The following is a 57,671-nucleotide window of genomic DNA, read 5'->3' as shown; positions in this document are numbered from 1 at the left end:
ATCATTTGAACAGCACCAAAAGTCGCAACAGTAACTAATGCTAGAATAGAAACAATTTTTAGGGAAGTATTTTGAATGGTTTTCACAAAATAAAGGAAGCACGCTATGAGAAGTAAAAGCGCAGCAATGTAACCACTAAAAACTTGGCTTATTAAAGTGTAATACAAAAACCAAATGATCAACAAAACAAAAACCCAACGGGGTTTATTTTGTTGAAAAAGCAAATAAATAGAAAGTAAAACACCCGTTACGACCAATAAAGCGTACCGAATATGCGAACCAAAATGAGAAATTTCTCGATAATCATTGATTTCACTCTTCAGCATAAAAATGTAATTCAGAACAGAAGTGATCAATACGGCAGCTAAAAAGCCATAAAAAACATATTTAAGCGCCCATTTTTTGAGAGGGTAGCCAATCATCACAATCGGAATGGCAAACAAGGGTAGCTTGGTCTTTAAATCCCTGAAAGCGTAAGCATAATCAGTAGTGTATAGCAAACCCAATAAGTGAAAAACCAGAACAAGTATGACAAACCAAAAAACAAGATTCTTTTTAGACTTTTCCCAATAAGATTTAAAGTCTGCATTCAACAAGAAATTTACCGCAAGAATAAGAGTCCCTAAAGACATCACAACTTTACTCACTGGGATACCAATAGCAAGGACAAAAACGGCAAACACATTAATGTTGTCGTGGATTTTAGGACCGAAAAAACGGTTAAGCATGTACTTCGTTTAAGGATTTAAGATAGACTCATACTGTGTCTTATCATTCAAAACTTCAATAGCTTTCTTCAAAGGTTTGTCGTTTCTAAAGGCATTCAAAACACGACCTTCTTGGTAATAGTATCGTGAAACAATTTCATTGGACAATAATTGTTTAATTTGACTTTCAAACAACTCTAAATCATCCGCCTTAGAAGCACTTACTACTTTTTGAAGCGCCTTAAACTCACCATCAATCTTTTTGTCATAGCCTTCTTGTTTAGCCGCTTCTAAAACTTGTTCTAGATATTCCTGCGTTGCTGTTTTGTAATCAAATTCTTTTTCCATTACAAACGCTCTAAATTCCTTGTAAGTCTTATCTGTAATAACAAAATCTTTTGCGGGTGCTATTTCAGGATTGTTTTGCGCAAATTCTGTTGCAAAATCAAATACAATGTTTTCAGCCATTAATACGGCTGTAAACCTGGCTAGATTTTCTTCCTCAATTGAAATATCGGGCTCAATTCCTCTACCATCAATGACTTCTCTCCCGTTTTTTGTGTGAAAAATCTTAATCAATGAATCAGGAACCTCATCTACTTTCCCATCGTGTTTATGGTAATAATCTAATTTCTGAACACATCTTCCAGATGGCGTGTAATACTTGGCGATGGTTAATTTCATTTTCGCACCGTACTTTAAATCGATGGTTCTTTGCACCAATCCTTTTCCAAAGGTTGTACTCCCGATAACCACACCCCTATCCAAATCTTGAAGCGAACCTGAAACAATTTCTGATGCAGATGCAGAAAATCCGTCCACCAAAACAACAATAGGTATTTCGAGATCTATTGGGTTATTCCTGGTTTTATAGCTTCGGTTTTCGTCTGATATTCTTCCTTTGGTCTTCACAATCTCAACCTCTTTTGGAACGAAAAAATTAACTAAATCAATTGATTCTATAAGTAAACCACCGCCATTTCCGCGTAAGTCTAAAATTATTTTTTCCATTCCTTCCTTGCTCAATTCATCGTAAGCGTTTTTCACACTTCTAGATGCTGTCTGAGTAAAAGAGCTTAAATTAATATACCCTATTTTACCTTTTTCATCTATCATTCCAGCATAGGGAACATCAGGAACTTTAATTTCGTCGCGCTCTACCTTGATGGTGCTTATACCTTTGTTTGGGCGCTCATACTCTAACATAAAAGAGGAACCTTTTGCTCCTTTCAAAGCATCTGAAACCACATCTGAAGGCACATCTTTCATACTTCTTCCATCTATAGATAAAATTTTATCCCCCGCTTTTAACCCTGCTTTTTGGGCAGGCATATTTTCATAGGGTTCGGCAATAAAAACATACTCACCCGATTTTCTAATTAAAGCACCAATTCCACCATATTGTCCTGTTGTCATTAGTCGATAATCTTCAATATTAGATTCATGATAATAAACCGTGTATGGATCCAACTCCTGAAGCATAGCATCAATTGCCGCTTTAGAAATTTCTCCAGTTTTTGGTTCATCTACATAATACTTCTCTAAATTCATATAAATCAAATCAATAAGCTCTAGATTTTTGATCACCTGAAAGCCGTTTGACTGTGAAAAACTGTTGTGATTTATTCCAAAAAGAAATAAAAAGACGATTCCATAAATATATCGCATATAAATTCTGATTTTAATCTTCTAATGTAATGAAAAAGGGCAAAATTAAGCTCTATTCTCTACTAAACGCAGAAAAAGTGCTTCTATTTTATCAATGATCTTTTGGTAGCTTTCTTCTTGACTTGAGGTGTAAATTAAAAAAAGTGCCAATTGTGACTCTTCTTCTGTTATTGCCTCTTCAATAATGTACTTCTTTTTACGCACTGCCTCCCTAATTAATCGTTTGATTCTGTTGCGGTCAACGGCTTTTTTAAACTTCCTTTTGGGTACGGAAATTACAATTTGAAAACGGGTATTTGTTCTAAGGTCTACGGCAAGATAACGCAATAAAAAAGGATAAACTTTTTCTGTTTTCCCCTCTTCAAAAACGGTCGCCATCACCTTTTTACTGCACAATTTGTATTCCTTACCGAAACTTTCATTCATGGGGCGAAGTTAACTTATAATTGGTAATTGATTGCGTTGAATTTTCGTAAAATAATCGACACGCCCTGTACACTCATGTTTTGGCAAAGCGCCTTACAAAAGCTTGTTAATTTCTCTTTTTAAATCTGCACGAGAATGAACTCCTGCAGAGCGCCAGTTGATTTCACCGTTTTTGAACAATAAAAATGTTGGAACTCCCCTCACTTTATATTTCTGAGCTGCTGCTTGATTTTTATCTACATTGATTTTTAAAACACGCAGATTTTCGCCATAATGTGATTTAATTTCGTCAATAATCGGATTCATTGTTTGACAGGGTCCACACCAATCTGCATGAAAATCGACTAAAACAGGTTTATCTCCCTTTATAATTTCTTTAAAACTACTCATTCTTCTGTGTGTTTTTGTTTGTGCTTTTCTATGGCTTCAGAATCATAACCAGTAAACAAATTGATCCATACGAGCCTTCCTAATCTAAAACTTAATGGTGCCAATACGATAAGTACGACCAAAATATTTATGATATAAACCCAATAAGGAGTATCTTGATAAATCAAGTAAGTTAAGACAAATGTGGCAACTGAAAACGCCACTGTAACCGCATAGGAAGCATACATTGCACCATAGAAAAACCCTGTTTCTCTTTCATACTTGTGTCCACATTTATTGCATCGTTCATACATTTTGTCGAACTTCTTCAAATTAAATATGGTGTTGTACTTAAAAATCTTCCCTTCATGACATCTAGGGCAAGTATTTGTAAGCACACTTTTAACTCTACTCTCTTTCCAAGCCATGCTGCAAAGATAGAAAGAATACTGATGAATTTAAAGTTACTTTTATTACAAATTACCGATCTCTTGTACTACAAACCCACTAGGCTTTTTCGAGTTAATCAGGATTATATCAAAGCGAGCTTGTCTATTCTAAAAATATCATCGAACTTTGCACCTCAATTTATGGAAAACAAGAAAAACATCCGGGCTTTAACAAAAGCAGACTTAAAAACGGCTTTCACTGCGTTAGGTGAAAAATCCTTTCGTGCAACACAGGTTTATGAATGGCTATGGCAAAAAAACGCTGCTTCATTCGATGAAATGACAAACTTGAGTGTAAAACTTCGTGAACAACTCAAAGAAAGCTTTTTAATTGACCACATCACTTTAGACGAACAGCAAGTCTCATCTGACCGTACCATAAAGTGTGCATTTAATGTTGGTGTTGGAAAAGTTGTAGAAGGAGTTTTGATTCCCAGCAAAACACGAATGACGGCTTGTATTTCCTCTCAAGTAGGATGCAGCTTAGCTTGTGAATTTTGCGCTACCGGAAAATTGAAACTGCTTAAAAACCTCTCTGCAGGAGAAATCGTGGATCAAGTGGTACACCTCAAGAATCTTGCTGAAAACAAATACCAGCAAAATTTAAGCAACATTGTTTACATGGGAATGGGCGAACCGCTTCTGAACTATAAAAACATGATGGACAGCATAGATAAAATCACTTCGGAAGATGGTCTAGGAATGTCTCCAAAACGAATTACGGTTTCAACCGCTGGAATCGCAAAAATGATTAAAAAGCTGGGTGACGATAATGTAAAGTTCAACCTTGCAGTTTCTTTACACGCAGCAAATGATAAAAAGCGGGATAAAATAATGGCCATTAATGAGACCAATAACCTAGAGGCCTTAGCAGAAGCAATCGCTTATTTCTACGGTAAAACAGGAACCCGCGTAACTTATGAATACATCATTTTCAAAGATTTCAACGACGAATTAGAAGACGCTCAGGAGCTAGCCGAATTCTGCAAGAACGTTCCTTGTAAAGTAAATATCATTGAATACAACACTATAGACGATGGTATCTTCCAACAAGCTGATGCACGAAAAGTAGACCGATTTGCTGCCTACTTAGAAGAAAAGAATATCATAGTAAATGTTCGGAGAAGTCGAGGAAAGGATATAGATGCCGCTTGTGGACAATTGGCGAATAAAAACGAGGTGGTAACGGAAAGAATGCTTAAATAGCGTTTTACCCTTCTAAGGTTTAATAACTAAGGTTTATCGGGGATTGCGCTGGTCGGGTTGATCATATTTGACTTGGCTTACTCGTCGCTTTTTCAGAAGAAAAAACGCAATATATCTAGACTTTACACAATAAAACCACGCTTCTGTTAAACATTAATAATTAAACCTTAATCATTAGACATTAACCATTATTTCTTATCTTCGCAACTCGAAAAATTACGATAATCGAGCGTTTGCTCATAAAACAAATAAGGTATGGCACCGATTAAATCAAACATCATTTACACGCTTACGGATGAAGCTCCAATGTTAGCTACACACTCTTTATTGCCGGTAATTCGCGCATTTGGAAGTCAGGCTGGAATTGAATTTGAAACAAGAGATATTTCCTTAGCAGGAAGAATTATTTCCAAATTCCCAGAATTATTAACGAAAGAACAGCAAGTTGCTGATGATTTGGCGGAGCTTGGTGAATTGGTGAAAAAGGCAGAGGCAAACATTATCAAGTTACCCAACATATCAGCCTCTGTTACGCAAATTAAGAAAGCAATTAGCGAATTGCAATCTCATGGATATCCTTTACCAGACTATCCTGAAGAGCCTAAAAACGAAGAGGAGAAAGCAATAAAAGCAAAATATGATACAGCGAAGGGTAGTGCAGTGAACCCTGTTTTACGTGAAGGTAATTCAGACAGACGTGCACCAAGAGCAGTTAAAGAGTTTGCGAAGCAAAACCCACACAGAATGGGAGCTTGGAGTTCTGACTCTAAAACACATGTTGCTACAATGTCTGAAGGAGACTTTAGAGCAAATGAAAAATCTGTAACTTTAGCAGAGGCTACAAATGTGCGTATCGAACTTGAAGCTAACGGAGCTAAAACAAACCTAAAAGAAAACTTGGGATTACTTCAAGGAGAGGTAATTGATGCTACTGTAATGAGTAAAAAAGCATTGATTAAGTTCTTAGACGAACAAGTTAAAGACGCAAAATCAAAAGGAGTTTTGTTTTCTTTACACATGAAAGCAACAATGATGAAGGTTTCTGACCCTATCATTTTTGGACATGCTGTAAGAACATTCTTCAAGCCTGTATTCGATAAACATGCCGCAACTTTTGACAAAATAGGTGTAGATGTTACGAACGGTTTAGGGGACTTACTGAGCCGTATTGACACGTTGCCAGAATATGAAAAAGCAGATATTCAAAAAGATTTGGATGCTGCAATGGAAAATGGTCCAGACATCGCAATGGTAAATTCTGATAAAGGAATTACAAATTTACACGTCCCAAGTGATGTAATCATTGATGCTTCAATGCCAGCAATGATTCGTACTTCTGGACAAATGTGGAATAAAGCTGGAGAGCAACAAGATACAAAAGCCGTTATTCCAGACAGTTCTTATGCAGATGTTTTCCAAGCAACAATAGATTTTTGTAAAAAACATGGAGCTTTCGACCCAACAAAAATGGGAAGTGTTTCAAACATTGGTTTGATGGCACAAAAAGCAGAAGAATATGGTTCTCATGATAAAACATTCGAAATTCCTGCACATGGAACAGTTCGTGTGATTGATGCCAACGATAATATTTTAATCGAGCACACAGTTGAAGAAGGAGATATCTGGAGAATGTGTCAAGCCAAAGATGCTCCAATTAAGGATTGGGTAAAATTGGCAATTAATCGTGCAAAAGCAAGTGGACTTCCAGCAGTATTTTGGTTGGATGAAAACCGAGCGCATGACCGTGAATTAATCAAAAAAGTAAACACTTACCTAAAAGATTACGACACCTCTACTTTAGCCATTCAAATCATGTCGCCTGCAAAAGCAACAGAGTTTTCTTTGAAACGTGTGAAAGAAGGAAAAGATACTATTTCTGTAACAGGAAACGTATTACGTGATTACTTAACAGATTTATTCCCAATTTTAGAGCTAGGTACAAGTGCGAAAATGCTTTCTATTGTTCCTTTGATGAACGGAGGTGGATTGTTCGAAACAGGTGCTGGAGGTTCTGCACCTAAACACGTTGAACAATTGGTGGAAGAGAATCACTTGCGATGGGATTCATTAGGTGAATTCTTAGCGTTGGCCGTTTCTTTAGAACACTATTCTGAAGTTACTGACAATCCTAAAGCAAAAGTTTTAGCTGAAGCGCTAGACAATGCTACAGTTAAATTACTAATGTCAGGAAAATCACCTTCGCGTAAAGTGAATGAACTCGACAACAGAGGAAGTCATTTCTATTTAGGAATGTATTGGGCTCAAGAATTAGCAAATCAAACAGCAGATGCCGATTTGAAAGCGAAGTTTGAACCAATTGCAGCCAAACTAACTGAAAACGAAGATAAAATCGTTAATGAATTGAACGCTGTTCAAGGAAGTCCAGCACCAATTGGTGGTTATTACAATGCACCTGAAGCTAACATCAATAAAGTTATGCGCCCAAGTGCTACTTTAAATGAAATTTTAAAGTTTTAATATAGGGCTTACCATGTTATTTACAGTAGGCTTGTCCTGATGGGCAAGCCTACTAATAACAAATTCAATGACCTGAGATTATTACAGACTTTATAAAGAAAATTCAATCAAACCACTTTTAGAGGGAAAGCGTCATTCATAAAACTCACTAAAAATAAAACGTCCTAGGAATAAAAGAGATAGACCTTATACTTTTGCCAAAGATCTATTCTGGAATGGCTTTTAAAAGCTAAAACTAAATCAATAAAAGACTTACAATCAACAATAAGCACAACTACTAAAAAGACCAATAAAACCATCAAAAATCAATTCCTATGGCAATCAGAAAGTCGATTTAAAACAAGGAAACACTTATCCCCATAGAAATCGGAGTTAAATCTGCACTTCCACTATCTGTAAATAAAGGGGAGAAATAATATGCACCATAGATAGCCCAGTTTCTTATTCCAATTCTTACTGTTGCACCATAACGCAGTGGATTTGAATCGGCAAAGTTGTATTCTTTTGTGGAATACCTCTTTCCATCAATTCGGAATGTTTCTTTCGAAAAAGCATTTAATTGATAACCGATTTTTCCACCTATCATAAATTTGAAGTGCTTGTACCCCTTTGTTCTAAATCTTAGTTCTAATGGAATTTCAATGTAGTTTGCACCAAATTTTGTGCTTTTCGGCTCAAAACCGGGTAAATAATCCGAAATTAAAGTAGTGTTATTGACCAAATCTCTAGAGAATTTTACCTGACTTCTATTACTGAAATGACTGTAAGCAATTCCCCAACCGAAACTCATGGTATTTGCCTTTGTCAGAATCACATCAAACATTAAAGCAGCATTGAAACCTATTGACGATGGCGGGCTATCAAAGTAATCCTTATCACCATACCAATCATTGTATACAAGATCAAAAATTAGTCTATCATACTTGCGCAGTTTTCCTTCTTCAAAAGGCTTGAGTCCACTGTAGAACCACATTACACCAGGTCTTGACCTAGAATACAAGCCTTCCTCTTCCGCCTCGTATTGTGAAAAAAGAGAGCTCGAGTAAATAAAAAGCACTAACAATAAACTAAAATTTCTCATTCACTTTTTCTTTTTTCTCGAATGTATTTCTCAAAAGCCCAAGCAGTTGAGATCGCGTCTTCAATCGTTTTTTGAGACTCCCAATTCAGTTCTGAATTCACTTTATCAGTATTGGCAAAAATTTCTTTGATATCTCCATCTCTTCGTGGACCAATCTTATACGGCAAATCTATTCCTGTTACTTTTTCAAAGGTTTTAATCATCTCAAGAACACTCGAACCTTTTCCAGTTCCTACATTATAAATCATAGGGTTGATATTAGCCTCATCTGTTTTTTCTAAGGCTGCCACATGTGCTTCCGCTAAATCTACCACATGGATATAGTCGCGTATACATGTTCCATCCGGAGTATCATAATCATCTCCAAAAACAGTAAGTTCTTTCCTTACTCCAGCCGCCGTTTGTGTAATGAATGGCAACAAATTATTAGGCTTACCATCTGGTTCTTCACCTATAATTCCGCTTTCGTGCGCTCCTACTGGATTAAAATAACGCAATAAAGTAGATTTCACCTCTGGACAGCTCTGAACAAACTGTTGAATCATTTCTTCACAAACTTTCTTTGTAAATCCGTATGGAGAACTATAAGAAACGGGACTTTGCTCATTTACAGGAATTACCTCTGGTTCTCCATAAACGGTGCAGCTAGAAGAGAATACAAATCTTCCTACTTTAAACTCCTTGGCCACTTCAAGCATACTTGTTAAGCTTCCAAAATTATTATCAAAGTACTTCAACGGGTTTTCCATGGATTCTCCTACCGCCTTATCAGCAGCAAAGTGAATTATTCCATACACCTCAAATTGACTAAAAATTCCTCGAAGCCTTTCTAAGTTTTGACAAGCAGCGTCAAAATAAATGATTTCTTCATTGGTAATTTTCTCCAAACGTGGAATCACATCCCTGTTTGAATTTCTAAAATCATCGACAATTATTGGAGTGAATCCTTTTTCGATTAATGCTACAACAGTATGAGAACCAATATAACCAGCACCACCGGTTACCAAAATATACTTTTTACCCGAATCCATATTAGATTTAATGTTAGATTTATATCGGCTAAATTAACAAATTGTATAACTAATCAAGCTTATTTTTACAGAACATCTTCCATTTCCACAATATGAATTTGATTGTCGAAGGATGTTTTGTATCCCACTTCATACACCATTGTGTAACGATCACCTGAAGGCGCATTAAACAAGTGTGTGTGAAAGCGTGAATTAAAACCGTGCGCTTCAAGAATTGTTAGTGGAATTGCAGAACTTCTATACACTTTGAATAAATCTTTTAGAATCACCCGATTTTTGAGTAGAGTTTTATTCAGATTAATGACAGTGTGGTTAGCGTTACGGTATTCTTCATTATGAAACTGATTTTTGCAGGAAACCGAACAAAATTTCTTGTTTCTTCTTCCTTCGAATTCTTCTTCACAATTAGGACATGTTTTTAGATTCATAATTATAGCTTTGTAGTATTTGATTAAGAATAACGTTATTTTTACAATAAGGTTTCTTAATACGCGTAAATATCATGAAAAATCCACAATTCAACTTCAAAAAGCATCAAAACCTTTCAAAAAGTTGGAAAATGATGCTTCGTTTCATCATTTACTCTGTAGTCATTGCCCTACTTTTATACCTTATTTACAATCCAGAACAAGCTGTTAAAAAGCACACAAATGAGGAAAAAGTTGAACAAATTGAACTGGAAAATGAAGCGCTAATTATCGAATAAGAACATATTCTTGATGATTGAAGAACTCAAAAGACAGCATACACTTTCACAGTTCATTTTTAAACTATAATTTTGATACCTCAAAAGAGGCTTTTTATAAAAAAATGAATGCTGTGCTATTTATTTTGAAATGCTTCCGTTCAGACATGCTTATAAATAAAAGTTAAAACACAACTGATGATTACACCCTATGATGACAAGTATTTTATGCGTAAAGCACTAGACGAAGCAAAACGAGCTTATGCATTAGATGAAGTTCCGGTTGGAGCAGTAATAGTTGCAGATAATCAAATCATTGCCAGAGGTCATAACCTAACAGAACAACTTAACGATGTAACTGCTCATGCTGAAATGCAAAGCATTACTTCTGCCGCAGAGTTTTTAGGTGGCAAATACCTCAAAAAATGTACACTTTACGTCACTCTAGAACCCTGTGTAATGTGTGCTGGAGCACTTAATTGGTCTCAAATAAGCAAGATAGTTTATGGAGCCAGAGACGAAAGACGAGGTGCACTGCGGTATGAAAACATATTGCATCCCACCACAGAGCTTGTTGGGGGAGTTATGGCCGAAGAATGCAGTACGTTAATGAAAGACTTTTTTAAAGGCAAGAGATAAGTTTATATGAATACTTATTTATTTTTCTGCTCTTCCATATGACGTTTGTCAATCACATTTATCTCCACAGGTGGACACCTTTCAGGGTCGCGCTTAAAAAGCCAAACAAATTTCAATTTAAGCATTGCAGGATGGTATTTACTGGAAAACCAATTTATTGCGGCCGAGCCGCCATTCCACTCATGGATACCCAAAAATGGAATTTCAACACTTGGCACAAAGAAGAATCCTTTATCTGCTCTTGGTTTTATTCCTAGCCCTAATGAATAATGCAATTGAGCCAGAAAATCTCCTTGAAATTTCTGCTCCACTGGCGCTCTAAATCCATCATAAGCCATATTTCCATTCATAATAGCGTAATCAAAATTGACACCTAGTGCATTATCCAGAAAGAAATTTGGATTGATTTGAAATACATTGTGCGCACTAAATCTTCCATACAAGTATCCGTTATAAAACTTTCCTTCACCATCTATCCCCCCAATCAAGGTATCTCTATTATCGTAAAACTTAGATGCACTAGCTTCTCTACCTCCGTATAACTTAAATCCGATTCCCCAGTCGTAATAATGAATGATTTTTCGGGGTTTTCTGGTGATGTGAACCATTCCTAACTCTGCAAAAACTCCAATTCTACTTTTCGCTTCTTGCGAATATCTAATAATCGAATCTGCTCCAAGATTTTCTGATTCTATTCTAAACTCTCCCTCTCTGGCTTTATTACTAGTAAAAGTATAGGTAGGTCCAAATGAAAATTGAATTCCGTGTTTTGCATAATCGCCAGTTACCCACCTATAAAGTGGTTTTTGCAACCTCTGATTTCCATAAAATTGCTTTTTGCTCTTTTTAGGTTTGTATTGCGCATGTATTCCAGTGCTAAAGAATAAGCCGATTAAAAACAAAAACACTAAATTCCTCATTCCACTAAAGATAAAATTTTGTCTATTACTTTCTGATCATCCCATTGATCATGAATACTATCCATTTCCATCACCTCATCCATAATTTTTCTTTGTCTATTTCCTGCGGCCAAGGCTTCGGAGTAACGAATATGACTAAAAGTAACTTGAGAATATAAAGGCATCCATTTATCTGGGTAAAGATCACTGAATTTTCTTTCAATTTTCTTTCTTAATAAAAAATCTTTATCTCCCGCTAAATCGCGCATTTCGATGTAATTATACAAGGCCAAATCAGCTATTGCATTTCCATCTGGAACACGCTGTTCGCTAAAAGCTTCAAACAAAGCATGAACATTGCCTTTATGTTTTTCATACATTTCAAAGAAAACAGTACAGTCTTCCAAACCTGAATTCAATCCTTGACCGTAAAAAGGAACAACCGCGTGAGAAGCGTCTCCAAGCAACATAACCTTATCTTCGTAATTCCAAGGACTACATCTAACCGTCACAAGAGTAGATGTGGGGTTGGAAAAGAAGTCCTCCACTAAAGTAGGCATGTAAGGAACGGCATCTGGAAAAGTTTTATTGAAAAAATCTAAAACCTTTTCTTCTGTATCCAAGCTTTCAAAAGAAATCTCTCCTTTCATTGGAAAAAACAGTGTTACAGTAAAGCTTCCATCCAAATTAGGCAGTGCAATCATCATAAATTCGCCTCTTGGCCAAATATGCAGGCAGTTTTTATCGAAGCAATGTGTTCCATCTGCATTTGCGGGAAACGATAACTCTTTGTACCCGTGAGGCAAATATTCCTGTGAATAATTGAACATAGGTGTTTTTTGCAAGACTCCTCTCACAGCTGAAAAAGCTCCATCTGCTCCAAAAATCTGGTCGTAAGAAAAATACTCTTTCCCATGGGTGCTGGAATTATTGAAAGTAATTTCGTTCTTCGATAAATCTATATCTTCGCAGGCCCTATCAAACCTGTATTTTACATTTTCATAGTCATCCGCTAAATTCATCAACTTTTGATTCAACTGTCCACGAGAGACAGAGTATATGGCTTCCTTTTCTTTACCATAAGCCTGATAAGTTAAATTTCCTTCCACATCGTGCATTTGACGCCCGTACATAGGTATGGAAACATCTCTAATCTCCTTATCAAATCCTGCTAAAGAAAGCGCTTTAAACCCACGATTAGAGAGTGCTAAATTAATAGACCTACCACCAATTGCTTTGGCTTTTCTCAAATCTGGACGGCGTTCAAAGACATCTACTTGCATCCCTTTTTTAGCCAGTAGAACAGCCATTAAACTTCCTACTAATCCTGCTCCTACAACTGCAACTTTCTTATTTCCCATCTTTTACTTTCTCTTAAATGCTCTTGCTGGTTCTTTTTACACCTGGATGTGAATGTAACAACAACAAGTTATTTTGGTTTAATACACCTCCTATATTATTTCCTCCAACTCTTCGTGAATGTGGTATCAAAATAAGTACTCGGTTTACGCTTGGCCTTTTTCTTCTTATGGAAAGCAGCCATTAACCTCCAAAGCAACAACCCAAGAATAAGAACCGCAAAAACCTGCACTAAAAGCTCAATGTACTCCGCTTCATTGTTGAGCTCCCCCGAAAATCTTCTTTGAATCAACGCTTGTATGTTCATGCTTCAAAAATACAAATTATTGAAGAATTAAAAGAGCTTTAATCATTTGCTTGCTTCAATGCTTTGACAAAGCGCAGTATTTGACTGAAAACTGAGGGTGCACATAAAAACAACGAACGCTGGCAAACAAAAGATAATGTTATACAAACGTGTTTCCCCTGCATTACTTTAACAGCCAAATACACGGAGTGGTCTTACATCAGCTGAATATTGCTAGATCACCCGATTAAAACATACTTCATATCAGTCCTATAATGTATTGGCCAGTACACTATTTAAACTTTGGCTACAGGTTTCTCTTAAAATTGAGTACTTTTATATCAACAGTTGGTAAGCTATGAAGAAACATATCGATAAATCTTTATCATTTCGAGAAAAAGAATTCAAATTAAGACCTTGGCAATTAAAAATTCAAGAGGTTATTTACGGAACGTATACAAGGCCCGGAAAGATTTTCGATATTCTTTTATTGATTATCATCTTACTTTCAATAGTTGTGGTAATGCTAGAGAGTGTTACTTATTTAAATGTAAAATACCACTTATCTTTCATCACCATAGAATGGATTGTTACCGGACTATTTACGATAGAATATATTTTGCGCATTGTTAGTTTACGTAAACCTTTCTCCTATATCTTTTCATTTATGGGACTGGTGGATTTATTTTCATTACTCCCTTCTTATTTAAGTTTATTCATAGATGGTGCAACATCATTAATGCTCCTTAGATCTATTCGTTTCTTAAGGGTTTTTAGAATTTTAAGATTGAGCCGCTATATGATAGGCGCTGATGTTTTGGGAGATGCCCTAAAAAACAGTCGGCACAAAATAGCTGTATTCCTCATCTCTATGCTAACCATTGTTATTATTTTAGGAGGATTAATGTACGTAATTGAACCTAAAGAAGCTGGTTTCACTAGCATACCGAGAAGTATATATTGGGCAATTATCACAATAACTACTGTGGGATATGGTGACATAGCGCCAGTCACTCCCCTTGGACAAGCTTTAGCATCCTTTATTATGCTTTTTGGTTATGCCATCATCGCAGTACCCACAGGAATAGTTTCATCTGAGTTTACCTCCTTAAAATCTCATGGAATCAAATCATTTGAATGTCCAAATTGTGGGGAAGAAGGTCATGAAAAATCAGCGCAATTTTGTAAAAGTTGTGGCTATGATTTCAATAATTAATAATGGCTGACTCATGATTTTTGTCACTGATAAAAGTAGGTAATACTTTAACTAAAGCTACAGAAGTAAAGTAACTTTTTCGAATTACAACTCTTTGTATTAGAAAAATAGCTAAACAAAAAAAATAATAATCGTATTTAAAAAAATCATTTAGTAAAAGAATTTCACAACGTTCAAAACAATCAAGGCATAGAATAAGGCATTAGGAATCCAAGCGCGCTTAATATTCAAAAAGGCATACGGGAGAATAAATGGAAGAATAACAAGTATAATTGTGAAGTAAAAATAAGTCTCTCGAAAAATTAAAATCAAAGTACTTACGCTGGCCGCAAACAACAGAGAGACGAAGCTTACTGATATAATCCTTTTGTAGCGAATTGAACTCTTTATTCGGCGTTCCAAAATTTTCTTATTGGCCAAAAGCGCCAAAACCACAACGATGAGGTAGCCAACGTAAATTACAAAATCACCTACGTTGGTATGACTCAAATAGGAACTAAAGGAAAACATTTCATTTAGAAAAAAAGGGTTAACCAACACCACCCATAAAAATGGAAACAGAAAGCCAAAAATGGGCAACACATACTCGCGAAAAACAAATGGGCGTATTGTGAACAAGCCAAACCAAATAATTACAAAAAAGACGCTGTATATAGGAAGAAAAGTTGCTGCCGCCCCAAGAAACAAAGCGCTTAAAAAAGCATTATTTCGTGCATCTTCGTTTTGCTGGATGCTTAGCAATTGATAAAAAGAGAGGATAAAAAACAAATGCCCAACTAAGTCTTCGCCAAACCTCAAACTAATCGGAAAGAGAAAAAGCATAAAAACATAGGTCAAACTGGGCAAATAAATGAATTTATCATAGAAGGATAAACTATTGAATACAAAATTCAGCAAAATTGCATTTACGCTAATAAAAATAACGGCCAAGACGCTAGAAAGCAAGTTGTCCATAACTGAAAAATCAAGATTCCATAAATTTTCCTGACCCACTGTTGACATATTAAACGAAGGAAAATAATGGTCCAATAACAAGTGTAGAATTACAAATACCGGAATTAAAATGACTACAAATGAATTATTATTGGCAAAAAACTTAATCATGAATGTTCGAGGTTTTTATAAACTGTCAACAAATGTATCTATTCAAAGAGATAAAAATAGAGTTTTTAAAGAATCAATTGGAAAAATATTATATTTGTACTTTAAATATCAGTTATGACTTATACAGAACTTGTTGAAGAATTTGGAGATTTACTTTTATGGACAACAGAATTGTTGTTTGAGACAGTAGGAAATGTTTTTAATTATGCTGTAATCGTACTTGGATTTGTAGGTTTATTTATTTGGTTACGTCTACAGGCGAAATACAATAGAGAAGCGGCAAACGATCCAACGAAGTTTAAATAATTTCTTTTCTCTTTTTCTTAAGGAATCACTTAGTACCTAAGTGAATTATCTTAGAGTTACTTTATAATTGAAGTAACTTTTTTTATTTACACCTATTCCTCAATCACTTGCATCACTCGTTGGACCGATATACTATAAATATCTTCCAACTTCGGATTATCTGAATTATTCGCCGTAAGCGCTACACTTCGTATACCAATGGGAGACCATCTACCAGGGTGCATTGGACGCAAATCAGTGTATAAACCAATCGCTTTCACTTTTAGAACCGCTGCTAAATGTAAAGGGCCAGTACTACAGGCAACCAAGGCATCACATTCATTTATAAAGGTAATCAATTCACCCAAACTACTTTTGCCAGAAATATCTATAATATTAGCATGATGAGGCAATTGATTTCTAAACTGTACCCCTTCTTTTTCTGTTCCAGAAAAATAAACTGTAAAGCCTTTCTCTACCAATTGATTCGCTAAATTCAAGTATTTCTCCAAAGGCCACTCAACAGCAGAGCCTTGCGATTTGGTATGAAGAACTATTCGTTTTCCTTCCTTGAGCAAACTACTTAGTTGGGCAGACAAGGGAATCTGCGGCTTAAAATCACCAATATATTCCACCAGTTCTTCTTTGCTCGGTAAAGATTGAATACCGAATTTTTTTAACAATTCAAAGTTCAATTGCGCCTCATGAAAATCTGAATTCTTACGTGTGAAATTTGGTCTAATGTTACACGTTAACAAATGGAACAATCGATGCGAAGTCCCAATTCTGAAAGGAACTTTTGCTGCTTTCACTAACTTAGCCAAATGCTTATTAGGAAAAACATGAACAAAGGCATAAATATTTAAATTTTGAACACGCTTGACTTGTTCCTCAAAAGATGCATTTTCCCAATCTTCCAGTTGTATTATCTCGTCGATATAAGGTGAACATTTTAGCACATCCACTGTGTAGGATTTTCCAAGAAAAATAATTCGAACCGTCGGGAATTGTTTCTTTAGCCAACCACACAAGGGCAAAGTTAAAATCACATCCCCAATACTATCGGTACGACTTATCACAACCGTTTTACCTGACAAATCAATTGTTTTCATGCTGCAATCTTCTTAATTCTTTGTATTTATAAATATTGGATAGAGCCGAAATTCGCGCAATGGTAAAACCTGCTTTCCCATCCAAAAAGCCTTTTTTTATAAAAAACATGGCCACGAACCTGCCAAAAGCACTAATGTATGGCTTCATGGGTCCAACCCTTTTTCCCTTTTCATACATTTTAAGAGCTGTCAATTCAGAATATTTATCCGCCCTTTCGCGATGTTCTTTTTGTGAATAATAGGAATAATGCAGCAAGTGCCCATCTAAGTTTTTAGCAATTGGATTTCCTTTCACAACCAATTCTTCATGCACATAGACCCCTTCCCACTGGCTTATTGATTTTGGAAATATTCTTGTTTTCACATCAGGATACCAACCTGAATGTTTGATCCATCTCCCACAATAATTGGTTAAGCGGTTTACTTCATAAACCCCTGTTAATCCCTCCTCCTTAATATTTGAAATTGCATTTTGCAAAATATCGTCTGGCGCTTCATCTGCGTCAACAGAGAAAATATACTCATGGTTTGCCAATTGATTCAAATGATTTTTTGCGTTGGAATACCCTTTCCATTCTCTTTGCTCAATGCGCACATCCTTACTTTTACATATTTCTATTGTGCGATCTGTAGAGAAAGAATCTAATACTATAATTTCATCTGATATCGGAATTAAAGCATCGATACAACGCGCAATATTTCGCTCCTCATTAAAGGTGATTATTGTAGATGTAATTTTATGTTCCATGGTCCTATTTCAAAACAAATATAAGGGTAATTGAATTATAGTAAGGCTTATTTGGGATATAGTAGAATTATCGAAGAAAATTTCATGACTTCGATTTATTCCTTAAAAGTAATCGTTTTAGTGATTATGGGCATAAGCAACTCGCCTTAAGAAACATAATTCAGTTCTTTCTACTTAAAACAAAAAATCGAAAACAAAAAAGCCACATCCCGGTGGACGTGGCCTTAATAAGATTCTCAAATTGCAAGCTGAGAGGTTTTTATTAGTTAATAATTAAATTCTGTTATAAATATAAGTAAAAAAGCCGGAGCTTAAAAAATTAAGTCTGAAAAAAAATGAAAATGTAATGCGTCAGACATTACTTCCACGCTTAAAAAGCGCGGAACTAAAGCTTCTTTCTTATTAGTCATTCTAAGAAAAGAATCAAAAATTGTGGTTAGCCACTAACATACCAGTTCTTCATGATGAAAACAACTAGATAAAATTATGTCTTTAAAACCAAATCAATATTTTACGATAGTCAAAAGAAGCTCAGTCGGAAGCCTGAGAACTCCTCGGTCGTTTGACTACTTTGCTATAACAGGTGATTTATGTCATTGATTGTGCAAAGTTGCTGAAGGTTCTTTTCAGCAACTTTCCCCACCTAATCATCCTATCGATTTTCATCGCAAAACACTGAGTATTGAGGAATCTCTTTTGTTCTTTAAAAAATCTTCTATGAGTCCTATTAAAACTCAACGGTTTTAAATTGAAATTAGTGGTAATTTAAAGTGGCATCGATTAAGCAATTGTTTGCCTTGAAAAATCTGTCTCCTTCGAACCAAACATCAATTATTATGAGTCTGAAGCAGAAGCCATTTACCTTTTATTCTTCCTCTAGCCAAGCCATAATAAAGCATCATTAGGCCTTATCACCTTATCTAAATCGATTCTAAATAAATAAAAAATGAGCATTAAGTCAAACTAACCTTTATTTTTGCTTGTTACAAAAGAAATACAAAAATAATTATGAGCAAATCTGGTTTATTTAAATCATCGATAGGTAGGAAATTTGCAATGGCTTTGTCGGCTTTGTTCCTTATGATTTTCCTGTTACAACACCTAGTAATTAACATTACGGCAATTATCAGTCCCGATACTTTCAACGAATTATCGCACTTTATGGGAACAAATCCCTTAGTGCAATTTTTGGCTCAGCCAATTTTAATATTCGCGGTAGTATTTCACTTTGTGATGGGAATGTACCTTGAAGTAAAAAATAAAGCTGCAAGGCCAGTTTCTTACAACAAGTTTAACGGAGGAGCTAACTCTTCTTGGATGTCAAGAAACATGGCAATTTCAGGATTAGTAATTTTAGCGTTCTTAGTGCTTCACTTCATTGATTTTTGGTTTCCAGAAATCAACACTAAATATATCGTAGGTGATATGTCGGGAATGCACAATGGAGAATTCAGGTACTATGAGGAATTATTGCACAAGTTTGCGAATCCAGCTAGAGTAATTGCATACATTGTTGCTTTCATACTTTTGGCTTTGCACCTAATGCATGGTTTTGGTTCTGCTTTCCAATCCATGGGACAGAACAACAAGTACATTGATGGATTAAAGAAATTCGGAGTTATTTATTCAGTTGCAGTTCCTTTAGGATTTATCATTATTGCAATTGTACTTTATGTAACGACATTAAACTAGGAGATTATGACAAAAATAGATTCGAAAATACCGAGTGGTGCGTTAAAGGATAAATGGACTACCCACAAAAACAACATTAATTTAGTTAACCCAGCAAACAAGCGTTTAATAGATGTTATAGTTGTTGGAACTGGACTTGCAGGAGGTTCTGCCGCTGCAACTTTAGCTGAATTAGGATATAACGTAAAAGCATTTGCTTTTCAGGATTCACCAAGACGTGCGCATTCAATTGCAGCACAAGGAGGAATCAACGCAGCAAAAAATTATCAAGGAGATGGAGATTCAATCTATCGCTTGTTTTATGATACAGTAAAAGGAGGTGATTACCGTTCAAGAGAGGCAAACGTTTATCGTTTGGCTGAAGTTTCAGCAAACATCATTGACCAATGTGTGGCGCAAGGGGTACCTTTTGCACGTGACTATGGTGGACTTTTGGATAACCGTTCTTTTGGAGGGGTTTTGGTTTCGCGTACTTTTTATGCGAAAGGTCAAACTGGTCAGCAATTACTTTTAGGAGCTTATTCTGCTTTAAATCGCCAGATTGGTCGAGGAAAAGTTAAGATGTACAACCGTCATGAAATGATGGACGTTGTAGTTGTAGACGGAAAAGCCAGAGGAATTATTGCCAGAGATTTAGTTACTGGTAAAGTTGAACGCCACAGTGCACACGCTGTTGTAATTGGAACAGGAGGTTACGGAAACGTTTTCTTCTTGTCAACAAATGCAATGGGAAGTAATGGTTCTGCTGCATGGAAAGTTCACAAAAAAGGAGCTTACTTTGCGAACCCTTGTTTCACTCAAATTCACCCAACATGTATTCCAGTTGCTGGTGAATTACAAGCGAAACTTACGTTAATGTCTGAATCATTAAGAAATGATGGACGTATTTGGGTTCCTAAAAACTTAGATGACGTAAAAGCAATTAGAGCTGGTCAGTTAAAACCAACTCAAATTGCAGAAGAGAACAGAGATTATTATTTAGAGCGTCGTTACCCAGCATTTGGTAACCTTGTACCTCGTGATGTTGCCTCTCGTGCAGCAAAAGAGCGTTGTGATGCGGGTTATGGAGTGAATCAAACAGGACAAGCGGTTTATTTAGATTTTGCTTCAGCAATTGAGCGTTATGGTAAGGAAACAGCACACGTTCAAGGTTTAAACGAAAACGATCAGGCGCTAGTTACGAAATTAGGTAAAGAAGTTATCGCTAATAAATATGGTAACCTTTTCCAAATGTATGAGAAAATCGTTGATGAAAATCCATACGAAACTCCAATGATGATTTTCCCTGCCGTTCACTACACAATGGGTGGAATTTGGGTAGATTATAACTTAATGACAACAATACCTGGATTATATGCTATCGGGGAAGCAAACTTCTCAGATCACGGAGCCAACCGTTTAGGAGCTTCTGCATTGATGCAAGGTTTAGCCGATGGATATTTCGTATTGCCTTATACAATAGGTGACTATTTAGCTCATGATATTCGTACAGGACCAATTTCAACTGATCACCCAGCATTCGCTGAAGCAGAAAAAGAAGTTGTAGAACGTTTAGATCATTTGATCAACAATAATGGAACTAAGTCAGTGGATTCTTTCCACAGAAAATTAGGACTAATTATGTGGAACAAATGTGGTATGGCTAGAAATAGAGAAGGTTTACTTGAAGCTATTTCTGAAATTAAAGCGTTACGTGATGAGTTCTGGAAAGAAATTAAAGTACCAGGAGGAAGAAATGAATTTAACGAGGAATTGGCGAAAGCTGGTCGTGTAGCAGATTATTTAGAGTTAGGTGAGTTATTCGCTAAAGATGCTTTGTTGAGAGAAGAGTCTTGTGGAGGTCACTTCCGCGAAGAGTCTCAGTCTGAAGAAGGAGAAGCAAAACGTGATGACGAAAACTTCAAATACGTTTCTATGTGGGAATACACAGGTAATCCTGCTGATGCAATTCTTCACAAAGAAGATCTAGTTTATGAGAACATTGAACTTAAAACTAGAAGCTACAAATAAATGTAAATTGGAAGTGTGTGATGAACACCTTTCATAAATCATAAAAAATTAGAGATATGAATTTGAAATTAAAAATATGGAGACAACAAAACTCCAACGATAAAGGGAAAATCGTTGATTACAACATCACGGGTATCTCTGGTGACATGTCTTTCCTTGAAATGCTTGACGTTTTAAACGAAGACTTAATCGAAAAAAATGATACGCCAGTTTCTTTCGACCACGATTGTCGTGAAGGAATTTGCGGAATGTGTTCTTTACAAATTAACGGTGAACCTCACGGACCAGATAAAGGAGTTACAACTTGTCAACTCCACATGCGTAGCTTTAAAGATGGCGACACAATTTACATTGAGCCATTTAGAGCCAAAGCATTTCCAATTATCAAGGATTTAGTTGTTGATAGAAGCGCGTTTGACCGTATTCAACAGTCTGGGGCTTATGTTTCTGTAAATACATCAGGTAACACACAAGACGCCAATTCTATTCCTATTCCTAAGGAAGACGCTGATATGGCTTTTGATGCTGCTACTTGTATTGGTTGTGGAGCATGTGTTGCAGCGTGTAAAAACAGTTCAGCTATGCTATTTACTTCAGCAAAAGTTTCTCAATTCGCATTGTTACCACAAGGTAAAGTTGAAGCGAAGAAACGTGTTCAAGATATGGTTGCACAGATGGATGCAGAAGGATTCGGAAACTGTTCAAATACTGGAGCATGTGAGGCTGAGTGTCCAAAAGGAATTTCTTTAGAGAATATTGCAAGAATGAACCGCGAATTGATTTCAGCGAAAGTTGCAGTAAAGCATTAAGCGATTGTATTGCAGTAAGGGCGATTTCCAAATCGCCCTTACTGCAAACCATCCATAAAGCAAAACACATAATATTATTAAAAATGGAAGTCTCAAGGCTTCCATTTTTTTGTGGATCTTATTGATATTATTTAGCTCCTAGTGAGGCTGTTTTGCGAAGCTTCACTACAATAGTTATATCATCCGTTCACCCTTAAATTAAACATTAACCTTCGGTAATCTGATATAAAAAGTAGTACCGCTGCCCTTTTCCGACTCAAACCAAATTTCTCCATTGTGATTATTAATGATTTGCTTCACCATAGCTAATCCAAGACCAGACCCTGTTGTTTTAGTTGTAAAATTTGGTGAGAACATCTTCTTCTGAATTTCTATGGGTATTCCAAGCCCTTGATCATGCACAGAAATTAAGTAATTGTTAGCTTCCTCCTGACAAGCAATGGTGATTTTTGTGATACTCTTTTCTGGAGTCGCTTGAATTGCATTCTTCACCAAATTATTAAATACACGAATAATTAAATTTCTATCTGCAAATATTGTCCATTCTTTGTCCTTGTCCACCACCAACTCTATCACCACTTTATTTGATGAATACAAATCTACTATGTTGTAAAGAATCGGAATCAGGTTCAGGCTTTCTTCATTGGCTTTGGGCATTTTTGCGAAATTAGAAAACTCATTGGCAATCTTGGTGAGTGCATCAATTTGTTCTATCAGGGAGTTGGCAATACGTTGCATTTTCTCCTTGGCTTTCGGATCGTTAACGTCAAAAGAACGCTGAAAGTGCTGAACGCTCAACTTCATTGGTGTTAAAGGATTCTTAATTTCATGCGCTACTTGTTTCGCCATTTCACGCCAAGCAGTTTCTCGTTCGCTTTTTGCTAATTGCATGGCTTTTAATTCAAGTTCAACCAATTTATTATTGTAGTCTTTCACCAATGCTCCAATCTCGTCATCCCCTTTGTAGGCAATCGGTTTATTTTCCTTTCCTAATTCTACCTTTCTAAAACTTTGTTGGATCAATCTTAAGGGGGTAGTAATCCATCCTGAAACGAAAATAGCCACCACAACGGTAATTACCAGTAATAAAACAGCAATATTTATCACCGCAACAATAAAATCGTTCATTTGATTCTCGAAAGAATTTTGTTTAGAAAAATGCTGTAAATTAATGTAACCTAAAAGCTCGCCTTCATGATTTTTGTAGGGTAGATAAGCAGAAAGAAAGGATAATTCACCAATTTGCTCTAAGTGAATAAACTCACTCCTTTGATCAAAATTCATGGCATAAAACGCACCATGATTCATTTGTTTTGTACTTACTCCTTTGTCAAAAAGTTTGGGCTGAGAAGTAGCAAACAAACTTCCATCCAGTGCGTAAAAATTAATGTCTGTCACAAAAACATTGGCAAACTTTTTTAATATATAATTCAGATAATCACCTTGAATGGCAGGGTCTAAACTTGTCTTGCTCCCTATCTTTTGATCAATCTCAGTCTCTACAGAATAGATTTTCTCCTTTAAATTGTCATTGGTATACACTCCATATTGACGCGTTACGTTTTGTATAGCCACATACGCAAATATAATAAACGAACCCACGACCATTCCTATCAAAACAAGCTGAACCTTGAGCGAAAGTTGTAATGCTTTTAAGGGAAATATCGTTTTCCAATTGAATATCAATAGTACTATTAATGCAAAAATCCCAAAGAAAAGAACCAGATAAGAAAAAGTACTCAGTTGCTCAATGCCTCGTTTTTCAGGCTTCGATATTACAACGGCCTGACCATCCTCTTGCTGATAAATTAAATGACTTAAACCATCTGTCTCCACAAAGCCGGAACTTTTGTCCAATTTATCTTTAAAATAATTAATTCGGGTTGGAAAATTATAGCTTCCAAACCTCATCACAAGTTTGTCATTGGAATAGCGCGCAATTGAATAATCTTCCAAATCTTGCAGTGCATAAGATTTCTCGTTCATCAATAAACGGGGAAAACCAATTTGTTCTGGAATTTTTTTCGATTTAAACAAGATATAGAAGAAGAGCTTTGTTGAGTCGGAACGCGTTATTTCTCGCCTGCCGATGTAACTTAATTGGTCATAATAATCTTTCACAAAATAGAGATCTTCCGCAATTGAGGAAGCAGAGGAATGAACATCAATTAAATGTTCTATTTCCTCTTGTGTTTTAGATTGATTAGAAATATAGTCCATCAAAGGTGTTCCGTCTGGTTGAAAAAAGAAGAAGCTTAATTCGTACCTTTCCCAAAATTCCCCAAAGCAACAATTTTCTATTTCTATGCCTAAATTTGGAGCAGTAAATAAGTCCTTTTCATCCACGAGATGATAAAAATTAGGATTTTGAACCAGCTCTTCCAAGGTTGATGCATACTCAAGTTCCATATTGGGGTCTTGATCTGTAATCAATTGATTGGCAAACAAGTCCCTTTTCTGATGTTCGTTTGATTCATTGTTTTCAAAAAGAATAACCGCACCATAAAAAGCGATGACAATAACAATGGCTACATGATATTTTAAGGCATTTATCCTAGTGTTTTTAGTCGCTAAATAAAAGAACAAAGCGTTTAACAAAACGGGCCATAAAGCATTGAAAATATTTTTCTGAACGTAAATTATTTCAATAAAAATAAAAAGAACTCCACTAATAAACCAAAGTAGGGCCAATCTGTTGAGCGGTATTCTAGACCTTACTAAGTTTACGCTAATTTGCCTAACCAGTAAATAATAGGCCAAAAATAACGCCGAAATAATAACAAGGGCGATTACAGAGTAAAGTGAAAGTGAAAATACTTCATCAATTTTTAAGGAGATTGAACTATTTATAATCAGAGATTCAAAAATATAACTAATGAAACCTGAAAAAACCAACAATGACAAATAAGCAACGACCAAAACAAAAGCCCCTTTCTTTGTACCTTCCCTTAATACATTAAGGAAGTATAACACCCACCACACAACAATAGAAACAACGACCAATGTTAACACGAGGCTTCCGAGACTAGGAATCAAACTGCTATTGGCATACAAAATGGGATCATAAAGTTCAAACTCACTAAACAATTTTATCCATCCAAAATGAATGGATAAAAAACGCAATAGGAGAAGGAAAAGTGGATAAACTATAATTAGCCATTTGTAGTGATGCGCATATACAATAATGATTTTTGTGACTGCAATAAATAAACTTAAAAAACCAAAGGCATACAAACAGTAAATTAGCAATTGCTTTGTAGTTCCAATAGATTTTTCTTGATGAATCGTTACGTAGAATAAGGTTTTGTCATTTAAGGATAAAATTGGGGTATTATTACTGTTTTGCTCCCATTGAATACTCACTTCATTAGTAGTATTAAAAGCAGTAGACAAATCATTCTTTAAAGCATTGTTTTCATAAAAAAATTCACTTTTTATTTTACTACTCACAAACACTTGCAGGTCATGAATTTTTAGTTGATCAACCAAATAATAACCATTCGAAAATTTACCCACAAAATGGGCATTGGCTTTAGAAAAAGTTTGCTCTAAGTCAATTTGATTTGAATTCCAATATACCAAAGAATCATTACGGAGGATATGAATATCGAAATCACTTTTATGTAGCTCTTCGATAGTCCATAAGTGTGCTATCGTGTTACTATTTACAACATCATATAAGGATTTTTTAAATTGATTTTGCCTTTTTTCCAACGCCCAAAAATCGGCTTGAAAACTTTGCGCTTCACTTTCAACATCTGAATTATAAAATACAGAGTAAGCTGCCCAAGAAAGCAAGATGCTTGTGAGTGCTAGCAGTAACCATTTAGTTTTGTTTGAGATCGAAACCATTACAAACAAAACTAACTATTTTCGAGGAATATGACTTATTTTTCTTTGGGAAGGATGGAAGCCAAAACTCCATTTAATCTTAAAAAATCATTTTCTGAACGGCTATCGTTATGATAAATGAAATCTGCTTTTGTTTCATGAGGTGCTAAAAATGAATTATAGCAAGGAATAACATGATTATCCCATTGGTACATAATTTCAGATCGAGAATAACCCCTAGACTCTTGGTCACGATAAATTCGTCTATCTAATTGAATGGCTGGATCAACATCAACAAAAATACTGAAGTCTAATAATTCAAGCACTTCAGCATATTCAAAAACGAAAAGTCCTTCAACGATTAATAATGGAGATGGTTCAATAGTGATCAGTACATTTCTGTTGTTTCCCGCGTTGAACTGATACTCGAAAACTTCTATGCTTTTTCCGCTTACCAGTCTTTTAAGGTCATTGACCAAGCGCTCTTTATCTAGCGCGGTAGGCAAATCAAAATTTACTTTCCCGTTGGTATCTATCGATTGTTCCTCAATAGGTTTATAGTAATTATCCATGGAAAAAACCGAAGGGCTATATTCACTGTAATACTCAGCTAAACGATTCAACAAAGTTGTTTTCCCTGAACCACTACCTCCACAAATCCCTATTACTTTCATGCCTATTGCTTAAAAATGATTTTCTCCTGTTTTTCCAATTCTTTTGTATCTGTAGAATATGGAACCCCATTAATTACGTGCACAAAATTAGTAGTTTTATCTTTTGTTTTAAAAGAACTGGGGTTTAATTGAACATTTTCTATATCTTTTCTATTCAAATTTAAGGTCTGAACTCCGTCTTGAGTAATCACATAAGATGAGAAATTATCTCCAATCTCACTAACTATAAACTGCTTACCGTCCATTTCAAAATAAGAAATTATACTTTTAGGGTTACGAGAGTTAACTTCGCTAGGGCTACAAGAATTCAATTGAACTAGCTTTCTGTCTTCATTTAAACCCAAAATCTTAACGCAATTTGTGCTTAGGTCATTCATGACGAGGTAATAGTTTCCTCTCGAGTAAATTCCTTTTCCTCGTGATTGATACAATGATTTGTTATCAATATAAGCGCTTCCTTCCATATTTAAGGTTTGAAACAAGGTAAGCTCGCCCTCCGCAACAGGAGTTTTAATAGACTGCTCTGGAATCGCTTCAGCTTTGGAGTTAAAGTTGATAAAATTCATGTTGCTCAAACTCCCTTCATTGGAATAATAAGAAAAACTAATTGTTGATTCATCAGAACCGGCATACAACATTGGGCCTACCATTCCCTTTTTCTGAGATTTCATATCTGTTGCCGGACCTTTAAAATGATAAACCCTGTTGTTGTGGTGAGTAATGGAAATGAAAATATTTTCTATAATTCCATCGCTCTTAACAGGCAATTGAAAGTAAAAAACCAAAGCTTTTGGTGTATTCACGATTTCGTTTAACTCCAGCTCATTGGGGATGGTATATCCATAACTCCTAATGACTTTTAGCACATCAAATTTTGTAGAAACAACTCCACCACTTTGATTCACTTGGTTGTAATTAATGAAATTATTTTCTGGTTTAAAGTTTTCGATGAAATAAATATAGTTTGAATTGCTGGAAATAATCAATTTTGGGTCTTCGACTTTAGGATAGATTGTTTTTCCCCAAGAAAGCTCTCCTTCCGTGTTCAATAAATTGATATAAATATCTTTCGTAGATCCTGTAGGATCCTTCGATAACAAAATACTCCCTTGGTTTGGCCATTCTACTACCTTATAAAAGGGGTATTTATCTTTAGGTATTTCTACTTGAGTATGAGAAATAAGTGATAAAATCAGGAATAGAGAAAGAAATATTAATCGCTTTTGCATAGAACGCTATTTTTTTATGGAGGCATAAAAGTACTGAAATATATGCATGTTTTTAAAAACCAGTTGCTAAAGACTGTTAGCACAAAAGTAAATTTATTGACTGAAATGGTCATTCTAGATCTTCAAAAGGGATGTATTCCATAGTTTTATTTGTAAATTGCAGCCAATTAATTTTTTATTCGATTAAAACGAACCAATGAAAAGAATTTCACTTTCAATTTTGATGCTTCTCTCATTTATTTCTTTTGGACAACAAGGGGATGGAGGAGAACCAAACGGATTTAATTATTTCCTGAAAAACGGGAGAGAGTTACCGACTTACAGTTATGATCAACCCAACATTGCTGAATTAAGAGCAGAAGATAGAATCACCGATTCTTTAAAAAGTGGACCCTGGAGATTTGGGTATAATTACGCTACTTCAATAAACCTTGAAAACTCTGCAGTCTGGTATACAAAATCAAATGGAGACAAGCTTGGATTTTTAAAAATCACCTCAGATCAGGCAAAAACAATCAATTTAACATTTTCGAACACAGAAATTCCAGAAGGAAATGAATTGTTTGTTTACAATGCTGACAAATCATTTGTTTTAGGAAAATTTACACAAAACCATATCTATAAAGGAGAATTAGGAACAGAGTTGGTTCCTGGGAACACCGTTATTGTGGAGTACTTTGTACCAGCAAAAAACAGTGATATCATGGGCAATATTGAAATTTCGAGAATTACGCATGGTTACCGAACAGCTGGAGAATTTCAAACAAAGGCACTTGGGTCTTCTGGAAGTTGTAACATGAACGTTAATTGTCCTGATGGAGCGCCTTTCGTAAACCAAAGAAACAGTGCAGTGATGCTTGTTTCAGGAGGGAACGGATTTTGTTCAGGAGCATTAATAAACAACACACAGTATGACGGAACACCTTATGTTTTAACAGCAAACCACTGTTATTCAAACGTAACAAACTGGGTTTTTAGATTTAACTGGCAAGCTACAAATTGCAACAACCCTTCTACTTCCCCTTCTTTCCAATCTTTATCGGGAAGTATTGAGCGTTCAAAAAGAACTAATTCCGATTTCTTATTGGTAGAAATAACGGGAGGTCTTTCCAACGGAATTGTTCCTCAATCTCATTCACCTTATTACGCAGGATGGAACAGAGGGAATGCTGCTCCTACATCGACTATTAGTATTCATCACCCAAGTGGTGATATAAAGAAAATTTCTTTTGATGACCAACCAGCATCAGCCGTTCAAGCAATGGGTTCTCCTGAGGCAAATAGCTCTTGGAGAGTAGAGTGGGACAGAAATACAACGACTGAAGGTGGTTCTTCTGGTTCTCCTTTATTTAACCAAAACGGTGAAATTATTGGTCAATTATGGGGTGGAAACGCTGGTTGTAACGGTACTTCTTCTTCTGGTCAGGATTATTATGGTAGAATATTCAATTCTTGGAATCCTTCAGGAAGTGCCAATTCAGGACAACTTAAACACTGGTTGGACCCATTAAATCAAGGAAGTATTTCTATTTCAGGTTATGATCCTTATAACTCTCAATTCGATTATGATGCTTCCGTTACTTCCATTACAGGACAAGACGGTAAGAATTGCGAAAGTGGTTTTACACCTGAATTAAAATTCTTAAACAAGGGAGCTCTTCCTTTAACTTCCTTAGTAATACAATATAAATATAATGGAGGTTCAACTCAAACGATGAACTGGAGTGGAAATCTAGGTTACTTTGCATCAGAAACTATTCAATTGCCTACTTTTAATCAAGTGGATGGTGCCAATACAATTAGCGTAACTTTAGTGAATCCAAATGGACAAACGGACCAAGACATGACAGACAATCAAATGTCACTTAACTTTTCTGCTTCACCTAATGGAACTATTGTAGACATGGATTTGTATTTGGGATGCTATGGAGATGAAGCTTCATGGGTTTTGGAGAATGCTAATGGGAATGTTTTATATTCTGGAAGTGGTTATTCAACAACGAATGCACCGAATCTGATCCAAGAACAATTTTGTCTTTCTGATGGATGTTATAAATTGAATTTGATGGATGCTTATGGTGATGGTTACGAAGGTGCCTATTACAATCAGTGCGATTTTACAGGAAGCATGACCCTTCGCAACAATGCTACAAATGCTCTTATTGCAGAATTGCTAGAGGAAGATGCTAATTTCGGTGATGAAAAAGCATTTACTTTCTGCTTTAACGCAGTTTCTTTAAACAGTGAAGAATTAGAAAACAATATCACAATTTATCCAAATCCATCTAATGGTGATTTTACTATTCAAATGGATTTTGAAGGAGAGAAAAATATTGTTTTGAGAAACATTACTGGCCAATCTGTAGCTTCTTATCAATCTACCGATAATCAATTCAAAGTTGCAGGGAACAATCTTTCAGCGGGGATGTACATGGTTACAATTTCAAATAATGAAAGAAGTGTGACAAGAAAAATTATTGTAGAATAATAAAAGGTGTTTAATATTTATAAGGCTGTTCTTTCAAAAGGACAGCCTTTTTTGTTTACAGTTATTTCGAAGAATTATATTTAACTTTGAAAAATGGCAGGCATTTATATTCATATTCCATTTTGCAAACAGAAATGTACCTATTGCGATTTTCATTTCAGCACCACTTTTTCTGCGTACAGAGAAAAGATGATTAATGCTATTGTTGTTGAGCTGAAAACACGAGTGAATTATCTTGGCAAACAAACCATTTCTACCCTTTATTTTGGTGGAGGAACACCTTCTCTACTGACCCGTGAAGAACTTAAATTAATTACAGAAACGGTGCATGAAAATTACCGAGTTGAACCTGAAATTGAATTTACGCTAGAAGCAAATCCTGATGATATTAACGCAGAGCAGCTTATGGAATGGAAAGCCTTGGGAGTAAACAGATTAAGCATAGGATTACAATCATTTCTACAGGAAGACTTAGATTGGATGAATAGAGCACATTCTGCTGAAGAATCTGTAAGTGCAGTTAAATTAGCAAAAGAACATGGTTTTTCTATTACAGTAGATTTAATTTATGGTTTACCCAACAGAACAAGACTTGATTGGGAATACAATATTGAAAAATTAGTTGCACTTTCTCCAGATCATATTTCGGCTTATTGTTTAACAGTTGAAAAACGAACTGCATTGCACAAACTCATCGAAAAAGGGGAACTGCCTGAAGTTAGTGAGGACGAGCAATCTGATCAATTTGAAATTTTGGTAAGTACAATGAAGTCACACGGATACCACCAATACGAAATTTCCAACTTCGCCAAAGAGGAAGCGTATTCTCAACACAATTCTAATTACTGGAAAGGTATAAGCTACTTAGGAATAGGACCTTCCGCACATTCCTTTGATGGTGAAAGTAGAAGGTGGAATGTAGCCAACAATCCCCAATACATCAAAGGAATTACCGAAAACACGAACTACTTTGAGGAGGAGATTCTCACTCCCAAAGACAGGTTTAATGAACTACTTTTAACTGGTTTGAGAACAAAATGGGGTGTTCACCTTGAATCACTCTCTTTTAAACATTGTCCTACAAAACAGTTCCGTAAACAATTAGACGCCTTTATAGAATTTGAACTGATCATTGAAAAAGAGGGAACAATATATCTTACTGAAAAGGGGAAATTACAAGCAGACTACATCGCAGCGATGTTGTTTCTGGATTAAGCGTTAACGTAATAAACTAAAATAACCTTGGTGCTCATGATAGATATCGCGGTGATTCCTGTATTTAATTCTCCAAACATAAACTCCATCTGGCGCTACATTACCGTTAATTCTTCCGTTCCATCCCTCCTTCGTATTGTCGGTTTCAAATATTTTATTTCCCCAACGATTATAGATTTCAAAAGTATAGTTTGAAACATCTAAGATGATAGGTAAAAACAACTCGTTATAATCATCATTATCTGGAGTGAATGCGGTAGGAACATAAAATGTAGTTTGTGGTTCCACAAAAATAGTTCTCACAGCAGTGTCTTTACATCCAAATTCATTCGTAACCACTTGGTATGGATAATGGTAGCCTCCTTCAATATAGTGAAAGCTTAAATTTCTATCGGTGGTACTGGTCAATGAATCCAACTGATAAAAATGTTGTTCACTATCAATACTTAAATCAGAGAAAAAGATTTCTGTTTCAAAGACATTGGTCACTTCAGGAGAAACGGAAAAATCGGCTACAGGAGGAGTGTATACTTGCACCAAGTCTTCTTTCGTCATATCTAAAGTATCAATACAACCTTCATCTGTCCTGATTACCAAGCTTACGTCATAGATTCCTGGTTGACTATAATTGTGAATTGGATTGACTTCGTTTGACGTTTCACCATCACCAAAACTCCATGTATAAAACAATTCGGAAGAAGCTTCGCTACTGTCGTAAAACTGGACTTGATCTGGTGCGCAGAACAAACTAGAATCAAAATCAAAATCTATCATTGGCGGTTTATGCACCTCAATTGTATCAAGATATGTATCTACACAAGAATTAAAAGTCACCGTAAAAGAAATGGGGTAATTACCTGGGCTATCATAGGAAACACCAAAAACATCTTCTGTCGTGTCTAAGGATGGTGAAGCATTAGGCCCAAAATTCCAAACAAATGTTGCTTCAGCATCATAGCTACCTTCTCCTTCAAAATCAAACGCATTATCAACAATACACTGAGGATCTGAAGGAGGAAAACTGATGTCCATTCCTTCATAAACAGTAAATGTTTGTACAGACGAATCCGAACATGGCCATCCTGGATTGAGGTATAATGTTACCTCAAAAATTCCTTCTGAGGGAAAAGTGTATGTTGGTGCGAATTGGGTGCTTGTAGAATTTGGATCGCTAGGAACGCCAAAATCCCATAAGTAATGGGTTCCACCAAAACTGTTGTTTTCAAATTGTATAGTTAAACCATCACATTCACTGTTGAAAGTCAATAATTCGTCTTGAGGAACAATCTCTGCGGCTGCAGAAACATCACAATTAAAAACAGTAAAAAGAAAGTCTCTTGAGGTGGTGCTAATCAAAACACCATTCCTGTATTCTGAAACACAAACGCCCACAACAAACTTCCCGATAAGATCTGGTGCTGCAGTGAGGAGACCTGTATTGGGATCAATATTTATAGGTCCGTTGGGTCCAAAAGGAATTGTTTCACTAAAGCCTATTTCCCATAAAATTTGATTATATGGTGGGTAGTTTGGAGGGTTAGGCATAGGATTTACGCTAGATCCGCCATGATTGGGTGTACACAATTCATAAACTAAAACATCGCCATCTGGATCTGTTGCGGAATGATCAAAAACTAAATCATCATTATTACAAAGCAAAAGCGGTGGATAATTTGAGTAGCGTGGACTGCTGTTGCAAATAATGCCATTCGCATTTCCCGGAATTTCTGCTGTTAGTGTTAAACCTTCATCTGCAGGGTTCATCAAGTTCATAATTCCTGGCCCTCTACAACATCTTTCATAAACCAATGTGTAACCGTTTGCACTAGCTGGAAGCGTAATTGTTTTGGTGTAAACAGCTTCTTGAACACATATATTAGTGGGCGGTGTAACACATGGATTACTAAATGTCACTGGTAAATTTTGACTTCCCGGAAAACCTACAGGATAGGTGTCGATCCTATTGTTTGTCACCTTATCAAAAACACCGAGGAAAAGTGGAATATCAAAATCGGCCCCAGAACTATTACAATCTCTATAAACCTTAATCGTAACTTTATATTCATTATTTCCTAAACAGTCATAATACATCTCTCCTCCAACAATATGCGACGCATAAAGCTGAAAGCCTAAAAACAGAGATATGAACACAAGTAGGTTTTTCATTTCCCCTAAATTACATAAAAAGTTATAAATCACCCACTTCGATTTTCCGAAAAATATATAGGTCTAAATTTCACTCTAAAAATAGCGCGTTTTAAAGCGAATTTAATCAATCCAACAGATTTCTGTTGAAAACTAAAAATTTGATTGTTTTTATCAGGAATTTCCTTGCTACATTTGTTGAGATGCAAAAAACGTATAAACCTTTTCATATTGTCTTGTTTATAGTGCTTTGCCTAATCTTATTGGGTGCAATCACCTATGCTGTTCCCGAAGGAAGAAAAGAAATTTTTGGATATGAATTCCGGTTTTTATCGGAAGCCAAACTTCTAAAAAACGAAAAACGAAAGGAAGTCAACTTAGACTCTCTTTTTATAGATATCGATACAACAATAGTGGATGAAGTTGAAGAGCCCGAAGGAAAAGTAAAAAATTATAAGCTTACCAAGGAAGATTTACTGTCTTATTCTGAATCGGGAAAAAAGAAGTTTACAGCTTTTTTAAATCAACTCAAAGGGGGGATTTCCCAGAAAACAAGGATTCTGCACTATGGAGATTCACAAATTGAAGGAGATCGAGTAACGGCATTTTTGAGACAAAGGCTACAAACTCAATTTGGTGGTTCTGGTCCTGGATTTATTCCTGCAGTAAACGTGTATGAAACAATTTCTTATACGCAAACGGTTTCAGAAAACTTTCAGCGATACACCAATTTTGGAGGACAAAAATTATCGAATAAAAGGTATGGAATAATGAATTCTGTGGGGAGATTTACTCCAGAATATCCTGATTCTATAAGTTTAGACAGTTTGAAATTAGCCACTGCATGGATGGAAATTGAACCAGGAAGACTTGCTTATGGAACAGCCAAAAGATACAAAAGTATCACCTTGCATTATGCAGATGCCTTTTCGCCTTGTGAACTAAAAATTTGGAATAATGGAGAGTTGGTTAAATCAGACTCTTTAATTCCAGATGGAAAATATCATAAATTTAAATATACATTTCCAGGAGAAGTAGGAAAGGTGAAGTTTGAATATACAGCTAAAATTAGTCCTCATATTTTGGGGTATTCTTTGGAGGGAGACGGTGGATTGCAAGTAGACAATATTGCGATGAGAGGCTCTAGCGGAACTTTTTTTGGGAAAATTGACCAAACTTTGGCAAAACAAATTTATGATGAGCAAAATGTAGAATTGTTCATCATGCAATTTGGAGGAAATGCTGTTCCTTATATCAAAGATTCTGCGGATGTTGCTCAAACTGTTCGTTATTTTAAAGGGCAATTAAATGTCATTCAACGCCTAAGACCAAATGCGATGATTATTGTTATTGGACCAAGTGATATGTCAACCCTTATCGAAGAAGAATTTAGAACCTATCCTTTACTGCCTTTTTATGTGGACGAATTGCGAAAAATGACAAAGGAAATTGGTGGAGCATATTTTGATATGTACGCCGCAATGGGAGGAGAAGACGCAATGGCCGCTTGGGTTGAAAAAGGTTTAGCCAGCCAAGATCATGTCCATTTTACCTTAAAAGGAGCCAGTATTGCAACACAAAAATTCTATGATGCTTTTATGACATCGTATAATAAATTAACCAAAGTAGATGATTCAACAAAAAATTAAAATAGCCATTGTTTTTTTACTATTCACGTTCAATTTTTTCGGACAGGAGCTTCCTGTGGTTGAAGAAGATTCGCTTTTGACGGAAGAAAAACTAGATTCAATAGCAAAGTCAAAATTGAGTAAACACAGCGACTCTCTAAATGGATACCTTAACGATGATTTATTTGGAATAATTGATACTTCTATTCAAAATCAATATCCTTTTATCAATTTCGATCAAAATCATTATCAGTTTTATACGAAAGAGAGTCCAACATTTGAAAAGTTATTTTTTGATGTTCAGCAAATGGTGAAAAATAAATCTGGGAAATTGAACTTTTATCACATTGGCGGATCTCACATTCAGGCAGATATTTACACCAATGACATGAGAGAATATCTGTTCAATTATTGGGATGATTTACCAGGGGAGAGGGCTTGGGTTTTTCCTTTTAAAATGGCGGGTACAAACAATCCATGGAATTATGGGTTTACTTCTCACAATGACTGGAAAGGCTATCGCTCTGTAATTCATCGAAACGATTCTGTCCATTATGGCTTAATAGGGGCGGCAATTGCCTGTGCGGATAAGAAAATCAACCTTGCATTTAGATACAAGGGCAACAATGAAAATCCGCCAATTGATCACATAAGAGTTTATCATAACAAGGGAGAAATGCCTTATGAAATCAACTATGATCCGGTAAACAACCCTGTTCTTCATCAATTTACAAACGAGGAACTAGGATTCACGGATACTTATTTCAAGAAAGAGCTAGTTTCTTTTGAAGTCGATTTCATTAAGAAAAACGACAGTTTAATTTCGGATTCCATTCAAAGTAAGACGCTATTTATCTATGGATTTCAACTGATGAATAAACACCCTGGAATATCTTACACAGCGATAGGAATCAATGGAGCAGGATTGTATACTTATTTGGACAATGAAAACTTCACTGAACAATTGTCACAATCTCCACCCGATTTTTTCGCTTTTTCTGTGGGAACAAATGATGCGAACGTTCCGTATGCTGACTTTGACCCACAGGTTTATAAAGAGAACTTAGAAAAAATGATGAAAAAAGTACTCTTGGCCAATCCTGATTGCGCAATTTTATTAACTGTTCCTAACGATTCTTATTATAAAAGAAGATATCTCAACAGAAATGTGGATAGAGAAAGAACAGTAATTATTGAATTGGCGAAGAAATATCAAGTTCCCGTTTGGGATTTATATGGAATTATGGGAGAGTTGGGTTCTTCAAAAACTTGGGCGACCAACAAATTAATGAAAGGTGATTTGGTCCATTTTTCAATCGATGGCTATCATTTAAAAGGCGATTTATTTTTTGAAGCTTTCTTAAAATGGATAGAACAAATGGAGAATAAACCTCCTGTAACAATATTAAAAAAGGAATAAATGCAACGATTGCTCGATGTTTTTTCTTTGGCTTCTGTTGATTTGACCTTTTCGAGGTTAGATTTCTGGTTGTTCTTTTTAGTAGTAATGATTTTCTTTTCATTCCTGCACAAAAACAAGTTGGTTCGAAGTATTTACCTTACGGCAGTTAGTTTATTCTTCTACTATAAAACATCCGGACTTTCTGTTTTTATTCTTGTTTTTGCTTTGGCTTCCAACTATAGTTTTGGACATTTAATCGCGGCCCAAACCAAGGAAACATCTCGAAAAGTAGTTTTGGCGATTGCTGTTATTCTGAATATTTTTGTTTTGGCTTATTTCAAATATGCCTATTTCTTTACGAGCTCCTTCAACGATTTTTTTCATACCGATTACGAAGTCTTTAACATGATTTCCTATTTCAAAAATGGATTTAGTGCTTATGGAGCAAATGATATTTTTGGTCGATTACTTTTGCCTGCTGGAGTTTCGTTTTTCACTTTTAGTTCTATTGGATATATCGTAGATGTTTATAGAAAAGAAGTTCCACCAATCAAAAATGTATTTCATTACTCCTTCTTTATTTCCTTTTTCCCTCATTTAATTTTAGGTCCAATTGTTCGTGCAAAAGAGTTTGTTCCTCAAATTTCTAAACCATATTCTTTAAATAAAGACGAATTTGGATGGGCAATTTTTCAAATTTTAAAAGGAATTTTCAAGAAGCTAGTTTTAGCAGATTATATCGCCGTTCATTTCATTGATAAAATTGTAGACTCCCCTGAATCTTATCCAGGATTTGTGAGTTTGGTAGCTATTTTCGCTTATTCACTTCAAATTTACGGAGATTTCTCAGGATATACCGATATGGCCACAGGTGTAGCGCGATTAATGGGATTCAAATTAATGAAGAACTTCAATTCGCCTTACAAATCATTAAACACCGCTGAATTTTGGAGAAGGTGGCATATTTCACTCGGTAAATGGTGGAAAAGTTATTTATATATTCCTTTAGGTGGGAATAGAACTGGAGGTTTAGCGTCAATTACCACAATATCCATCATTTTTTTATTCTTGTTTTTCTTTACGAAATGGTTCTGGCTTTTATATGCGCTAGTGGCATTTATCGCTATATATTTCACTGTTCTATGGTTATTTCCGCATGCAAAAAAGATCATTTATCGAGATATGAACCTCATGATTACCATGGTGGTTGGAGGTTTGTGGCACAATCCCAATCAGAATTATTTGGTTTGGGGAGCGCTGAATGGTTTAGGACTGGTCTTTTACAACCATTGGAAGAAAATCTCACCTTATGAACAATTGAATCATTGGTTGGTGAGGGCTTGGAAGATTTTTTCAACCTTTACCTTCATGACCATCGCCAGAATTTGGTTTAGGGTAGAAGGGAAATCCGAACCTTTTGATTATTTCAACCACATGGTCTCAAAATTCCATTTTAACATCGATGCTTTTCTTTTAATGTGCAGCACTTTTTCAATTCCTTTAATCATTTTAGTTTTAGGAATGATTCTTCATTGGCTTCCAGAAAGAAATGAAACGTGGTTAGAAAATCGATTCTCAAAATCTTCTTTCGCAATGCAAATCGTAACGAGTTGTGTTTTTGTGATTGGAATTTATCAGCTGGTGGCCGATACGTCGAAGCATTTTGTGTATTTCTATTTTTAGTTGCTTACTAGAGAATCGCAAATTGATTCAAATCTTTTATTGATGGAAGTCAATCATTTTAATTTGGTTTTAACACAAAAAAGATCCTACGAAAATTTCTTCCCAACTTATTGGGAAGGAATTTTCGGAGGATGACATCCAATGTGTGGGGGTGTTTTGAAAAAAGGGGAATAAAAAAGATGATGCTGCGCATCATCTTTTTTATTCCCCTTTTTTCACTCCAAACAACTGTTACAATGTCATCCTTTAATCAATAAAAATCTCTGATTTTTGATGATTAAAGGATCTTACTGGAGAACGAAGTCCTTATTCACGGATATAGAATCCTTCAATTTTTAATTTTTTATTACTTAATCAGGAAAATCAAAAGGATTGGCGTACTTATATTCATACCCAAACTTCTCAGCTATTTTATTCCCATCAATGATTTTATAATCTTTATTTTCGCCATCAAAAGTTGGTGGTTCAATATTCAATTGCTTCGCTGCGAAAGTGTAGTATTCCTTTTTTGTGGGATGAACCGTTGCTGAACCATTAAAAACCTCTCCCCAAATTGAATTATTAATGATGTGGTCGATTATTCCTATGCAATCATCTTGGTAAATTAAATTAACTGGATCATTGCCTCCACTAATAGTTCTTCCTGTCATGTATTTAGCAGGGTTTCGATCTCCACCAACCAGTCCTGCAAAGCGAATAATTGTGAGTCTTTCTTTAGCAAATTCTTCTAGCATTTTTTCGGCATCAATCAAATAGGCAGAGTTTCTTCGTGTTCCTTCTAATTCTGATGCTTCTGTTACCTCTTGATTATTATTCGCATAAACAGAAGTAGAACTGATGAAGATTATTTTAGCCGGTGGTTTTAATTGTTTTACAATTTTCAGCATGAAGTTGCCATATTCTTCCTTCAAACTTGATGGTGGAATATTGAGTAAAATATAATCCAACTCAGAAAGCCACTTTGTTTCTTCATTGCTCTTTTCACTGTCTAAAATGTGAGCATTAATTCCAACTTTTTCTAAGCTTTCAATTTTGTCTTTAGAAGTTGTAGTTCCATGAACCGTTTTTTCTTCTTGAATCCATTTTTTCGCTGTTGGAAGTCCAAGCCATCCGCATCCTACTACACCGTATATGTTTTTGCTCATTTTTTTATGTTTTTAATCTTAATCCTCTGCTAAACTAAGGATAATCGTCTTGATTTTGAGTTGATTTTACAAACTATAACAAACCAAAAAAAAGGTGTGGATCTCTCCACACCTTTCACATAAACGATATGCAATTACGCTTGCTCCTTTGCGGCAGCAAGAGCTTCTTTAATTTTATCTTCGAGTTCAACCATCATTTCATCGTTGTCTGCAATGATTTGTTTTACTGCATCTCGTCCTTGACCTAACCTAGTCTCTCCGTAAGAGAACCAAGAACCACTTTTCTTGATGATGTTTAGATCAACTCCTAGGTCTAATATTTCACCAACTTTAGAAATACCTTCTCCATACATAATGTCGAATTCTGCTTTTCTAAATGGTGGCGCTACTTTGTTTTTTACAATCTTAATTTTGGTTCTGTTTCCAATTACTTCGTCACCATCTTTAATTTGACTAGAGCGACGAATGTCAACACGTACAGAAGAGTAGAATTTCAATGCATTTCCTCCTGTTGTTGTTTCAGGGTTTCCGAACATTACACCAATCTTGTCTCTCAACTGATTAATGAAAATACAACATGTTCCTGTTTTGTTTATAGAACCCGTCAATTTACGCAATGCTTTGGACATCAATCGTGCTTGCAGTCCCATTTGACTATCTCCCATTTCTCCTTCAATCTCTGCTTTTGGAGTAAGTGCTGCTACTGAATCGACAACCAACAAGTCAATTGCTCCTGAGCGAATAAGATTATCCGCAATTTCTAATGCTTGTTCACCGTTGTCTGGCTGAGAAATAATCAGATTGTCTGTATCAACGCCTAATTTTCTTGCGTAAAACTGGTCAAATGCGTGCTCTGCATCAATAAATGCTGCAATTCCGCCTTTCTTTTGTGCCTCAGCAATTGCGTGAATCGCTAGAGTTGTTTTACCTGATGATTCAGGACCATATATTTCTATAACTCGACCTTTTGGAAATCCACCTACGCCAAGCGCGATGTCTAAAGTAACAGATCCTGAAGAAATAACATCTATATCTTCAACGGCTCCATCACCGAGTTTCATTACTGAACCTTTCCCATAGGTCTTGTCCATTTTGTCCATTGTAAGTTGAAGCGCTTTTAGCTTATCTTCATTTACTTTAGCTTTTTCTTTTGTTTTCTTAACTTCTGCCATATCGTTTATTTTTAGCAAATTTAGGTGTGCAGAACGTAATCTTTTTACGTTCTGGTAAAATTATTGTGATTTGGTTGATTTATTCTTTTCTATTTTAGTCTCAAGTTGCTGATTTTAAATTTTTAAGGGGCTTGTTATTCTGCTTCAAAACTTTTTGTAATTTCCTCCGCATGTGCCTTGGTTTTAGGCTTTTTAATTACGTCATGAATCTTTCCATCTTCGTTAATTAAAAATGTTGTTCTGTGTAATCCATCATATTCTTTTCCCATAAATTTCTTTGGTCCCCAAATACCATAAGCATTAATTAGTTCATGCTCTGTGTCTGCAATCAAAGGAAAAGGTAAATCATATTTTTCAATGAACTTTTGGTGACGAGCTTCAGCATCTGGGCTTACACCTAAAATAACAACGCCTTCTTTTTCCAGTTCAGCATAATTATCTCTCAAGTTACAAGCCTGATTTGTACAACCTGGTGTCATGTCTTTAGGGTAAAAGTATAACGCCACCTTTTTTCCTTTATAGTCAGAAAGTGAAATTTCTTTTCCGTTTTGATCTTTTCCTGTAAAACTTGGAGCAACATCTCCTTTTTGTAAATTCGTCATTTTGATATTATTTTAAACATTCTGTTGACAATATTATAATCAAATGTAATAACTTTATTTTGATTATCGTCAATTTTCTAAATTATTTTCAAATTAAAAACACAGTAAGCGGTTTTATGTTTGATTTGGTACTTTTTCTAAGCGCTCTATTATTAAGATAGTGAAATAAATGAGATGAGGAGGAATAATTGGAAATAAATTTTGGTATAAGTAGAAAATTATGAAAAGATAAATTTAAATTTCGGAGTCCTCTCCCTCGGTCCCTTCAGTCAACTGACTGAGGATGTAGAAATGTTCTCCCTTTCAAGAATGACTGCAACACTAGTATAAATTAGCATTAGTTGAGTTAAGTTTAGGTTTTCGAATCGGTTAATTCTTTGAATAACTTGTTCCAAATAAATCGTGAGGGATTAAGCCAGGGGATTAGTTCTTTTTCCATCGAATGGTAGGAAAAAAGGGAGATTGGGATTATTGATTGTGAGAAAGAATGAGTATTCAATCGGAATATGGCATTTAAAAATTCGAAAAACTATTCCCCATTCCCATCAAACCATTCCAAAACATCATCAAAAACCTCCTCCCAATAGTCGATTTCGTAATTCACTTTTCCCGTAGATTCAACTTTGTAAAAACTATGTTCTGCATTTTCATAAAGCTTAGATTGAACATTGTTTTTTCCATTAAGAATAGCATCAATCACAACTTGATCAGCATACAGCCCAGCAATATCTTCCGTTCCTGAAATATAAAGGATATTCGCTTTTGTTGCCATCATATCCTTAAAACTATGTTCTTCAAAACTTAAAATGGACTCTTTAAAATTCTTGTCTGAATTGTCTTTTTGAACTTTTCCTTCACGTATATATTGGTGCATTTCTCCCTTATATTTCTGGTAGGTTTTAAAATCAATTTCTCCCTGTAAATATTTTAAATAGAAATCATTTGCAACATGTTGAGTTCTTCCGTAAGGTGCCGATGCTAACATTACGACATCTGTCACATATTTGTTCAAACTCGCAACTCTAATCGCCTCCAATCCGCCTTGCGAGTGACCAATGGTTAAAATCCGATTCGAATTAATCACTTTATTTTTCACCAACGAATTAACAAGAAAATCTCCTCTTTTTCCGAGATAATACAAATTATTAGATTTCACAAAGTTTGAATCCACCAATTCTGGTTGACTTATATCAGGAACGTATTCTGAATTAACTAAATCCGATTCTTTAGCATAAACAGGAACAAAGGGTTTAGATACTAAAATAAGATTAAAACGTTCAAGAAATTTACTGAAATTAAAATACGAAAATGGAATCATTCCTAAACTTCCATTTTTCCATTCTATAATCAATGGAACTGGCAAGGAACCATTAAAATAAATAGCCGTTGGTTTATTTATATCAAAATTTGTGGAGTTAATAAGATAGGATATTTCATCATTTTCATTGAAAGTTATGCTCTGTTCAGTGAAAACCTCATCATGAATTAAATAGTTTTCTTGCGCATGAATTTTGGTTTGAAAAATCAGGATGAACGAGACCGCAGCAGCTTTTGAAATATTAGTGAAAGTCATTTTCATGGATTTATTTTTTATGTAAAATCAGAATTCTGTTCTCAAACCAAAGATATACTTTTTAAAGATTACGGTGATAATGTATTGGAATAGTGATGAGAACAAATCTCCAACCACTGGTTGGGTAAATCAAATAACAAGTAATTTGAGTATAATTTACATGGTTGACTATTAAAATATTTTCTTGTGAATTAGGTATAATGCATTTATTACAAAACTTAATTTTACATTCAATCTTAACACTCGGACCATTAGTGTGATATTTAGAGTTTTGCATGAAAATCCGCCTAAAACTGCGTTCGGAGATCTGCGTCATCCGCGTACCAATACAGCTCAATTTTCAAAATAACACTCACCTTCATTAGCCCACCACAAAATAAATTCTAATTTTAACCCAATTAAAACTGAGTGCTTTTTTAAATCAATTTCAATCAAGCAGCAGACAACAACACTATGACATTAACAGCTTTAGATTACGGAATAATCATTTTCATTTTTCTTGCAGTAATTGCGATTGGAGTTGTGGTGTCCAAAAAATCAGGAAAAAACAGTACCGAGTTCTTTTTGTCTGGCAGAAATATGCCTTGGTGGTTGCTCGGTTTTTCTATGGTGGCCACAACCTTTTCTACAGATACGCCAAATTTGGTAACAGATATTGTGAGAAATGATGGAGTTTCTGGAAACTGGGTTTGGTGGGCTTTCTTAATTACGGGGTTACTTACCGTTTTCGTTTATGCGAAATTATGGAGAAGATCTAATGTAGAAACAGACATGGAATTTTATGAATTGCGCTACGGCGGTGCTCCAGCAAAATTCTTACGTGGTTTTAGATCAATTTATTTGGGATTAGCTTTCAACGTATTAGCAATGGCAGCAGTAACGCTTGCAGCCATTAAAATTGGGCAAGTTATGCTCGGACTTTCTTCTTATGAGGTGGTCGGAATCGCAGGAACAATTACCGTTTTATTTAGCGCAATAGGAGGATTTAGAGGAGTAATTTATTCCGATTTCCTTTTGTTTTTTGTGGCAATGGCAGGTTCTATTGGAGCGGCTTATTACTTGGTGAATCTGCCAGAGGTTGGAGGTTTAACAGAATTAATTACTCACGAAAATGTTAAAAATAAAATCGATTTAGTGCCGAATTGGAGCGATAAAGAAAAATTCATAAGTATTCTTATTATTCCATTAGCAGTTCAATGGTGGAGCTCTTGGTTTCCCGGTGCTGAGCCTGGTGGAGGTGGATATATCGCACAAAGAATGTTGGCGGCTAAAGATGAAAATCATGCCGTTGGAGCTACCTTCTTTTTTAACGTAATGCATTATGCGTTGCGTCCGTGGCCATGGATTATCGTTGCATTGGCTTCACTCGTTATTTTCCCAGACATTGCAAGTATTCAAGCGGCCTTTCCAAATGTAGAAGAAAGTAAATTGGGTCAAGATTTAGCGTATTCTGCAATGCTAACAATGCTTCCTGCTGGACTTCTAGGATTGGTTTTGGCTTCGTTGGGCGCTGCTTATATGTCAACAATTTCTACACATTTGAATTGGGGTTCTTCATACATTGTAAATGATTTCTATAGTCAACACATCAATAAAAATGCTTCTGAAAAAGAATTGGTTAGGGTAGGTCGTGGTTCTACTATTTTGTTGTTTATAATTAGTGCAATTCTTGCTTTATTATTGAACAATGCCTTGCAGCTTTTCGACATCATTATCATGTTTGGAGCAGGAACAGGATTGGTATTTATTTTGCGTTGGTTTTGGTCGAGAATAAATGCTTGGAGCGAAATTACAGCGATGTTTGTTTCTGGAATCATCTCGATTTTACTCAATTTTACCTCTCTAGGAGTTTACTTATTTGGTGGAAATTTAACAGATGGAACTTTCCAAGAAGGTGTTTTTGAATCTTGGCTTCAATATCCATTTGTGGTTCTTTTTACAACAATTTGTTGGCTCATCGCCACTTTCATCACTCCAAAAGAAGACAAGAAAGTATTGTACAATTTCTATCAGAAAACACAACCCGGAGGACCAGGCTGGAAAAAAATTATTGACCAAGCTAAAAGTGAAAATATTGAACTTATCACAAGCAAAGAAGAGTGGTCTGTTCCAACAGGAATTCTTGCAGTAATGGCAGGAACTATATTGGTTTATGGAAGTCTATTCACCACAGGAAAAGTAATTTACGGTGAATACGGAAACGCAGCGATATTTTTATCAATTACGGTAGTTGCAGGAATTATTTTACTGTATTTATGGCGAAAAATGAAGGGGAAAGCTTTTTAATAGTCATTAGCGAAAGATCAGCAAAAATTCAACTTATTTGCCAGTAGCATTTAATAAGTATTAATTCCGCAATCAAAGCACTGTAATAAAAAGCACTGTAAATCAACAAAGGAAATATTCCTTGGTATACCAACATTATGTCCTTCAATCAAGCAATTCGGTTGCGGAATTAAGTATTACTAAATCAATATCCTAACTCTCTTCTTACTCTGTACAAAGTTTGTCGCGCTACTTTTCTTGCTTTATCTGCTCCAGCACTCAAAATACTATCTACTTCATCTTTGTTTTCCATGAAATAATTGAATTTCTCACGTTCAACTTTAAATTTCTCGATGATTAGTTCAAAAAGTGCTTGTTTTGCATGACCATATCCAAAGTTTCCAGCACGATATTTATCTCCCAAAGCTTGAATTTGCTCTTGACTACCTAAGAGCTTGTAGATTGCATAAACATTACACGTTTCAGGGTCTTTTGGATCTTCCATTGGCGTGCTGTCTGTTTCAATTTTCATCACTTGCTTTCTCAATGCTTTTTCTGGCAAAAAGATATTAATGAAATTATTTCTCGACTTACTCATTTTTCCACCATCAGTTCCAGGAATCAATTTCGATTCTTCATCAATAACGCCTTCAGGAATAACTAGAACGTCTTTTCCAACGCTCGTATTTAGTTTTTGAGCAACATCTCTTGTCATCTCTATGTGCTGCAATTGATCTTTTCCTACAGGAACTTCATTTGCATCGTACAATAAAATATCTGCCGCCATCAACATTGGATAATTAAATAATCCAGCATTAATATCGCTTGTTCTTCCTGCTTTGTCTTTGAAAGAATGTGCAAGTGTTAATCTTTGATATTGAAAATGACACATTAAATACCACGTCAGTTCAGTTGTTTCTGGCACATCACTTTGACGGTAAAAAACTGTTTTCTCTGGGTTCAGTCCCAGTGCAAGCCAAGCTGCAGCAACTCCGTAAGTATTGTTGCTTAATGTTTCTCCATCTTTAATTGATGTCAATGAATGTAAATCCGCAATAAACAAGAATGATTCATTATCGCTATTGTTTGCCATATTGATTGCTGGCAAAATTGCTCCTAATAAATTTCCTAAATGAGGAACCCCGGTACTTTGTACCCCTGTTAAAACACGTGTCATAATAAAACTGATTTTTGTGTGTAAAAAATAGTTACCCACAAAAATAATCTTTTGTTGAAGACCTAAGCAAATTATTTATATTTGGTGGGTATTAAAAACAAGATGAAGTACATTCAAGGAATATTTTACTATGCATGGAAGCTATATATCGGGGTGGTGTTTGGGTTAACCCTACTCCTATTCTACCCTCCTTTGTTACTTGTACTTTCATTTAAAAACCTACATCACCTTAGCTTTAAAATTAACGTTGCTTGGTCGAGATGCGTTAGAATAATGTGTTTCTATGCGGTCGAACACAACAGAAGACCACCAAAAAGTGATAATCCATACATTATTGTTGCTAATCACACTTCGTATTTAGACATATTCATTTTGTACAGTGTTTTACCACAGCAAAAATTCATATTTATGGGAAAGAGTGAAATTTTAAAATATCCTTTGGTTAAAACATTCTTCAAGAAATTAAATATTCCTGTTGACAGAAGCAGCAGCATTCGCTCAGCGAAAGCATTTATTCAAGCCAAAAAAGCTTTAAAAAATGGCTGGAGCATCGTAATATTTCCTGAAGGAGGAATTCCAAATTGTGCTCCCCAATTGGCACCTTTTAAAGACGGCGCTTTTCAATTGGCAAAATCAAGCTCATGCGCCATACTTCCCATAACCTTCATTAATCACTTCAAACTCTTTTCTGACCCCGATAATTTTTGTAATCCAGCAATGCCAGGTTTGGCAAAAATTCAATTCCATGAAATGATTGAAGCCGAGGAAATACAATCAGAAGAAGTCAATACAATCAAAGAAAGAACATATCAAGTGATTGATTCTTATTTACCGCAAAAAAATGACTAATTTTGCATTTATAATTTTGAATCAAAATGGAAATTAAAGACGAATTAATCGATCACATTGCTCATTTGGCGAGACTTTCTTTCACAGGGGAAGATAAAGTTGCCATAAAAAATGATATGGATAACATCATTGATTTCATGGGTAAACTCAATGAAATTGACACTGATAATGTGGAGCCGCTTGTTTTTATGTCTGAAGGTGTGAATGTTTTGCGTGAAGATGTGCCACAACAAACTATTACGCATGAAGAAGCTTTGAGAAATGCTCCTAAAAAAGATTCTGATTACTTTAGAATTCCAAAAGTTTTGGACAAAACCTTAGATGAATGAAAATATTAAGTCTCTTACTACTTCTTACTTTATTTGTTTCTTGCAGCAATAATCAACCGCTTTGTGATTGCGTTGAAGCAGGAGAAGATGTGAATAAAATTTCAGCTTCATTCTTTAATCGTGCGCCTACACAAGCTGGGGAAGATAGTTTGAATAGCGCTAAAGCAAAATACGATAGCCTTTGCGCACCTTTTCAAGAGATGTCTCCCGCAGAATTGCACAAAAGAGCAGCAGAGTGTCAATCCTTAGAGATTAATCCAGATTTGTAAAACTCCCCTTTTCACATTTTATCGAATATTCCAATGAAAATCTTTAAAAAAACAGGTTTAGCGTTCTTATTATTGCTGCTTTTTTGGATTTTAGTTTTCGATTTTCAAAGAATACTCTTCTCTATTCACAACCTCCCAAAACTTTCAGATTCCTCCTTTTGGGAGTGGATTCAAGTGTTTTTCCATTCGATAAGATTAGATATTTCTATGGGAGCTTATTTAAGCGCCATTCCGCTTATTTTTATCCTGAGTTATATTGTATTTCAAAAGAAGTTTCTTTTTATCATTTTCAAAGTTGTTGTAATCACTGAGCTGATTCTAGTTTCTATGATTCATGCAGGCGAAATTAATGCATACGGAGAATGGAATCATAAACTTACTTCACGGGTTTTTATGCATTTAGGAAATCCGGACGAAGTTTTTAGAACTGCAGATTACAGCATGACTTTCTGGTTTGTCTTCTACCTGATTTTAGAAGTTGTCTTTGGTTGGAAAATCATGAAATGGCTTCTGAAAAAAGAGAAGTTTACTGTAAAACAAAGTCCATTATGGGCGAAAATCGTGCTTTTCCTTCCAACATTACCCATTTTATTGGGTGTTTATTTCGTTTTTGCACGTGGAGGAGTTCAGCAGATTCCCATTAATATTGATGCAGCCTATTTCTCAAAAAAATACATTGTTAACGACATTTCGGTGAATTCACCTTACTTTTTTGGAAAAAGCTTTTTGCTCTTCAAACGTTCTAATATTGGCGAATACTTGAGTGATTACGATGATGAAAAAATTGAAGTTCTTCTTAATGATTTCTTGACTTATGAAAAAGAGCATGACATTTATATTTTAGAAAACACTTCGCCTAATCTAGTTTTTGTTATTCTAGAAAGCTGGACATCAACAATCAGCAATCCTTTTACGGGAAAACCCGGAGCGACTCCAGAATTTGACAAACTTTCGAAAGAAGGAGTTTTGTTTACCAATTTATACTCTACGGGAAGCACTTCAGAAATTGGAAATTCTAGTATTTTTTCAGGTTATCCAGCCTTACCAGAAATTTCAATTTCTATGCAGCCTTTTAAGCACAGAAAGTTAAAATCGCTCAACCAAAGTCTTAAACCAAGAGGATATACTGCCGGATACTTATTTAGTGGAGATTTAAAATACGGAAATATCGACAGTTATTTCACAGATCATGGTTTTGAAAGAATTCAAGATGAATCTGATTTTCCTTCAGGATTAAAAAAGGGAAAACTGAATTATTATGATGAGGATTTATTCAAAATGTTCTTAGAAAAAGTAAATCAGCAAGAAGAACCGTTTATTGAATGTGCATTCACCGGAAGCACGCATTCGCCTTATGACTTTCCTGGTCACAACAAGCCTAAATGGGAAGGTGCAGAAAAGAATTTTATGAATTCTGTGATATATGCAGATCAATGTCTCGCTGACTTTATCGAAGATGCTAAAAAACAAGATTGGCACGAAAACACCTTATTTGTGATTGTTGCAGATCATGGTCATGCTTCTCCTTATGTTACCAACCCAAACGATTCAGAATTTTACAGAATTCCTTTGCTTTTATATGGCCCGGCCTTAAAAGATTCAGCCCGAGGAATGGTAATTGACAAAGTAGGTTCGCAAGCAGATATTGCAGCAACTTTAATGTATCAAATGAAAGTAGACACCGGAAATGATTATCCTTGGAGTAAAGATTTATTGAATCCGAATGTTCCCGAATTTGCTTTACATACGACAACGAGAGGTTTTGGTTGGGTAACTCCAAAAGGTCAGTTTACTTTTCACTTGGATTATCAAAAATATATCGTGAATACCTTTGATGCTGATGTTTTGAGTAAGGAGAGGGAAAGGTGTAATGCTTTGATGCAATTGTTGTATGAGGAGTATGAAGCGCTTTGATTCAATTACGAATTAGGAATCTTACAATTACGAATTTTTAGATTTGGACTTCGTTTTAGTGATTTTTTGATAGAAGGAAGGGAACAGAATCTCCGTTAGATGCGTTGCCTTCGACAGGCTTAGTCAAGGGGTTAAGCTTCTTTGAATGAGTTTGTCTAAGGCAATGAAATTAGAAAAGTCAATGAAATCGAAGACAAAGATTCAAAAGATGAAAATCTAATTTATTAACAGTTAAAGTAATTTGAAATCTACAATTCGTAATTATTTTGGTGGATTCGCTTGAAATGCAATTTTAGGATCAACCAATCTTTGTTCTCCTTTAATATCCCGCAAAGCCTCAGAAACACTTGGGAAGAAATTGTCCTCTCCTAAGGTCTTAAACATGTCAGTTTTCTTAAATTGATCTCTCACCGGCCCTTTCAAACAGGTAATTATCATTCGAATATCGCTTTGCTTATACTTTTCTGCCAATTCCTTTAGAGTATCTAAGGATGTTGTGTCGATAGAATCTATGGAATTCGCATCAATAATTACATATTTTAGATTCTCCTTTTTGGATTCGTAGGCATTGAGTTTTTTTACAAAATGCGGTACATTGGCAAATGTTAATGCAGCATCAAATCTGAATATTAAAATTTCATCTTCTACATCAGTTTCAGAATAGCGGGCTACGTTTCTAAAAGTATCTAAAGAGCCTCTTACTAGGCCAACTTCGGCAGTGTGTGGAAATGAAATAGCATAAACTAGAGACATAATTGAGAATATTACACCCGTTATGATTCCCTCCTGAACACCAATCAAGAAAGTAACTAATGTGGTTACCGCAAACATTAAAAAGTCTCTTTTATCTATTTTCCAAAGGTTTTTATAATATTTAAAATCCATTAACCCTATGATAGCAACTATAATAATTGCTGCCAAGGCCGCATTAGGAAGAAAGTAGAAAAATGGTGTTAAAAATAAAAGCGTTAGAATAATTAAAGCAACGGTAAACACAGTTGAAACATTCGTTTTTGTTCCTCCTTGTTTATTTACTGCGGAACGAGAAAAACTTGATGAAGTTGGATACGCTAAAAAGAATGAACCTATAAATTTAGATAAACCCAATGCAATTAATTCCTGATTTGGTCTCAAATTACCTTGGTCTTTCTTATCCTCTAATGACACACCGATGGCATATACTTCCACAAAAGAAATAAATGCAATTGTTATACTTGCTGGCAAGAGCAATTTCACTAACTCCCAATCGAAATACGGCATAGAAAAACTTGGTAATCCTTCAGGAATTGTTCCAAGAATTGACACTCCAGAATCGTCTGTATTAAAGAAGTAAATAATGAACAATGTGATTAGCATTACAATCAATTGATTTGGAATTTTCTTACTAAATCGCTTCATGTAAAACAAATAGGCAATGGACAAACCAGAAATTAGAACCGTGTAAAAACTAAGGGACGAAACGTTAGAAACCAGCGCTGTCAGAGTGTCAATCGAACCATGTGCGTCTATTTTAATTCCTGTTGCACTTTTCAGCTGACTCAAGAAAATGGTTAATGCCGCACCAAAAATAAAGCCCTTCAACACCGGCTTAGAGATAAAATTCACAATTTTCCCCAGTTGAAAAACTCCCATTAAAAATTGAATGAGGCCAGAAAGTAAAGCGATGACTAAAACCGCATTCAAAAACTCATCAGGGTCAGTAATTCCGGCATGATTTAATCCAGAATAGGCCAGCAAAGAGGTTAAAGCTGCCGGTCCGATGGCAGCATAAATAGAAGTTCCAAGTAGCATATAAACAATCAAAGGCACAATAGAAGCATAAAGACCATAAACCGGTGGAATTTCCGCCAGATAGGCATAAGCCATCCCTTGAGGAATCAGCATTACACCAACAGTTAAACCCCCAATTAGATCTTGAGTAAATGTTTTACCGTTGTAAGTCTTAAGTTGCTGAAAGAATGGAAATTTAAATTGCATTTATGCCTTGTGTTGTTGGATTATAATGATAAATCTACAATTTACAAAGATAGAAAGTATTCCACATAATTTATGTAATAAATATTACTTAAATAAAATAGGAGTTCGTCGGGAGCTATTTCCCTTTTTGCGAGCAAAAAAAAGGGTGAAAGGTATAACCATAAATAAAATAGCCCACTGAAAGGTTTAAAGTTCAAAAATGAGGGAGAAAAATAATGGCCCTCTGCGCCATTATTTTTCTCCCTCATTTTTGAAACTATATTAAAAGTAACTTTGTAAGCTTGCCCTAGTAGGGCAAGCTTGCAAAGTACCAACCTTTTTAAACACAAGCCACATGAGGAACATGATAGGCGTTTACACTATGCATGCATGCCCTGGTAGGGCAAGACACAGTACCAACCTTTTTAAACACAAGCCACATGAGGAACATGGTAGGCGTTTACACTATGCATGCATGCCCTGGTAGGGCAAGACACAGTACCAACCTTTTTAAACAAACACCACAAGAAAGACAGGTTAGGCATGCAAAGAATGCAAGCTTTTTTCCACGCACCCACACTGGGTAAAAACCAAAAAGAGGCTTTTCTTGCGAAAAACCTCTTTTTTAATATTGTATTTTAACGAAATGTGAATTCAAAATTAACTCCATTCAGGGCTAAAGCCGTTCCTCATTCATACTTATTCCTAACCATTCAACGCTTCAGCACCACCAACGATTTCTAGGATTTCGTTTGTGATGGCGGCTTGACGCGCTTTATTGTATTGTAACTTGAGATCGCGTTGTAACTCGCTAGCATTATCTGTTGCTTTGTGCATTGCCGTCATTCTCGCTCCATGCTCTGATGCATTTGAATCTAAAACAGCTTTAAACAATTGCAGCTTTAATGACTTAGGAATCAAATCTCCAATGATTTCCAATTTCGATGGTTCAAAAATGTAGTCTCCAATTTCACTCCCATTGTCCTCTACAGAAGAAGGAATGATTGGCAACAATTGTTGGTCACGAACGATTTGTACAGCAGCATTCTTAAATTCATTGTACACCACAATAACTTGATCATACTTTCCTTCGATAAAGGAATCCATCGCATATTGTGCATAATCAGAAACGTGATCAAACGTAAGATCATCAAAAATTGCAGTAGCATCACTTAACTTTTCTGGACGATTAATGATCCCAGCATTTCTGAAAGAATCATTTACCTTTTTACCAATAGCAAGTAATTCAACATTCTTTCCTTTCAAGTCATTCGCCAAAAGCTCATTTACTTTTTTGGTAATGTTATTGTTGAAACCACCACAAAGCCCCCTGTTAGATGAAACCCCAATGATGAGCACATTCTTAACTTCTCTTTGTTCTGCGTATCTATTTTCAGAAAGATCAAGCGTAGCACTTACGTTTCCAAGAATTTCTTGGATTTTATCTGCATAAGGGCGCAACTGTGTAATTGCATCCAATGCTCTCTTCAATTTCGCAGCAGAAACCAACTTCATGGCTTGTGTGATCTGCATCGTTGAAGAGATAGAAGTAATACGATTTTTTATTTCCTTTAAATTCGCCATTCCTTTAAATTCAATTCACTTTCTGTAAAGAAAGATTAATATTTTGAAGCAATTTCTTTAGCTACTTTAGTTAAAGTATTTGTAATTTCTTCAGTTAATTTACCTGCTTTAAGTTGGTTCATTAGATCCTTATGCTTAGCATCTAAGAAATCCAAATATTCAATTTCGAAAGCTTTAACTTTTTCAACTGGAACATTCTGGATTAAACCTTTAGATCCAACGTAGATAATCGCAACTTGTCTTTCAACAGTGAAGGGATCTCCCTCGTTTTGTTTAAGAATCTCAACGTTACGAACTCCTTTATCAAGTACATTTTTAGTTGCCGCATCAAGGTCAGAACCAAATTTAGAGAAAGCCTCTAACTCACGGTATTGTGCTTGGTCTAGCTTCAATGTTCCAGAAACTTTCTTCATTGATTTAATTTGCGCTGAACCTCCAACACGTGATACAGAGATACCTACGTTAATTGCTGGACGAATACCTGCGTTGAACAAATCTGACTCTAAGAAAATTTGACCATCTGTAATCGAAATTACGTTTGTTGGGATGTATGCAGAAACGTCACCTGCCTGCGTTTCGATAATTGGAAGCGCAGTTAAAGAACCACCACCTTTTACTTTCCCTTTCAATGATTCTGGTAAATCATTCATTTGAGAAGCAATACTATCATCGTTAATCACCTTTGCAGCACGCTCTAACAATCTTGAGTGAAGGTAAAATACATCACCAGGGTAGGCCTCACGTCCTGGAGGACGACGTAACAATAATGAAACCTCACGGTATGCTACGGCTTGTTTAGATAAATCATCAAAAACGATTAATCCTGGACGACCCGTATCACGGAAATACTCTCCAATGGCTGCTCCCGTAAATGGTGCAAAATATTGCATTGGTGCAGGGTCCGAAGCGTTAGATGCCACAACAGTTGTATACGCCATTGCACCAGCCTCTTCTAATTTCTTAACAATACCTGCAACAGTTGATCCTTTTTGACCAATAGCTACATATATACAGTACACAGGTTTTCCTGCGTCATAAAATTCTTTTTGATTGATAATTGCGTCAATTGCAACAGTAGTTTTCCCTGTTTGACGATCACCAATAATCAACTCACGTTGTCCACGACCAATTGGAATCATTGAGTCAATAGACTTAATTCCAGTTTGCATTGGTTCTGTAACCGGCTCACGGAAAATTACTCCAGGCGCTTTACGTTCAATTGGCATTTCGAACAATTCACCTTCAATTTTACCTTTACCGTCGATAGGTTGACCAAGTGTATTAACAACACGACCAACGATACCTTCACCTACTTGTACAGAGGCAATTTTACCTAAACGTTTAACCGTATCTCCCTCTTTAACTTGAGTTGAAGCACCTAAAAGTACAGCTCCTACGTTATCTTCCTCTAAGTTTAGGGCAATTCCTTGAAGTCCACCGTCGAACTCAATAAGCTCTCCGTATTGAACACCACCTAATCCGTAAATACGTGCGATACCATCTCCTACTGTAAGAACGGTACCAACTTCTTGAAGTTCAGCTTCAGTTTTAAATCCTGATAACTCTTCTCTTAATATTGCAGAAACCTCTGCTGGTTTTATATTTGCCATATTTTTAAACTTTATATTAACGACAGGCGTTAAATTATCGTATTAAACGTTGTTTCATTTCATTCAATTGATGTGCAATACTCGCATCAACACGCGTATCTCCCATCCTTACTACAAATCCTCCAATAAGTGATTCGTCAACTTTCTCTGTTAGTTCAATTGAACCCTTAATGCTTTTGTTCAACCTTTCAAGTATTGTATCTTTAACCTTGGCGTCTAACTTTACAGCAGACGTGATCGTCATTGGTACAATTCCGCGAATAACATTCAACTTAGCAATAAACTCTTCTGCTATTATAGGCAAAATCATTTCTCGCTTATTCTTTGTTAACAAATGAATAAACTTTTTGCTAATTTCCTGAAAACCTCCGAATAACTTGTTGAAAACATCATTCTTTTTGTCCGCATTAATTAACGGACTATTCAAAAACACGTGGAAGTCTCTGTTGTCATTTGTAGTCGCTAACAAAAACTCCATATCTTTCAACACAGCATCTGTTACCTGCTTTTCATCTGCCAACTCGATAAGAGACTGTGCATAACGACTTGCTACCTTCAATCCTTCCATTGTTCTTAGTTTAAGTTGATGTCTTTAGCAAAACTCTCTGCCAATTGCTTTTGCTTCTCATCAGTAGAAAGTTCTTGACGAAGAATTTTTTCAGCAATTTCTAAACCGATTGTTGCCACTTGATTTTTCAATTCAGCAACTGCGGCATTTTTCTCAGCTTCAAGAGATATTCTTGCGTTTTCTACAATTCTATCCGCTTCAATTTGTGCCTTCTTTTTTGCTGCATCAATCATACCATCACTAGTCACCTTAGCCTCTTTGATCATCTCATCACGTTCGATTCTTGCTTCTTTCAACAAGTTGGCATTTTGTGTTTGCAACTTCTCCATCTCAGCTTTGGTCTTTTTCGCCATGTCCAAGGCCTCCTGTATGTTTTCCTCACGATTGTTTACAGCTGCCATAATTGGCTTCCAAATAAACTTCGTTAAAATGAACATGAGGATGATGAAGGTCAAACCTGTCCAAAATACTAATCCTAAATCTGGTGTAATTAAATCCATTTCTTAATAATTTCTCTTTAAAATAATCTTTTTAAATAATCTCCGCACAACCAACCGTTGCGCGGAGATTAAGCTTCTTAATTCTATCCTTGAAGCAAACCAACAACAACACCAAACAATGCAACACCTTCAATAAGGGCAGCAGAGATGATCATTCCAGTTTGAATCTTAGATGCAGCTTCGGGTTGGCGAGCCATTGCGTCCATTGCTGAACTTCCAATTTTACCAATTCCCATCCCTGCACCTAGTACAGCGATTCCAGCTCCTATAGCAGCTAATCCAGTCATAACTATTTGTTTTTATAAAGATTACTAATTAATTAATGTTCTTCAGCTACCGCTCCTCCAATGAAGAGTGCCGACAACATTGTAAAAATGAAGGCTTGTAAAAAAGCAACCAACAATTTCAACACCAATAAGAATAATGACATTGGAATTGAAAGACCTGCCCACGCCGCACTTCCGAACGTGAAAATAATTCCTGTTAAAGATAATATAATAATGTGTCCTGCAGTAATGTTAGCAAACAAACGTACCATCAATGCGAATGGCTTAGCGAATATCCCAACAATCTCTACCGGAATCATAATTGGTAATAACCAAAAAGGAACTCCTGGTGTTGCAAAAATGTGACCCCAGTAATGTTTGTTTCCTGAAAACACTGTTACCAACATTGTAATTGCAGCCAAGGTTAAAGTAAAACTAATATCTCCAGTTAAGTTAGCTCCACCTGGAAAAATTGGAATTAAACCTAACATGTTGTTGATCCAAATAAAAAAGAATGCTGTCAAAAGGTAAGGCATGTATTTTTTATACTTCGCCTCTCCGATATTTTCTTTGGCGATGTCATCTCGAACAAAAACTACAATCGGCTCAACGAATCTTGCTATTCCTCTTGGCGGGTGTAAACCATCATTCTTATATGACTTTACAGCAGCTTTTAACAGGATGAACAACAAAATTGAAGAGAAAATTAATGTAAAAACATGCTTAGTAATTGAAAAATCATAAGGCTTAGCGTTAGTTGGATATCCTTCTGCGTTGAAGTCTAATTGTCCGCTATCGTTAAGCTTGTAAATCGTCTCATGAAAAATACCATATCCTAACTCAGGATTTGCGTAATAATGATCCTTATTGCCTTCCGGCGTTACAATTTCGATTGGTGCATCTTCATGATAAAATCTTTTCGAAGAAAAAACCTTAACCCCACCATCTATTAAGATTATTGGTAAAGGAACAGAAACGTGCTGCTTAACACCGTTCTCATTAGGGTAGGATAAAATGTGCCACTCATGCGCATCTTTAATGTGATGCATTATCATTCCTGTAACATCTACTGGCTCACCCTCTGCAGATGAACTTGAAAAAACTGGCGTTGACAGTAGCAGTACTACCATCCAAACAAATGCTTTAAGCGTCGTATTCAACATTATAATCACTTTGAAAATGAATCGTTCTGTTCAAATTTGGGTGCAAAGGTATATATTCTTTTCCAAAAGTCAATACTTTTTTTATTGTTTCAGTTTTTTTTTGGGTGATGATTGTTGAAATGGGCGGTTTTTATGGGCGATTTGCAAAACGCCCCTACAAAACGCCCAAATATAT

49 protein-coding genes (1 of these 49 running past the window's edge) are annotated in these 57,671 nt (G+C 35.7%); 19 read left to right on the top strand and 30 right to left on the bottom strand.

Going from position 1 to position 57,671, the window contains the following annotated elements; all coding sequences use genetic code 11:
- The 5 genes from DIT68_RS08040 to DIT68_RS08020 all read right to left on the bottom strand — a co-directional run.
- A protein-coding gene (locus DIT68_RS08040; protein WP_109359287.1) for an O-antigen ligase family protein crosses the window boundary here: on the bottom strand, positions 1–728 show its 5' portion. It extends 844 nt beyond the left edge of the window; only the first 728 of its 1,572 coding nucleotides appear in the window; it begins with the start codon at positions 726–728; the stop codon falls past the left edge of the window.
- A gap of 9 nt (positions 729–737) precedes the next feature.
- Positions 738–2,375, bottom strand: coding sequence for a S41 family peptidase (locus DIT68_RS08035; protein ID WP_109359286.1), 1,638 nt, complete (start codon positions 2,373–2,375; stop codon positions 738–740).
- Between the two features lie 45 nt (positions 2,376–2,420).
- Positions 2,421–2,801, bottom strand: a complete 381-nt coding sequence (gene rnpA, locus DIT68_RS08030) for a ribonuclease P protein component (RefSeq protein WP_109359285.1) — start codon at positions 2,799–2,801, stop codon at positions 2,421–2,423.
- Between the two features lie 93 nt (positions 2,802–2,894).
- Positions 2,895–3,191 (bottom strand): thioredoxin, encoded by a 297-nt coding sequence (gene trxA / locus DIT68_RS08025; RefSeq protein ID WP_109359284.1) that lies wholly within the window; start codon positions 3,189–3,191, stop codon positions 2,895–2,897.
- Positions 3,188–3,598, bottom strand: a complete 411-nt coding sequence (locus DIT68_RS08020) for a DUF983 domain-containing protein (RefSeq protein ID WP_109359283.1) — start codon at positions 3,596–3,598, stop codon at positions 3,188–3,190. Before DIT68_RS08020 ends, trxA begins: the two co-directional genes overlap by 4 nt.
- Before the next feature lie 162 nt (positions 3,599–3,760).
- On the opposite strand from DIT68_RS08020, the gene rlmN reads away from it, so the two are divergent.
- Both rlmN and DIT68_RS08010 read left to right on the top strand, forming a co-directional pair.
- Positions 3,761–4,825: a 23S rRNA (adenine(2503)-C(2))-methyltransferase RlmN gene (gene rlmN / locus DIT68_RS08015; protein ID WP_109359282.1), complete on the top strand. Its 1,065-nt coding sequence runs from the start codon at positions 3,761–3,763 to the stop codon at positions 4,823–4,825.
- A 255-nt stretch (positions 4,826–5,080) separates the two neighbouring features.
- Positions 5,081–7,303: an NADP-dependent isocitrate dehydrogenase gene (locus DIT68_RS08010; protein ID WP_109359281.1), complete on the top strand. Its 2,223-nt coding sequence runs from the start codon at positions 5,081–5,083 to the stop codon at positions 7,301–7,303.
- A gap of 334 nt (positions 7,304–7,637) precedes the next feature.
- On the opposite strand, the gene DIT68_RS08005 is transcribed toward DIT68_RS08010, so the two are convergent.
- The 3 genes from DIT68_RS08005 to DIT68_RS07995 form a co-directional block, all read right to left on the bottom strand.
- Positions 7,638–8,384 (bottom strand): porin family protein, encoded by a 747-nt coding sequence (locus DIT68_RS08005; RefSeq protein WP_109359280.1) that lies wholly within the window; start codon positions 8,382–8,384, stop codon positions 7,638–7,640.
- A complete protein-coding gene (gene galE, locus DIT68_RS08000) occupies positions 8,381–9,415 on the bottom strand; it encodes a UDP-glucose 4-epimerase GalE (RefSeq protein WP_109359279.1) in 1,035 nt (344 codons plus the stop codon). The genes DIT68_RS08005 and galE overlap by 4 nt, the downstream gene beginning before the upstream one ends.
- A 65-nt stretch (positions 9,416–9,480) precedes the next feature.
- Positions 9,481–9,843 (bottom strand): hypothetical protein, encoded by a 363-nt coding sequence (locus DIT68_RS07995; RefSeq protein ID WP_109359278.1) that lies wholly within the window; start codon positions 9,841–9,843, stop codon positions 9,481–9,483.
- Between the two features lie 74 nt (positions 9,844–9,917).
- Here DIT68_RS07995 and DIT68_RS07990 point away from each other — a divergent pair, with 74 nt between their 5' ends.
- On the top strand, positions 9,918–10,121 hold the full coding sequence (locus DIT68_RS07990) for a hypothetical protein (protein ID WP_109359277.1): 204 nt from the start codon (positions 9,918–9,920) through the stop codon (positions 10,119–10,121).
- A gap of 177 nt (positions 10,122–10,298) precedes the next feature.
- The gene (locus DIT68_RS07985; protein ID WP_109359276.1) at positions 10,299–10,739 is read left to right on the top strand and encodes a nucleoside deaminase; all 441 of its coding nucleotides are present in this window, start codon (positions 10,299–10,301) and stop codon (positions 10,737–10,739) included.
- Between the two features lie 14 nt (positions 10,740–10,753).
- Here DIT68_RS07985 and DIT68_RS07980 read toward each other — a convergent pair whose 3' ends face one another.
- The 3 genes from DIT68_RS07980 to DIT68_RS07970 form a co-directional block, all read right to left on the bottom strand.
- Positions 10,754–11,659 carry a hypothetical protein gene (locus DIT68_RS07980; RefSeq protein ID WP_109359275.1) on the bottom strand — a complete coding sequence of 302 codons (906 nt, stop codon included), beginning with the start codon at positions 11,657–11,659 and terminating at the stop codon, positions 10,754–10,756.
- Complete coding sequence (locus DIT68_RS07975; RefSeq protein ID WP_109359274.1) at positions 11,656–12,999, bottom strand: FAD-dependent oxidoreductase; 1,344 nt, start codon at positions 12,997–12,999, stop codon at positions 11,656–11,658. Before DIT68_RS07975 ends, DIT68_RS07980 begins: the two co-directional genes overlap by 4 nt.
- 95 nt (positions 13,000–13,094) lie before the next feature.
- Complete coding sequence (locus DIT68_RS07970) at positions 13,095–13,304, bottom strand: hypothetical protein (protein ID WP_109359273.1); 210 nt, start codon at positions 13,302–13,304, stop codon at positions 13,095–13,097.
- 337 nt (positions 13,305–13,641) lie between these two features.
- Here DIT68_RS07970 and DIT68_RS07965 point away from each other — a divergent pair, with 337 nt between their 5' ends.
- Positions 13,642–14,499 (top strand): ion transporter, encoded by an 858-nt coding sequence (locus tag DIT68_RS07965; RefSeq protein WP_109359272.1) that lies wholly within the window; start codon positions 13,642–13,644, stop codon positions 14,497–14,499.
- A gap of 150 nt (positions 14,500–14,649) precedes the next feature.
- Here the strand turns inward: DIT68_RS07965 and DIT68_RS07960 are convergent, their stop codons facing one another.
- Positions 14,650–15,603: a hypothetical protein gene (locus tag DIT68_RS07960; RefSeq protein ID WP_109359271.1), complete on the bottom strand. Its 954-nt coding sequence runs from the start codon at positions 15,601–15,603 to the stop codon at positions 14,650–14,652.
- A 114-nt stretch (positions 15,604–15,717) separates the two neighbouring features.
- On the opposite strand from DIT68_RS07960, the gene DIT68_RS07955 reads away from it, so the two are divergent.
- Positions 15,718–15,909, top strand: a complete 192-nt coding sequence (locus tag DIT68_RS07955; RefSeq protein ID WP_109359270.1) for a hypothetical protein — start codon at positions 15,718–15,720, stop codon at positions 15,907–15,909.
- Positions 15,910–16,001: 92 nt separating this feature from the next.
- On the opposite strand, the gene DIT68_RS07950 is transcribed toward DIT68_RS07955, so the two are convergent.
- Positions 16,002–17,000 carry a glycosyltransferase family 9 protein gene (locus DIT68_RS07950; RefSeq protein ID WP_109359269.1) on the bottom strand — a complete coding sequence of 333 codons (999 nt, stop codon included), beginning with the start codon at positions 16,998–17,000 and terminating at the stop codon, positions 16,002–16,004.
- Positions 16,987–17,748: a glycosyltransferase family 2 protein gene (locus tag DIT68_RS07945; RefSeq protein WP_109359268.1), complete on the bottom strand. Its 762-nt coding sequence runs from the start codon at positions 17,746–17,748 to the stop codon at positions 16,987–16,989. The genes DIT68_RS07950 and DIT68_RS07945 overlap by 14 nt, the downstream gene beginning before the upstream one ends.
- A gap of 1,008 nt (positions 17,749–18,756) precedes the next feature.
- Between DIT68_RS07945 and DIT68_RS07940 the strand changes: the two genes are divergently transcribed.
- From DIT68_RS07940 to DIT68_RS07930, 3 genes are read left to right on the top strand one after another with little or no spacing between them, the layout of a single operon-like run.
- Positions 18,757–19,440 (top strand): succinate dehydrogenase cytochrome b subunit, encoded by a 684-nt coding sequence (locus DIT68_RS07940; RefSeq protein WP_109359267.1) that lies wholly within the window; start codon positions 18,757–18,759, stop codon positions 19,438–19,440.
- A gap of 6 nt (positions 19,441–19,446) precedes the next feature.
- Positions 19,447–21,450: a fumarate reductase/succinate dehydrogenase flavoprotein subunit gene (locus DIT68_RS07935; protein ID WP_109359266.1), complete on the top strand. Its 2,004-nt coding sequence runs from the start codon at positions 19,447–19,449 to the stop codon at positions 21,448–21,450.
- Between the two features lie 56 nt (positions 21,451–21,506).
- Positions 21,507–22,259, top strand: a complete 753-nt coding sequence (locus DIT68_RS07930; protein WP_109359265.1) for a succinate dehydrogenase/fumarate reductase iron-sulfur subunit — start codon at positions 21,507–21,509, stop codon at positions 22,257–22,259.
- 198 nt (positions 22,260–22,457) lie between these two features.
- Here the strand turns inward: DIT68_RS07930 and DIT68_RS07925 are convergent, their stop codons facing one another.
- From DIT68_RS07925 to DIT68_RS07915, 3 genes are read right to left on the bottom strand one after another with little or no spacing between them, the layout of a single operon-like run.
- Positions 22,458–26,111 (bottom strand): sensor histidine kinase, encoded by a 3,654-nt coding sequence (locus DIT68_RS07925; RefSeq protein ID WP_109359264.1) that lies wholly within the window; start codon positions 26,109–26,111, stop codon positions 22,458–22,460.
- 35 nt (positions 26,112–26,146) lie between these two features.
- Complete coding sequence (locus DIT68_RS07920) at positions 26,147–26,764, bottom strand: uridine kinase family protein (RefSeq protein ID WP_109359263.1); 618 nt, start codon at positions 26,762–26,764, stop codon at positions 26,147–26,149.
- Positions 26,765–26,766: 2 nt separating this feature from the next.
- Positions 26,767–27,993 carry a hypothetical protein gene (locus DIT68_RS07915; protein WP_109359262.1) on the bottom strand — a complete coding sequence of 409 codons (1,227 nt, stop codon included), beginning with the start codon at positions 27,991–27,993 and terminating at the stop codon, positions 26,767–26,769.
- Between the two features lie 196 nt (positions 27,994–28,189).
- On the opposite strand from DIT68_RS07915, the gene DIT68_RS07910 reads away from it, so the two are divergent.
- Both DIT68_RS07910 and hemW read left to right on the top strand, forming a co-directional pair.
- Complete coding sequence (locus tag DIT68_RS07910; RefSeq protein ID WP_109359261.1) at positions 28,190–30,481, top strand: T9SS type A sorting domain-containing protein; 2,292 nt, start codon at positions 28,190–28,192, stop codon at positions 30,479–30,481.
- 93 nt (positions 30,482–30,574) lie between these two features.
- Positions 30,575–31,696 carry a radical SAM family heme chaperone HemW gene (gene hemW, locus DIT68_RS07905; protein ID WP_109359260.1) on the top strand — a complete coding sequence of 374 codons (1,122 nt, stop codon included), beginning with the start codon at positions 30,575–30,577 and terminating at the stop codon, positions 31,694–31,696.
- A 3-nt stretch (positions 31,697–31,699) separates the two neighbouring features.
- Here the strand turns inward: hemW and DIT68_RS07900 are convergent, their stop codons facing one another.
- Positions 31,700–33,862, bottom strand: coding sequence for a PKD domain-containing protein (locus tag DIT68_RS07900; protein WP_109359259.1), 2,163 nt, complete (start codon positions 33,860–33,862; stop codon positions 31,700–31,702).
- A gap of 182 nt (positions 33,863–34,044) precedes the next feature.
- Between DIT68_RS07900 and DIT68_RS07895 the strand changes: the two genes are divergently transcribed.
- The 3 genes from DIT68_RS07895 to DIT68_RS07885 are packed head-to-tail and all read left to right on the top strand — an operon-like array spanning position 34,045 to position 38,554.
- Positions 34,045–35,490, top strand: a complete 1,446-nt coding sequence (locus DIT68_RS07895; protein WP_109359258.1) for an SGNH/GDSL hydrolase family protein — start codon at positions 34,045–34,047, stop codon at positions 35,488–35,490.
- A complete protein-coding gene (locus tag DIT68_RS07890) occupies positions 35,471–36,889 on the top strand; it encodes a GDSL-type esterase/lipase family protein (RefSeq protein ID WP_109359257.1) in 1,419 nt (472 codons plus the stop codon). The genes DIT68_RS07895 and DIT68_RS07890 overlap by 20 nt, the downstream gene beginning before the upstream one ends.
- Complete coding sequence (locus DIT68_RS07885) at positions 36,890–38,554, top strand: MBOAT family O-acyltransferase (protein ID WP_109359256.1); 1,665 nt, start codon at positions 36,890–36,892, stop codon at positions 38,552–38,554.
- 350 nt (positions 38,555–38,904) lie between these two features.
- Here the strand turns inward: DIT68_RS07885 and DIT68_RS07880 are convergent, their stop codons facing one another.
- The 4 genes from DIT68_RS07880 to DIT68_RS07865 all read right to left on the bottom strand — a co-directional run bounded on the left by DIT68_RS07880 (position 38,905) and on the right by DIT68_RS07865 (position 43,052).
- The gene (locus tag DIT68_RS07880; RefSeq protein WP_109359255.1) at positions 38,905–39,699 is read right to left on the bottom strand and encodes a Rossmann-fold NAD(P)-binding domain-containing protein; all 795 of its coding nucleotides are present in this window, start codon (positions 39,697–39,699) and stop codon (positions 38,905–38,907) included.
- Between the two features lie 134 nt (positions 39,700–39,833).
- On the bottom strand, positions 39,834–40,871 hold the full coding sequence (recA, locus tag DIT68_RS07875) for a recombinase RecA (protein ID WP_109359254.1): 1,038 nt from the start codon (positions 40,869–40,871) through the stop codon (positions 39,834–39,836).
- 134 nt (positions 40,872–41,005) lie between these two features.
- Positions 41,006–41,473, bottom strand: coding sequence for a thioredoxin-dependent thiol peroxidase (bcp, locus tag DIT68_RS07870; RefSeq protein ID WP_109359253.1), 468 nt, complete (start codon positions 41,471–41,473; stop codon positions 41,006–41,008).
- A 529-nt stretch (positions 41,474–42,002) separates the two neighbouring features.
- Entirely contained in the window at positions 42,003–43,052 is a 1,050-nt protein-coding gene (locus tag DIT68_RS07865; protein ID WP_109359252.1) for a hypothetical protein, read from the bottom strand.
- 447 nt (positions 43,053–43,499) lie between these two features.
- Here DIT68_RS07865 and DIT68_RS07860 point away from each other — a divergent pair, with 447 nt between their 5' ends.
- Positions 43,500–45,332 carry a sodium:solute symporter family protein gene (locus DIT68_RS07860; protein WP_109359251.1) on the top strand — a complete coding sequence of 611 codons (1,833 nt, stop codon included), beginning with the start codon at positions 43,500–43,502 and terminating at the stop codon, positions 45,330–45,332.
- A 184-nt stretch (positions 45,333–45,516) separates the two neighbouring features.
- On the opposite strand, the gene trpS is transcribed toward DIT68_RS07860, so the two are convergent.
- Positions 45,517–46,488, bottom strand: a complete 972-nt coding sequence (gene trpS / locus DIT68_RS07855) for a tryptophan--tRNA ligase (protein ID WP_109359250.1) — start codon at positions 46,486–46,488, stop codon at positions 45,517–45,519.
- A gap of 102 nt (positions 46,489–46,590) precedes the next feature.
- Here trpS and DIT68_RS07850 point away from each other — a divergent pair, with 102 nt between their 5' ends.
- From DIT68_RS07850 to DIT68_RS07835, 4 genes are read left to right on the top strand one after another with little or no spacing between them, the layout of a single operon-like run.
- Entirely contained in the window at positions 46,591–47,337 is a 747-nt protein-coding gene (locus DIT68_RS07850; protein ID WP_109359249.1) for a lysophospholipid acyltransferase family protein, read from the top strand.
- A gap of 26 nt (positions 47,338–47,363) precedes the next feature.
- Positions 47,364–47,666, top strand: a complete 303-nt coding sequence (gene gatC / locus DIT68_RS07845; protein ID WP_109359248.1) for an Asp-tRNA(Asn)/Glu-tRNA(Gln) amidotransferase subunit GatC — start codon at positions 47,364–47,366, stop codon at positions 47,664–47,666.
- Positions 47,663–47,935, top strand: a complete 273-nt coding sequence (locus tag DIT68_RS07840) for a hypothetical protein (RefSeq protein WP_109359247.1) — start codon at positions 47,663–47,665, stop codon at positions 47,933–47,935. Before gatC ends, DIT68_RS07840 begins: the two co-directional genes overlap by 4 nt.
- Positions 47,936–47,968: 33 nt before the next feature.
- Positions 47,969–49,849, top strand: a complete 1,881-nt coding sequence (locus DIT68_RS07835) for an LTA synthase family protein (protein ID WP_109359246.1) — start codon at positions 47,969–47,971, stop codon at positions 49,847–49,849.
- Between the two features lie 261 nt (positions 49,850–50,110).
- Here DIT68_RS07835 and DIT68_RS07830 read toward each other — a convergent pair whose 3' ends face one another.
- The 7 genes from DIT68_RS07830 to atpB all read right to left on the bottom strand — a co-directional run bounded on the left by DIT68_RS07830 (position 50,111) and on the right by atpB (position 57,496).
- On the bottom strand, positions 50,111–51,826 hold the full coding sequence (locus DIT68_RS07830; RefSeq protein WP_109359245.1) for a SulP family inorganic anion transporter: 1,716 nt from the start codon (positions 51,824–51,826) through the stop codon (positions 50,111–50,113).
- Between the two features lie 684 nt (positions 51,827–52,510).
- Positions 52,511–53,389: an ATP synthase F1 subunit gamma gene (gene atpG, locus DIT68_RS07825; protein WP_109359244.1), complete on the bottom strand. Its 879-nt coding sequence runs from the start codon at positions 53,387–53,389 to the stop codon at positions 52,511–52,513.
- Between the two features lie 35 nt (positions 53,390–53,424).
- A complete protein-coding gene (atpA, locus tag DIT68_RS07820; RefSeq protein ID WP_109359243.1) occupies positions 53,425–54,999 on the bottom strand; it encodes a F0F1 ATP synthase subunit alpha in 1,575 nt (524 codons plus the stop codon).
- A 34-nt stretch (positions 55,000–55,033) separates the two neighbouring features.
- A complete protein-coding gene (gene atpH, locus DIT68_RS07815) occupies positions 55,034–55,567 on the bottom strand; it encodes an ATP synthase F1 subunit delta (RefSeq protein ID WP_109359242.1) in 534 nt (177 codons plus the stop codon).
- Between the two features lie 5 nt (positions 55,568–55,572).
- Entirely contained in the window at positions 55,573–56,067 is a 495-nt protein-coding gene (locus DIT68_RS07810) for a F0F1 ATP synthase subunit B (RefSeq protein ID WP_109359241.1), read from the bottom strand.
- Between the two features lie 83 nt (positions 56,068–56,150).
- Positions 56,151–56,354: an ATP synthase F0 subunit C gene (atpE, locus tag DIT68_RS07805; RefSeq protein ID WP_109359240.1), complete on the bottom strand. Its 204-nt coding sequence runs from the start codon at positions 56,352–56,354 to the stop codon at positions 56,151–56,153.
- A 32-nt stretch (positions 56,355–56,386) separates the two neighbouring features.
- Positions 56,387–57,496 (bottom strand): F0F1 ATP synthase subunit A, encoded by a 1,110-nt coding sequence (gene atpB / locus DIT68_RS07800; RefSeq protein WP_109359239.1) that lies wholly within the window; start codon positions 57,494–57,496, stop codon positions 56,387–56,389.
- Positions 57,497–57,671: the final 175 nt, after the last annotated feature.

The organism is Brumimicrobium oceani, assembly GCF_003143775.1.
Lineage (GTDB): Bacteria > Bacteroidota > Bacteroidia > Flavobacteriales_D > Crocinitomicaceae > Brumimicrobium > Brumimicrobium oceani.
Note: the sequence above shows the minus strand (reverse complement) of the source record. Positions and strands in the feature narration are given on the sequence as shown.

Excerpts from the sequence above, each read along its gene's own strand:
- DIT68_RS08035 (WP_109359286.1), bottom strand. The coding sequence starts at position 2,375 with ATGCGATATATTTATGGAATCGTCTTTTTATTTCTTTTTGGAATAAAT.
- rnpA (WP_109359285.1), bottom strand. The coding sequence starts at position 2,801 with ATGAATGAAAGTTTCGGTAAGGAATACAAATTGTGCAGTAAAAAGGTG.
- trxA (WP_109359284.1), bottom strand. The coding sequence starts at position 3,191 with ATGAGTAGTTTTAAAGAAATTATAAAGGGAGATAAACCTGTTTTAGTC.
- DIT68_RS08020 (WP_109359283.1), bottom strand. The coding sequence starts at position 3,598 with ATGGCTTGGAAAGAGAGTAGAGTTAAAAGTGTGCTTACAAATACTTGC.
- rlmN (WP_109359282.1), top strand. The coding sequence starts at position 3,761 with ATGGAAAACAAGAAAAACATCCGGGCTTTAACAAAAGCAGACTTAAAA.
- DIT68_RS08010 (WP_109359281.1), top strand. The coding sequence starts at position 5,081 with ATGGCACCGATTAAATCAAACATCATTTACACGCTTACGGATGAAGCT.
- DIT68_RS08005 (WP_109359280.1), bottom strand. The coding sequence starts at position 8,384 with ATGAGAAATTTTAGTTTATTGTTAGTGCTTTTTATTTACTCGAGCTCT.
- galE (WP_109359279.1), bottom strand. The coding sequence starts at position 9,415 with ATGGATTCGGGTAAAAAGTATATTTTGGTAACCGGTGGTGCTGGTTAT.
- DIT68_RS07995 (WP_109359278.1), bottom strand. The coding sequence starts at position 9,843 with ATGAATCTAAAAACATGTCCTAATTGTGAAGAAGAATTCGAAGGAAGA.
- DIT68_RS07990 (WP_109359277.1), top strand. The coding sequence starts at position 9,918 with ATGAAAAATCCACAATTCAACTTCAAAAAGCATCAAAACCTTTCAAAA.
- DIT68_RS07985 (WP_109359276.1), top strand. The coding sequence starts at position 10,299 with ATGATTACACCCTATGATGACAAGTATTTTATGCGTAAAGCACTAGAC.
- DIT68_RS07980 (WP_109359275.1), bottom strand. The coding sequence starts at position 11,659 with ATGAGGAATTTAGTGTTTTTGTTTTTAATCGGCTTATTCTTTAGCACT.
- DIT68_RS07975 (WP_109359274.1), bottom strand. The coding sequence starts at position 12,999 with ATGGGAAATAAGAAAGTTGCAGTTGTAGGAGCAGGATTAGTAGGAAGT.
- DIT68_RS07970 (WP_109359273.1), bottom strand. The coding sequence starts at position 13,304 with ATGAACATACAAGCGTTGATTCAAAGAAGATTTTCGGGGGAGCTCAAC.
- DIT68_RS07965 (WP_109359272.1), top strand. The coding sequence starts at position 13,642 with ATGAAGAAACATATCGATAAATCTTTATCATTTCGAGAAAAAGAATTC.
- DIT68_RS07960 (WP_109359271.1), bottom strand. The coding sequence starts at position 15,603 with ATGATTAAGTTTTTTGCCAATAATAATTCATTTGTAGTCATTTTAATT.
- DIT68_RS07955 (WP_109359270.1), top strand. The coding sequence starts at position 15,718 with ATGACTTATACAGAACTTGTTGAAGAATTTGGAGATTTACTTTTATGG.
- DIT68_RS07950 (WP_109359269.1), bottom strand. The coding sequence starts at position 17,000 with ATGAAAACAATTGATTTGTCAGGTAAAACGGTTGTGATAAGTCGTACC.
- DIT68_RS07945 (WP_109359268.1), bottom strand. The coding sequence starts at position 17,748 with ATGGAACATAAAATTACATCTACAATAATCACCTTTAATGAGGAGCGA.
- DIT68_RS07940 (WP_109359267.1), top strand. The coding sequence starts at position 18,757 with ATGAGCAAATCTGGTTTATTTAAATCATCGATAGGTAGGAAATTTGCA.
- DIT68_RS07935 (WP_109359266.1), top strand. The coding sequence starts at position 19,447 with ATGACAAAAATAGATTCGAAAATACCGAGTGGTGCGTTAAAGGATAAA.
- DIT68_RS07930 (WP_109359265.1), top strand. The coding sequence starts at position 21,507 with ATGAATTTGAAATTAAAAATATGGAGACAACAAAACTCCAACGATAAA.
- DIT68_RS07925 (WP_109359264.1), bottom strand. The coding sequence starts at position 26,111 with ATGGTTTCGATCTCAAACAAAACTAAATGGTTACTGCTAGCACTCACA.
- DIT68_RS07920 (WP_109359263.1), bottom strand. The coding sequence starts at position 26,764 with ATGAAAGTAATAGGGATTTGTGGAGGTAGTGGTTCAGGGAAAACAACT.
- DIT68_RS07915 (WP_109359262.1), bottom strand. The coding sequence starts at position 27,993 with ATGCAAAAGCGATTAATATTTCTTTCTCTATTCCTGATTTTATCACTT.
- DIT68_RS07910 (WP_109359261.1), top strand. The coding sequence starts at position 28,190 with ATGAAAAGAATTTCACTTTCAATTTTGATGCTTCTCTCATTTATTTCT.
- hemW (WP_109359260.1), top strand. The coding sequence starts at position 30,575 with ATGGCAGGCATTTATATTCATATTCCATTTTGCAAACAGAAATGTACC.
- DIT68_RS07900 (WP_109359259.1), bottom strand. The coding sequence starts at position 33,862 with ATGAAAAACCTACTTGTGTTCATATCTCTGTTTTTAGGCTTTCAGCTT.
- DIT68_RS07895 (WP_109359258.1), top strand. The coding sequence starts at position 34,045 with ATGCAAAAAACGTATAAACCTTTTCATATTGTCTTGTTTATAGTGCTT.
- DIT68_RS07890 (WP_109359257.1), top strand. The coding sequence starts at position 35,471 with ATGATTCAACAAAAAATTAAAATAGCCATTGTTTTTTTACTATTCACG.
- DIT68_RS07885 (WP_109359256.1), top strand. The coding sequence starts at position 36,890 with ATGCAACGATTGCTCGATGTTTTTTCTTTGGCTTCTGTTGATTTGACC.
- DIT68_RS07880 (WP_109359255.1), bottom strand. The coding sequence starts at position 39,699 with ATGAGCAAAAACATATACGGTGTAGTAGGATGCGGATGGCTTGGACTT.
- recA (WP_109359254.1), bottom strand. The coding sequence starts at position 40,871 with ATGGCAGAAGTTAAGAAAACAAAAGAAAAAGCTAAAGTAAATGAAGAT.
- bcp (WP_109359253.1), bottom strand. The coding sequence starts at position 41,473 with ATGACGAATTTACAAAAAGGAGATGTTGCTCCAAGTTTTACAGGAAAA.
- DIT68_RS07865 (WP_109359252.1), bottom strand. The coding sequence starts at position 43,052 with ATGAAAATGACTTTCACTAATATTTCAAAAGCTGCTGCGGTCTCGTTC.
- DIT68_RS07860 (WP_109359251.1), top strand. The coding sequence starts at position 43,500 with ATGACATTAACAGCTTTAGATTACGGAATAATCATTTTCATTTTTCTT.
- trpS (WP_109359250.1), bottom strand. The coding sequence starts at position 46,488 with ATGACACGTGTTTTAACAGGGGTACAAAGTACCGGGGTTCCTCATTTA.
- DIT68_RS07850 (WP_109359249.1), top strand. The coding sequence starts at position 46,591 with ATGAAGTACATTCAAGGAATATTTTACTATGCATGGAAGCTATATATC.
- gatC (WP_109359248.1), top strand. The coding sequence starts at position 47,364 with ATGGAAATTAAAGACGAATTAATCGATCACATTGCTCATTTGGCGAGA.
- DIT68_RS07840 (WP_109359247.1), top strand. The coding sequence starts at position 47,663 with ATGAAAATATTAAGTCTCTTACTACTTCTTACTTTATTTGTTTCTTGC.
- DIT68_RS07835 (WP_109359246.1), top strand. The coding sequence starts at position 47,969 with ATGAAAATCTTTAAAAAAACAGGTTTAGCGTTCTTATTATTGCTGCTT.
- DIT68_RS07830 (WP_109359245.1), bottom strand. The coding sequence starts at position 51,826 with ATGCAATTTAAATTTCCATTCTTTCAGCAACTTAAGACTTACAACGGT.
- atpG (WP_109359244.1), bottom strand. The coding sequence starts at position 53,389 with ATGGCGAATTTAAAGGAAATAAAAAATCGTATTACTTCTATCTCTTCA.
- atpA (WP_109359243.1), bottom strand. The coding sequence starts at position 54,999 with ATGGCAAATATAAAACCAGCAGAGGTTTCTGCAATATTAAGAGAAGAG.
- atpH (WP_109359242.1), bottom strand. The coding sequence starts at position 55,567 with ATGGAAGGATTGAAGGTAGCAAGTCGTTATGCACAGTCTCTTATCGAG.
- DIT68_RS07810 (WP_109359241.1), bottom strand. The coding sequence starts at position 56,067 with ATGGATTTAATTACACCAGATTTAGGATTAGTATTTTGGACAGGTTTG.
- atpE (WP_109359240.1), bottom strand. The coding sequence starts at position 56,354 with ATGACTGGATTAGCTGCTATAGGAGCTGGAATCGCTGTACTAGGTGCA.
- atpB (WP_109359239.1), bottom strand. The coding sequence starts at position 57,496 with ATGTTGAATACGACGCTTAAAGCATTTGTTTGGATGGTAGTACTGCTA.